The following is a 57,671-nucleotide window of genomic DNA, read 5'->3' as shown; positions in this document are numbered from 1 at the left end:
TTTAATACTTCACGAATAACACCGCCATCACCGCCGCCAACAACTAATACGTTTTCAGGGTTTGGATGTGTAAATAAAGGTACGTGCGCTACCATTTCATGATAAACGAACTCATCTTTTTCTGTTGTCATAACCATGCCATCTAAAATAAGCATGTTTCCGAACTCTTCCGTTTCAACCATATCTAATTTTTGGAATTCTGTTTGCTCCGTATGTAATGTGCGGTTAATACGCGCCGTAATCCCAAAATGTTTTGTTTGTTTTTCAGTGAACCATAGTTCCATCGTACAATCACGCCTTTCAATGCAAATTTATAATAGGGACATCATTAATGTCCCCTAACAAAAATAAAACAAAACATCCAAAAAGTATAGTTAAAAGTAAAAAAATAGCGAAAATATATTTTAGTCAGAGGGCTCCAATATCTATGCATAAAAAAAGCCCTTTCTTAAGAAAGGGCTTTTTTCTCTACTTCTACCGGTTTTCGAATCGGAATTAAAAGCATTACGCAACCAACTAATACAACAATTCCACCAACTAAAAACGGACTTTGCGGTGAAACAGTATGACCGATGACCCCTGATAAGATTGGCGCAATTGCACCACCTAACCAACGAACGAAGTTATAAACACCTGATGTAACAGATCTTTCATAAGGTGAAATATCCATTACATAACTTGTAAATAATGCATTATTTAATCCAGATGCTAATCCTGATAGAACAATTAATACAATTTGTAACCACATAATTTTTACATAGAATAGCGCAATTAAGAAAAGCGCAAATACGAGTAAACTTCCTTTCAACAATATTTTCGGCTCATATTTACCTTCTAGCTTATGGGCTAAAATTGCAGAACCGTAAGCTAACGCTAATCCCCATCCGCAAAACACAAACCCTAATTGAATAGCAGATAAATGCATAATAAGTGGTGAATATGCTAACACAACGAAAAATCCGTAGTAGTATAACATTCCTGAAATCGCACCTTGCATAAACGGTTTATATTTAACTAAGTTAAGTAATTCTCCTACGCCTGCCGCTTTACGCTTCACTTTTCGCTCCGGTTCTTTTACAAAAAAGAAAACTAAAATAAATGCTAAGAAGATTAAAATACTCGTCGCAAAAAATGGGTAACGCCAAGAATGTCCACCTAATATCCCGCCTAATAACGGTCCGCCTGCCATCCCTAAACCGATAGCTGCTTCATACAATCCTACTGCTTCATGAACTTCTTTACTTAATGCAATCAATAATGTCATCGCCGTTGCGAAGAACATCGCATTTCCTAATCCCCATCCTGCGCGGAAAAGAGATAATTGAGCAATCGTTTGCGATATACCGCATATAAACGCAAATATAGTCACGATCGCAAGACCAATCGTCATCATTCGTTTATCACCAAATCTCGATGCGAATATTCCAGCTGGTAACATCATAATTGCCATCGTTAAAATATATGCTGTAAATAACATCTCTACTTGCCAATGCGATGCACCAATTTGTTCAGCAATGCTTGGTAAAATTGGGTCGACTACCCCTATACCCGAAAAGGCAAGGAAGGTAGCCACCACTGTAATCAATCTCCCTAATTTTTGTTTGCTCTCCATTTTGATCATTCTCCTTTTGTGCTCTCTAAAAATGTCACTGCACGATGTAAGCTATCTTCAAGCTCTGCCTTTACACGCTGCATTTGCTCCATTTTCTCGTCTAACGTTTGCACTTGTTGTTCAAGCATCTCTTTAATTTCTTGAATCACTTCACGGTCACGAGGATTTTCACTACTTCTTCTTTGCTCCATTCTTTCTTTTAACGATAAAAAATGCTGCATCTCTTGAAGCGTAATTCCTAACACTTCTTTCGCTTCCACAATTTTTTTAATTCTGGCGATATCCCCGTCTGTATACAGGCGAATGTTCCCCTCACTACGTTCAGGGGGATGAATTAAACCAATTTCCTCATAATAACGAAGTGTACGTTTTGTCAAACCAACTTGCTTTGTTACTTCATCAATTTTATACATGTTTATTCCTCCCTTCACTCAATTATTACATTTTACGTTAACGTTAACTTTTGTGCAACTGTTAGACTTTTGTAAATGTTTGTCATATTCAATTGTATTTTCCCTAAAGCAGTTTCATAATGAAAGAAAAGAGATAATAAGGAGAATTTCACATGAGTAAACCACTTATTTTCGCTCACCGCGGAGTAAAAGGAACACATCCCGAAAATACGATGATTGCCTTCCAAGAAGCAGAACGCATTGGCGCTCACGGAATTGAACTCGATGTCCACTTATCAAAAGATGGTGAACTTGTCGTAATTCACGATGAAACCGTCGATCGTACAACAAATGGCGTTGGACTTGTTTCGGAAAAAACGGTAGAGGAACTACAATCATTGGACGCTGGTAGCTATAAAGACCCTTCTTTCCATGAAGCAAAAATCCCAACGTTGCGTGAGGTTTTCATTTGGCTTTCCACAACGAACTTACAACTAAATATTGAATTAAAGACAGATGTTATTCATTACCCAAATATTGAGGAAAAAGCTGTTGCACTTGTGCGTGAATATCATCTTTCTAATCAAATTGTATTTTCATCATTTAACCATGACTCTGTTTCATTATTAGCAGAAATTGCTCCTGAAATCCCAAGAGCAATTTTATATGATACACCACTTGCTGATCCAATTGCCGAAGCAAAACATAGAGAAGCAAATGGATTACATCCAAACTTCCAGTTATTAACGAAAGAATTTGTGCAGTTAGCACAAGAGCAAGGGTATGTTTTCCGTCCATATACAATTAATGAATACAAAGATTTACAAACTATGATTGATTATGGTGTAGATGTTATCATTACTGATTGGCCAGCACGTGCCTTTGAGCTCCTTTCTTAATGGAAGGGGCTTTTTTATTTTCGAAATTTCATTGTTTAAAATAAATGAAAACCCTCAATACTAATACAATAACGCTTGTATTAATGAGGGGCTGAAAAAAGATGGATCAAACTATGAATCCAAAACTAAAAAAATATAAACGTCTTTTCTTCACCGCAATGTTTTCTTGCGTCCTTTTCTTCGTTTTTTCTTTTTTTGTTATTATTATAGTTGCAAAAATTATGGGACCTCCTCCTGTTGCGGTCCCGCAAACAAGCGTCTTTTACGCAAATGATGACACTGTTATAGGACAAAGTAATGAAATGCAAAAACGTTACAATGTACCTCTTAATGAAATTTCACCTTATGTAAAAGAGGCGACACTATCTATTGAAGATCAACGATTCTACAAACATCATGGCTTTGATATGAAACGTATTGCTGGTGCCATTGTTGCCGATTTAAAAGCGATGGCAAAAGTCCAAGGTGCTAGTACGATTACACAACAGTATGCTCGTAACCTTTACTTAGATCATGATAAAACGTGGAAACGTAAACTATTAGAAGCAATGTACACAATTCGCCTTGAGGTGAATTATAATAAAAATCATATTTTAGAAGGATATTTAAATACAATTTATTACGGACATGGCGCTTATGGCATCGAAGCTGCATCCCGTCTATATTTCGATAAAACGGCAAAAGAGTTAACATTAGCAGAAGCTAGTATGCTCGCAGGTATCCCGAAAGGGCCAAGTGTCTATTCTCCCTTTTTGAAAGAGGATCGTGCGAAAGGACGACAAGCTCTCATATTAGATGAAATGGTAGAACAAGGATATATTACGAAGCAACAAGCAGCCTTAGCGAAGAAAGAGCCACTAACTTTTGCCTCATTAGATACGAAAAAAGTAGCAGAGGTCGCACCATATTTCCAAGATGCTGTACAAGCTTCGCTCCTTCGTGATGTTGGATTAGACGAACAAGCTTTACAACGGGGTGGCTTGCGAATTTATACAACGCTAGACCCTAAACTACAAGCTGTAGCAGAACAAGCTGTAAAAGATCACATACCTGACACAACAAACATACAAACTGCTCTCGTCTCTATGAATCCAAAGACAGGTGAAGTGGCTGCTCTTGTTGGTGGAACTGATTATACTACGAGTCAATTTAACAGGGCTACACAAGCCATTCGTCAGCCTGGTTCTACATTTAAGCCATTTCTATATTATGCGGCATTAGAACGAGGATTCACGCCTGCTACGCGCTTAAAAAGCGAATATACTGTATTCACCTTAGGTGACGGCGTTTCAAAGTATAAACCGAAGAACTATAAAGATTATTATGCAGATGATTTCGTAACGATGGCACAAGCTCTCGCAGTCTCTGATAACATTTATGCTGTGAAAACGAATTTGTTTTTAGGCGATGACGCGCTTGCAAAAACAGCGAAACAATTTGGAATTAAAAGTGCATTAAAAGATGTGCCTTCTCTAGCTCTTGGTACATCACCAGTAAAACCAATTGAAATGGTTAACGCTTATAGCATGTTCGCAAATGGTGGAAAAGAAGTAAAACCTACTTTCATTCGCCGCATTATGGATCATGAAGGAAATATATTATACGATGCTCATTTAGAGAGTAAACAAGTTCTCGACAAGAGCAAAGCGTTTGTAATGGAAGAAATGATGACCGGTATGTTTAATAAGAAACTAAGCAGCTATGCTGCTGTAACTGGTCAATCGATGTTATCCAAACTATCAAGAACATATGCCGGCAAATCTGGTTCTACTGAAACGGATAGTTGGATGATCGGATTTACTCCGCAAATCGTAACTGGTGTGTGGGTCGGATATGATCAACCTAAATCTATTTCAAACGTAGCAGAACAAGGATATGCGAAGAAAATATGGACTGATACGATGGAGAAAGGGTTAGATGGACAACCAAAAAAAGAATTTAAACAACCAGGTGACGTCGTAGCGGTTAATATCAATCCAGAGAACGGTAAAATTGCTACAAAAAATTGTCCTATTTCTGTGAAAATGTATTTCGCTAAAGGTACCGAACCGACTGAATATTGTATGAATCACGTCGATGATAAAGAAGAATTTGAAAAAACGACTGAAGAAAAGAAAAAAACAAGTTGGTGGAAAAAATATCTTCCTTGGTAAAAAAAATAGCTGACGGGCATCCGTCAGCTATTTTTTATTCACTTAATAATGCACGGCGCAATTCTTCACTAGATTCGTTCCAAATAGCTTCATTATGTTCTTTCAAGAACGTACCAAGTACCTTTTTAGATGATTCATCCATATGGTCAACCATAATGTGACGCTTCAATGATTTATCCATTTTATTTACGTGCTCTGGAAGTGATTTATATCCGCGGCGAATTTCACGGTCTACTGTCATTTCACAAGCTGTTACACCTGCATAATACGCACCTGTCGCAGTTCTTTCAATCGTTACCCAAACAAGCCAAAATGGTTTTCCGTTTGGAACTTCATCTTTATTTGTTAAAAACTTAATACCTTTTTCTACTGTACTACGCGCGTGCATCGCACCAATATCAACGAATGCAGTTTTCTCTAGTACATCAACAAATACAGGTGAAATGTTTTCTAAGCTTAATGCCCCAACACCAAATCCACCATGTCCATCTGTTGAATCATTTTTCACGATATTAAAACCGATTTTTTTCTTTTTCTCTGTCATATGTAAAATCCTCCTCACTTAAAAATTATAAAAGGCCAAAAATAGGCGCAATGATGCTATCTAAAAATACAAATACATGCGGAATAACTACCTGGAAAATAGGTTGAATTGTGTAATTACTAAGCGGTGTAATAACGAGAATTAATAACGCAATTGCCCCGTATTTTTCATACTGTGTCATTTTCGCGCGAATATTTGCTGGCGCTAAATCTTCCACAACTCGATACCCATCAAGTGGCGGGATCGGTAATAAGTTAAATACAAGTAAAACGATATTCAGCATAATAAAAATCTGGAAAAATTGAGCTAACGTATCTGCTACTGCAGATGGAATTGAGTATAATACACCAAATTTTACTAAGCTATACCAAATAATTAAACCAATTGCGCTTAAAATTAAGTTACTAATCGGCCCTGCAATTGAAACTAATATACCTGCAAGACGCGGTCTTTTAAAGTTATATGGGTTAACAGGAACCGGTCTTGCCCAACCGAATCCAAGAATTAATACTGCAATCAAACCTATAGGATCTAAGTGTGCCATCGGTGATAACGTTAAACGGCCTTGTCTCTTTGCTGTATCGTCTCCAAATTTATATGCTACATATGCATGTGCAAATTCATGAACTGATAATGCGATAATAATGGCCATTGCTACCAAAGGAATTTGGTGCAACGGGTATCTAAATAACTGATCCATGCTTCATCTCCTCTTCCATATGTCAAAAAAAGAAATTATTTGTTTTTTCGATTGTTCTTCCCCATAATCCGCTATAATAAGAGTGTAACTTACATAAAAGGAGCGATTGTACATGCCATACGTAACAGTGAAAATGCTAGAAGGACGCACAGAAGAACAAAAGAAAGCTCTTGCTGAGAAAGTAACAGCAGCAGTAAGCGAAACAACTGGTGCTCCTGAAGAAAACATCGTTGTTTTCATCGAAGAAATGTCTAAAAACCATTATGCAGTTGGCGGAAAACGCTTAAGTGACAAATAATTTCAAGTTTTTTCATAAGAAGCAGCCATTAGCTGCTTCTTATTTCTTTCCTTCTAACAACTCAATAATTCTCTCTTTATATTTTCCTTTTCTTCCATCTTCATAGATTAAATCATGTGGATAGAATAGCTTTTGATCCGTTCTTTTCTTACCTGTAATCGCCTCAACAATATCCGACTCACGTGAAAGCTCTCTAAGCTCTCCGTTTGGCATAAGAAGTAAGATTGGTAGGCGCTCTTCTTCTTCTCCTGCACGATAAAAGTCATACGGTAAGTCTGATGTTGAATCAACTACTAAATAATACTCCGGATCAAGTCCAATCTTTTTAAATAAACTACTTAATTCCATCCAATTATCTAAACCGTGTTTATCTGTAAACTCTACATATTTAAATAGGTTTCGATTCATAAAACGGCGGCATAAATCGCTTAAAATTGAATCTTCTTCTTCCTGCCATACTTGGAAGTAGTAATACATAACGTTCTCGTCTAACTTTAAATAATCCTCTACTGTTACTTCTTCTTCAAATAAAGAATAGAAATGAACAGGATGATTTTTAAATGTATAATACTTCTCGTGCAGTGATTTCGCACGGTGTAAAATCTTCGTTAAAATAACTTCTGCACTTCGCGTTACCGGGTGGAAATATACTTGCCAATACATTTGATAACGACTCATAATGTAATGCTCAACAGCATGCATACCACTATTTTTAATGACTACTTGATTCCCATACGGACGCATTACACGCAGTATACGTTCCATATCGAAGTTTCCGTACTTTACGCCTGTAAAATAAGCATCTCTTAATAAATAATCCATACGATCCGCATCAATTTGGCTCGAAATCATACTAATCGCTAATTTATTAGTAGACGTTTTTGCAATTACATCTGCTACCTTTTGTGGAAACTCCTTATCAACACGACTTAATACATCATTAATCTCCGTATCGCCTACGATAATCTTTTGCGTAAATTTCTCATGATCTAATGAAAATACTTTTTCAAACGAGTGAGAAAATGGGCCGTGACCGACATCATGAAGTAATGCCGCACATAAACATAACAATCTATCTTCAGCATTCCAATTTGGTCTGCCATCAAACACATCATCAATCATACGACGAATAATTTCGTATACACCTAACGAATGAGTAAAGCGACTATGCTCTGCACCGTGAAATGTAAAAAATGTCGTTCCAAGCTGCTTAATACGGCGCAAGCGTTGAAATTCTTTCGTTCCGATTAAATCCCAAATAACACGATCACGCACGTGCACATATTTATGTACTGGGTCTTTAAACACTTTTGTTTCGCTGAGTTTGTCGTTTAAATATACCACTTTCCGACATCCCCCTTTCTTTACTACATTCTTACTTTATATTATAAACGAAATGAGAAACAGAAAGAAATGAAAGACTGTATTAATTCCCTTTATAAAAAGAAAAAATCACCTTTACCGAAGTAAAAGTGATTTCCTTCATACATTATTTACCTAAAACGAATTCAGCAACTTCGTCTAAGATCATATCTTTCCCTAGTGGAAAGTAACCTTTGTTTAAGTCTTCATTTTTAATTGTAAATACGTGGTTATTTTTAACAGCGTTCATGTTTTTCCAAATTGATTCTTCTTGGAATTCTTTTAAGCGCTGAGAACCGTCACCAGTTGTAAATACGAATAAGTAATCTGGGTTGTAATCGATTAAAGCTTCTTTTTGTACTTGTACTAACGGTTTATCAGTTGGTGTACCTTTAACTGCTGGTAGTTTTAAATCATTAAAGATTACGCTACCGTAACCGTAATCACCATATACGCGGAAAGCATTTGGATATGCAGCCATTTTCATAAATGTTGCTTCACCAGTTTTAGCGACGATTTTGTCATGTAATTTGCTTGCTTTTTCATCATACTTTTTGAACCATTCTTTTGTTTCTTTTTCTTTACCGAAGATTTGACCTACTTCTTCGAATTTTGGACGCCATTGATCTAATGGAGTGTTTAACATAACTGTTGGTGCAATTTTAGATAATTGATCATAAATCTTTTCTTGACGATTATTTACAAGAATTAAATCTGGTTTTGCAGCAGCTACTGCTTCGATGTTAATTTTATCGCCCCAAGCAGAACCAACTGGTTTAACGTCTTTTAGTTTCTTTTCAATATGTGCATCAATTTTTTCTTGAGATGTATTAGCAGTAATAACCGGTTTCATACCGAAAATTAATAATTCTTCTGTTGAACCACTAAGGTCAGCAATTTTCTTTGGGTTTGCAGGAATTTTAATTTCCCCTTTTGCATGTTTTACAGTGCGCTCTTCAGTCTTTGCATCTGCTTTCTTTTCTTCTTCTTTGTTAGAACAAGCTGCAAATAGTACAGAAGTCACAACTAGTACCATTGCTAATAGTGCCATTTTAAAATTCTTCATGTTCCCACTCCTTCTAGCTGTATTTATCTTATAAGTTACAATGAACTATAAGAAACAAATATAACAATTAATTAATATATATTTATTAATTGTTGTTAACAACCCATTCTAACGGGCGTTCAACTTCCCATTCTTATATAAGAAGCTCAACGTCCATTAGAAGCCCCCCTCTTTACGAGGGGGTTCTACTTATGCTTTTTTACGCAATTGATTACTAATCATCGCTAAATCATATGTTAAACAAATTGGTTTACAGTTTACTGGACATGGAACGATTTGAGCTTCAATCTCAAATACACTGCGAAGTGTTTCACTTGTCATAACTTCATCTGGCGTTCCTTGTTTCATTAACTTACCTGCTTTTAATGCAATCATATGATCAGAGAAACGAGAAGCATGGTTTAAGTCATGGATAACCATAACAATCGTTCTACCTTCTTCTTCATTTAACTTTTTCAATAAGTTTAATACTTCTAATTGATGAGCCATATCTAAGTACGTTGTTGGTTCATCCAATACAAGTAATTCTGTTCCTTGTGCAAGAGCCATTGCGATCCAAACACGTTGACGTTGACCACCTGATAGCGCTTCTGCTGGACGATTCGCAAATTCTTTCATTCCTGTCACTTCAAGTGCCCAGTTAATGTAGCGATAATCCTCTTCTTTCAACGTGCCAAACCCTTTTTGATGAGGGAATCTTCCATATGACACAAGCTCAAATACAGTAAGACCCGTTGGCACTTCTGCAGTTTGTGGTAAAATCGCCATTTTCTTTGCAATTTCTTTCGTTGGCTGTTTCTCAATTGCTTTTCCGTCAAGATAAACAGTACCTTGCTTTGCCTTCAAAATACGAGACGCCGTTTTTAATAATGTGGACTTCCCACAACCATTTGGTCCAATAATTGTTGTAATTTTCCCTTCCGGAATTTCAACTGTTAAACCATCAATAATTAAACCTTCATTATAGCCAACAGATACCGCATCCACCGCTAAAGTTGCCATACGAAAAGCCTCCCTTTATTTTGTCCTCATAAGTAAATAAATGAAATATGGTGCACCAATTACAGAAATAACAAGACCGACTGGTATTTCTGAAGTTGTTAATACACTTCTTGAAATTACGTCTGCGAATAAAAGTAAAAACGTTCCTATTAGCGCAGCTGTGGGCAACATAATTTGATGTTTACCACCAACAAGGCGCCTTGCTAAATGCGGGGCCATTAAACCAATAAAGCCAATTCCGCCCGCAACAGCAACAGATGCACCTGCTAAACAAACTGCAATAAATAATAATTTACGTCTTTCTTTTTCTACGTTTACACCAAGGCCAACTGCTGTAGAATCGCCTAGGTTCATTACATTTAATATGTGTGCTTTACTTATAGCAAGCGGTAAGAAAATAACCATCCATGGAAGTACACTTAATACGAATTTCCAATCTGTACCCCATAGACTTCCCGCCAGCCAAATCGTAGCAAAACGAAAATCGTTAGATGTCATCTTCATAGAGAAAATTAAACTAACAGCTCCAAATCCAGCTGCAACGGCAATACCGACAAGTATTAATCGAGTCGATGAAACGCCGTCTTTCCATGCTAGTAAATAAATAATTACCGCTGCTAATATCGCTCCAACTAGTGCGAAGAATGGAAGAATGAATACAGATAAAAATGTACCAGTCCCTACTTTCCCGAAGAAGAAGTAGACGAATATAACAACTGTTAATCCCGCTCCAGCATTAATACCTATAATACCTGGATCAGCAAGCGGATTTCGTGATAAACCTTGCAAAATCGCACCTGACATAGCTAAAGCAGATCCGACTAGTATAGCAATTACCATACGCGGCATACGGAATTCAAATAAAATAACAGACTGATCTTCAGCCCCTAGTCCAACCAATGACTTTAATACGTCCATTGGCGGGATTTTAAAAGTTCCTGTATTTAAACTAATAAGAAATATAGAAACGATTAGTCCTACTAAAATCGTTAATATAGAAATGTTCTTTTTTGTTAAGACACTCGTCCTCACATCTTTCCTCTCCCTTCATTACGTGCTAAGTAGAGGAAGAATGGAACCCCAATTAGCGCTGTAATTGCTCCAATTGGCGTTTCAAATGGCGGGTTAATAACGCGAGATAACATATCTGCACATTCAATTAACAGCCCGCCTAAGACCGCAGAACATGGAATAACCCATCTATAGTCCGAGCCTACAAGAAAACGAGTCATATGCGGAATTACAAGACCAACAAATCCAACTGATCCTGCCATGGAAACTGCGGAACCCGTTAAAACAAGAACAAGTACTGTTCCGATAAATTTAATTAATGTCGTATTTTGACCAAGTCCAATTGCAATTTCTTCACCGAAGCTCAAAATTGTAATATATCTCGACATCATAATTGCGATAAAAAGACAAACAAGGCCAATTGGCACTAACATATTAATACTTTGCCATTTCACTCCAGCAACCCCGCCTGCATTCCACATGCTTACCTCTTGGGCAAGATTGAAATACAATGCGATTCCAGATGAAATTGCCCCTAATAAAGCACTAATAGCTGCACCTGCTAAAGCTAATTTCACAGGTGTTAATCCACCTGGTGAAGAAGACCCAATTCCATATACAATGCTTGCACCAAACGCAGCTCCAATAAAAGATGCGATAACAAACATTAAATAAGGTGAATTAGGAAAAAATGCATACATAATTGCAATTCCAAATACAGCCCCATCTGTAATCCCCATTAACGATGGTGAAGCAAGTGGATTTCGCGTCATACCTTGCATAATTGCTCCTGATACCGCTAAAAAGGCACCTGCAACTACGCCCCCTATTGCTCTAGGCATGCGAAGCTCTTGAATTACATTATGATGTGTAATAGATCCATCAAACTGAAATACAGCTTGCCATACAGTCTTTAAACTAATATCTGCAGCCCCAAAAGAAATAGAAACTGCCATGCTTAAAGCTAACAAAACTGTACCCGCTACTAAAATAATAGAAGCGATAAGCGGTCTGCTCTTAATCTCTTTAACATTCTCTTCTTGCTGTTCTATACTGTTTGCGCTCGCTTCCATCCCTCAACCATCCTAACTAACAACATATATTTATTGAAATGAAATTTATTCTCAAATAGTAATAAAAAAATTAGGTGAATTGTTATTTTCCTGATAATGATTATCAGAATCAGACACTTCTATTCTACCTATCGCTTTAAAAGACTGTCAACCATTATTTTGAAATATAAATTTATATAAATTGGAATTTTAATACAAAAGTTGTGTCTATCCTTTAGAAAACGTTCGTCCACACAAGAGTACTTTCGCAGAATAAATTATTCCTCTTATGGGCATAAAAAAGAAGAGTAATCTTTTCACTCTTCTTTTTCTTACTTATTTAACTTTGCTTCAATTTTTGCGATTAACTCATCTTCTGTTGGAGCCGCAACTGGACGGTTATTTACAAATGCGAATGATTTTTTACGACCAGGACCACAGTAAGACTGACATCCAACTTCAATCGTTGCACATGAATCTACTTTTTTTAACTTCGGAACTAACGTTTTAACGTTCGTTGCCTGACAGTCATCGCACACGCGAAACTCGTTTCCCATTATATAACACTTCCTCTATTTTAAACTTTTCTCAAGTACGTTTAAAAATAAACACTAAATGGTATTTTACCGCTCTTTGAAGCTCGTTGCAAGTTTCCCTACAAAGCCTATTCTCTACATAATGCTACATATTTTATATGCTCTCCTACAGAAGTACTCACCATTCATGGGAAAATTTTTACCTTTCATCGAAATCTACCATATTTTTAAAAGCTTTGTATAAAAGTTTATTTTTTTGCCCATTATAAAAATAGGAAGTTCATAAAAAGAAAGGGAGTTGAATCTATGAAAGTAAGACAAGATGCTTGGACAGATGAGGATGATTTATTACTTGCTGAAACGGTACTTCGTCATGTTAGAGAAGGAAGTACGCAATTAAATGCATTTGAGGAAGTAGGGGATCAGTTAAATCGTACATCTGCTGCTTGTGGTTTCCGCTGGAATGCTGTTGTTCGCTATAGCTATGAACAAGCTCTTCAACTAGCAAAAAAACATCGTAAAGATAAAATGCGTGCTGCAAGCGGTGAACAAGCGAAAAAACGTTTACTTTATACACCACCAGCTTCAGATTCGATAACTGATTATGAAGAATTAGTACAAGAAGAATCAATCGTACAATATAAAGAAGCTATTCCATATCAAGAATCTACTGCTCCTGCTGCAAGAAGCTCTATGACAATGCAAGATGTTATTTATTTTTTACAAACAGTCGGATCTTCAAATATAAAAGTGAAAGCTCTTGAAAACGAGAATACGAGATTGAAACAAGAAATTAAAGCACAAATCCTTCGGAATGAGGAACTAGAAAAGAAACTAGAAAAATTAGAAAAGCAATCTCATACTGTACAAGAAGATTACGAAACACTTATGAACATTATGAACCGAGCTCGTAAATTGGCAGTCATGGATGACGAAGAACGTTCTCAAACATCTTTCCGAATGGACCGAAACGGTAATTTAGAAAAAATTGCAGAATAAAAAGGATGCATGTAATGCATCCTTTTTATTATTTCACCTCTAAGCTCCCCCTTTATATGTGAGAAAACTCCATTCTTCATTTTTTGCTATAATAGAGATTGTCATTTTAAAGATAAGGGGTTAGTTATATGAGCAGTTCCCGTTCCATTTTATCTCAGCCAGAGTGGCGCATTGTAGATCAATCTAGTTTGGGACCAACATTCCATGCACTTCAGTCATTCGCAATGGATGACACATTATGCACAAGCATTGGAAATGGCAAGTCAGCCGCAACAATGCGTTCTTGGGTTCATCACAATACAATTGTCCTTGGCATTCAAGATTCACGCCTTCCGCATTTAGAAGAAGGTATTTCTTTTTTAAAACAAAACAACTTCAATGTTATTGTCCGTAATTCTGGCGGGCTTGCGGTCGTGCTTGATGAAGGTGTTTTAAACGTATCACTTTTATTCCAAGAAACAGAAAAAGGTATCGATATTGACCTTGGATACGATACAATGTGGCATTTGATTAAGGAGATGTTAAAGGATTACGACGTTACTATCGAGGCAAAAGAAATTGTCGGCTCTTACTGTCCTGGTAGTTATGACTTAAGTATTCGCGATCAAAAATTCGCTGGTATTTCACAACGTCGTATTCGCGGAGGTGTCGCTGTCCAAATCTATCTCTGCGCTACCGGAAGTGGCTCTGAGCGTGCCGCACTCGTTCGTGATTTCTACAACCTAGCAATTCAAGGGGAAGAAACACGCTTTACGTACCCTGAAATTGTACCAAGTACGATGGCCTCACTCTCAGAATTACTTGGTGAAACCATTACAGTACAAGATTTAATGATGCGTCTTTTAAAAACATTGCAGCAATTCGCTCCAAAGTTAACACCATCTCAATTAACAATAGATGAGATTTCTTTATATGAGACGAATTTACAACGTATTATTGATCGTAATAATAAAGCACTTGGTTTAGAAAAATAAAGACCGTCGCTATAATAGCGACGGTCTTTATTTCAATTCATTATAGAATTAAAGTGCTTGAGCTGCTGTAATTAAAGCTAACTTGTACACTTCTTCTTCGTTACATCCACGAGATAGGTCATTTACAGGCATGTTTAAGCCTTGTAAGATTGGTCCTACTGCTTCGAAGTTACCTAAACGTTGAGCGATTTTGTAGCCGATATTACCAGCTTCTAAGCTTGGGAATACGAATACGTTAGCATCACCTTTAATTGTAGAACCTGGAGCTTTTTTCTCAGCTACAGATGGTACGAATGCAGCATCGAATTGGAATTCTCCATCTAAAGTTAACTCAGGAGCTATTTCTTTTGCAATGCGAGTTGCTTCTACAACTTTTTCTGTTTCTGGAGATTTCGCAGAACCTTTTGTAGAGAAGCTTAACATAGCAACGCGTGGATCAATGCCGAATAACTCAGCAGTTTTCGCACTTTCGATACCGATTTCAGCTAAATCTTGGCTGTTTGGTGCAATGTTAATTGCGCAATCAGCGAATACATATTTCTCTTCTTCACGTACCATGATGAATACGCCAGAAGTTTTTGTAACGCCTGGTTTTGTTTTAATAATTTGAAGTGCTGGACGAACTGTATCAGCTGTAGAGTGAGCTGCACCACTTACTAGACCGTGTGCTTTGCCCATGTATACAAGCATTGTACCGAAGTAGTTTTCGTCTTTAAGGATTTTGCGAGCGTCTTCTTCAGTTGCTTTACCTTTACGGCGTTCAACGAAAGATGCTACCATTGCATCCATTTCTTCGTATGTAGCTGGGTCGTAAATATCAACGCCTGCTAATGTTAAATTCATGCTAGCAGCTTTTGCGCTAATTTCTTCTCTATTACCAACTAAGATTGGTTTTACTAACTCTTCTTTTGCTAAACGCTCTGCAGCGCCTAAAATTCTTTCATCAGTTCCTTCAGGAAGTACGATAGAAATGCCTTTTCCTTGAACTTTTTCTTTTACTGTTGTAAATAAGTTGCTCACGAATAAACCCTCCTACATATGTTAAAAAAACTCTATCTTTAAGAATACTGCTTTTCTTCTATATTTTAAACTTATAGCTCCCAAAAAATAGATAAAATAAAAATGATTATATTTTCATAAAATTCAGCCGTTAAATTCACCTTGCTTAAACACTTAAATGTGACAATTTTATGCGCCAAGGTTTTATATAGATGATTTTAAAACTATATATGCTATAGTTAACGTGTAAAACTATCATTAACTGAGGTGAATAGAATGAGTGAAGCAACAACAACGTTAGATGGCTGGTATTGTTTACATGATTTACGTTCTATTGATTGGGCTGCATGGAAAACATTATCTAGCGACGAACGCGGACAAGCAGTGTCTGAATTTTTAAATGTCGTTGAAAAATGGAACGAAGTAGCTACTGCGAAAAAAGGTAGTCACGCAATGTATACAGTTGTTGGCCAAAAAGCTGATATTATGCTTATGATTTTACGTCCAACAATGGAAGAGTTAAATGAAATTGAGACAGAATTGAATAAAACAACTTTAGCTGAATATATGGTTCCTGCATATTCTTACGTATCTGTTGTTGAATTAAGCAACTATCTTCCAGCTGATGAGGATCCATACCAAAACCCACAAATTTTAGCTCGCTTATATCCTGAATTGCCGAAAGCAAATCATATTTGCTTCTATCCAATGGATAAGCGTCGCCAAGGTGATGACAACTGGTACATGCTTCCTATGGAAGAGCGTAAAAAAATGATGTACAGTCATAGTAAAATTGGCCGTCAATACGCAGGTAAAGTACGCCAAGTGATTTCAGGATCTGTTGGATTCGACGATTTCGAATGGGGCGTAACATTATTCGCTGACGATGTTCTTCAATTTAAAAAACTTATATATGAAATGCGCTTCGATGAAGTAAGTGCTCGTTATGGTGAATTTGGAACATTCTTCGTTGGAAACATTTTACCAGACGAAAAAGTAGAGAAATTTTTACACATATAAATGGTGAAAAGGAACGAAATTCGTTCCTTTTTTTATTCTTCTCTATATTTATCCTCAAAAATCCCCTTTTTTCTGCACTTTTGAAGAAAAACCGACATTTTTTCAAATTTATTGTAAAATTGTAACCTTTTTATATGTAAAGATATGCTAAAATGATACGAGCTATATGCTAAATAACGATGCGAAGGTGATAATCTATATGAAAAAAATTTTGTCTATTTTACTATTGCTTGTATTGTCAATTTCTTCCTTAGGAGTAACAACATCCCATGCGGAAGAAAAAATACATATTGAGGCAGCCGCTGCACTTTTATTTGATGCAGATACAGGAAAAATACTTCACGAGCAAAATCCCGATGAATTGCTAGCTATTGCTAGTATGTCGAAATTAATTGTTGTTTACGCTGTTTTAGAAGCAATTAAAGAAGGGAAAATCACATGGGATACGAAAGTAAATATTTCTGATTACGCTTATGAAGTCTCTCGTAATAATGAATTCTCTAATGTACCGTTCGAAAAAGGACGTCAATATACTGTAAAAGAATTATATCATTCTATTGTTATATTCTCTGCAAATGGATCTAGTATCGCTTTAGCAGAACTTCTTGCAGGAAGTGAGAAAAACTTCTTAAATCTTGCAAATGAACATGCTAAAAAGCTAGGATTAAAGAAATATAAATTTGTAAACGCTACGGGCTTAAATAACGCTGACTTAAAAGGAAAACATCCTGAGGGTACTGATCCAAATGCAGAAAACTCTATGTCAGCTCGTGATATGGGTATGCTTTCAAAAGCAATGATTACAAAGTATCCAGAAATGCTAGAGGATACAAAACAAAGATTTAGAAACTTCCCAGACAATCACCCAAAACCAATTCGTATGGAAAACTGGAATTGGATGTTACCAGGAGCTGCTTTCGCTTATGAAGGTACTGATGGTTTAAAAACTGGAAGTTCTGATACAGCTGGATACGGATTTACTATTACTGCTAAACGTGGTGATGTACGTCTTATCTCGGTTATTATTAAAACAAAATCAATGGATGAACGTTTCACAGAATCTCGTGAATTAATCGAATACGGATTTAATAACTTTGAAAAACAAAAACTAAAAGTTAATAAGAACAATACAATCTCTGTAGTAAAAGGGAAAGAAGACCAAGTAACTGTTGCACCCGAAAAAGAAATAACAGTAATTGCGAAAAAAGGTAGCAAAGAACCTTATAAAATTGGGACTGAATTAGATAAATCTCTTGCTGAAGATGGACATTTAGTTGCTCCTATTAAGAAAGATGCCAAAGTAGGCTCAATTACTTTAGAATCAACTGATAAATATGGTTTCTTAGACGGTAGTAAAAGTATGAAAGTTACTGCAAAAACGACAGAGGAAGTTGAAAAAGCAAATTGGTTTGTGTTAACAATGCGCTCTATTGGTGATTTCTTCTCAAACTTATGGTCTAAAGTTTTTTAATAAAAAAGCTGGCTCACGCTAGCTTTTTTTATTTTCCGCTCTCAATGTAAAACTTCGTTTGGTTGTCATATCTGAGCCCTTTTCCTCATACGTATGAACTAGTAATTGTTACACACTTCATCTAGAGATAAACCTCTTTCCAAAAGGTATTCCAAAAAGAGAGGTGACACATAATGGGAGTTATTGCTTATAACGAAGAAGATGTAAAGTTGTTAGCTAGACTGATGCGTGCTGAAGCCGAAGGAGAAGGACAACAAGGAATGTTAATGGTCGGAAACGTTGGGGTAAATCGTGTCCGCGGAAATTGTTTAGACTTTAAAAGCATTCGTAATTTACGTCAAATGGTTTATCAAAACCCCGGCGGTTTTGAAGCAACGCAAAAAGGATACTTTTATCAACGGGCACGTGAACAAGATATTGCCCTAGCGAGACGGACCATTCAAGGGCAACGTTTTTGGCCTGCTAACTTTGCCTTATGGTTCTTTAGACCTGAAGGGGCATGTCCACCAACTTGGTATAACCAACAAAACTCTGGTCGCTTTAAAAAGCACTGCTTCTTCCAGCCATCTGCTGGAGACTGCCCTAGCGTATATTAAGGAATAAAAATGAGGAGGGATTTTTGAATGGCACAGCAACAAAATCCGTACTATGGAACAGGTTTTTATCAACCATCTGGAACTTATGTACAACCGCAACAAATGACTCAACAACAGCAGCAAGCGATGCAACAACAAACAGCTCAAGCTGCGCAAGCTCAATATGCAATTTCTCAAGGCATGTTACCTCTAGAGCAATCCTATATTGAAAATATCCTTCGTTTAAACAAAGGTAAGCAAGCTACGGTTGTAATGACTTATGAACGTGGCAGTTCCCTTGGTACACAATCTTATACAGGTATTATTGAAGCAGCTGGCCGTGACCATATTGTTATTAGTGAACCGCAATCAGGAAAACGCTATTTACTACTAATGATCTACTTAGATTACGTAGAGTTTCCAGAAGAAATTACGTATTTACCTAGTCAACAAGCAACTTATACTCCAAGACCATAAAAAAAGCTGGCAAATGCCAGCTTTTGTTTTTTTATAATCCTTTTACAACTGCAGTCCCTACTAGAATCCACGCCACTATAAACGCTACACCACCAAGAGGTGTAATTGGACCAAAGAACTTAATGCCTGTCGTACTTAATGCATACAAACTACCTGAGAACATAATAATTCCAGCTACCATTAGCCAACCAGCAGTAGTTAAAAGTGATGATTGAACCTTATCCATCAATAAAGCAACTACGAATAGTCCACCTGCATGAAACATTTGATATGTAACGCCTGTTTTCCAAACTTCTAACATTTTTGCAGAAATTTTATTTTCTAAACCGTGTGCTCCAAAGGCCCCTAACGCAACAGATAGCCCTGCTGCAATACAACCTAGTAAAAAGAAAATTTTCATCTTAATTCCCCTTTTTTACCTTTATCATAAGCAATTTTTGCATATAAGCCAAACGATTTATCTTCTAAAAATCAAATAAAGAATTACCGTTTGCATCACTTTCTTTTATATATACTGGCTCCCCAGAAACAGGTGCAATTGGTTGCATAGTTGTTACTGGTTGTGATCCAATTACTTGCGATTGAATTTTCGGTTCTCTATATGTAGATGTTTCAACTTGTTCATCTAATAATAAGTCACATAAAGCACGCACAACTAATAAATGTTCTTTTGACTTTTGTCCTTCACTACTTTTTGCCTTCGCAATTTCATTCGCCATTTTATTTAAAATCTTGTCGCTAGATATTTGCATTCCTTATCACCTCGTACTTTGTAATTCTTTCTCGAATTGTCCCAATTTTTCTACTGAACCAAATACTATTATCATATCACGTTCTTTCAATTTTTCCTGCCCTGTCGGATTATGTATAATATTCCCATTTCTTGAAATCGCTAATATTGTTACATCAAACTGATTCCTTACATTACTCTCTAGTAACGATTTACCAACCAATATTGAATCTTTTCCAACTAGAATTTCTTCAATGACAAATGACTGTTCTACTCCATACAACACTGTATCAATATAATGAACAGTTAATGGATTTGCAATACCTTTTGCGATATGAATACCCGCCATACTAGATGGATTAATAACCTTATTTGCACCAGCACGCCTTAATTTCTCTTCAGTTTCTGGCTTTTCAGATCTCGCCACAATTTTAATCGTATCGTTTAACCCTCTTGCTGTTAATGTAATAAATACATTTTCGGCATCATTTGCAACAATAGCAACTAAACCAGCTGCTTTTAAAATTCCGGCATTATGTAATACTTGATCTTCCGTTGCATCTCCATGTACAAATAAAAGCTTTTCCTGCTCCAATATACTTTCATCTTTATCAACAACGACAAATGGAATATTCTTTTCTTGCAATTCATGTACAACTTGAAGCCCCACTCTACCGCAACCACATACTATAATATGATTTTTCAACTGCGCTATTTGTTTATCCATCTTCTTCCTCCGTACTGCATGAAATAAATTCCCTTCAATAATCATAGCTGCCACTACCCCAATTGCATACGTAACAATACCTACGCCAACAGGAATAATAAGAAGCGCAAATACTTTCCCCGCTTGCGTTACAGGAACGGCATCTCCGTATCCAACAGTCAATACAGTAATCATTGTCATCCAAAATGCTTGAAACAAACTAATCTCTTCAATCGTCATAAATCCTATCGTTCCTAGAATTACAACAAAAGTCATACATATAACTGCTATCCATAATTGCTTACGTGCATTCATACTGTGTTTCAACTCTTTTCTCTATCTACAATCTTTGCCAGTGGAAATAAAATACGTATATACTAGATACGGAATCTATGAAAGAGGTTGATATAATGAAGACATTTCTTTCCGCCTTACAATGGGCACTATTTATTTTAGCTGGAAGCCTTATTGTACCAATTAGTGTCGCAACTAGTTATGGTCTTAATGGCGCTGAAGCCATCGCATTTGTACAAAGAACATTATTTGTTCTAGGTTTTGCTGGTCTCTTGCAAGCTATATTTGGGCATAAACTTCCTATTCAAGAAGGTCCTGCTGGCCTTTGGTGGGGAATTTTCTCTCTTTACGCAAGTTTAGGCGTCGTACTATTTGGATCAAATAATGAGACACTTAAAGTTCTTCAATATGCTTTCTTATTAAGTGGTATTATTTGTATTATTCTTAGCGTTTTTGGACTTATTGATAAACTCGTTCGCTATTTTACACCGACAGTCATTGGAACGTATTTATTTCTTCTTGTCGCGCAGCTTAGTGGCTCCTTCTTAAAGGGAATGTTTGGCCTTGATGGGAAACATACAGAAGTACAACCTAACGTATTTATTCTTTCACTCATTGTTATTTTACTATCCTTTTTCATCATGAAGCTACCTATTATTGGACAATATTCCGTTCTTTTCAGTATCGTATGCGGCTGGATATTATTCGCATGCTTCGGATTATCTAATCCAATAACACCAGTGACAGACATAATCCGTTTTCCATCCTTATTTGTTTTCGGAATGCCTCGTGTTGAATGGAACATGGTAATTACGGTCATTTTCGTTACGCTCTTACTTCTAACAAATATGTTAGCAAGTATTCGCGTTGTACAAAAGGTTGTCTCTAAATATGAAGAAAACGCTGCATCAGATCGTTTTAAACAAGCTGGCATTATAACAGGAATCAACCAATTGCTAGGCGGCCTATTTTCAGCTATTGGGCCTGTCGCTATTTCTGGATCAGCAGGTTTTATTGCAACGACTAATATTTATAAACGTCTCCCGTTTATATTAGGGTCAAGCTTTATTATTGTCGTTAGTATATTTCCAAAGATTACTTCATTCTTTGCAGCAATCCCTGTTGCAGTTGGTTATGCCGCTATTTATCCTGTATTCGCAAGCATGATTGGCCTCGCCTTTCGAGAATACGAAACTGTCCAGGATAAAGAACGATTATTTAAAGTAGCCGGTCTTTCAATCTTTACAGGAGTCGGAGTTATGTTTGTTCCAGCAGGAGCATATTCCACACTTCCACCATTTCTAGCATCGTTTTTAAGTAATGGTCTCGTTCTTGGATCTGTAATGGCAATCTTGCTAGAAATACTATTTTCTCGTTCCACAGCAAAACAAATATCTTAAATTGGAAAACTTCCATTATTGCACTCTACCTTTAGAGTTGTTACGATAAAATCAAACTTTAATCATTGGGGTTTTATTCATCCCCAATGATTATTAACCAATATTATGAGCAACACACTCATAATAATTTATCTACTTCTTTTCAAAGAGGTTTGATGTCTTACTATTATTCCTCAATCTCTTCATGAACATGTATTTTGATTTCAATTAAAGAAAGGAATTTTCTATATGACTTATAAAATGATTGTTTTAGATTTAGATGATACTTTATTACGTGATGACCATACTATTTCACCTCGTACGAAAGAAGCGTTAATGACTGCACAAGAGCAAGGCGTAAAGGTTGTACTTGCTTCTGGACGTCCAACGTTCGGTATGCGCAATGTAGCGAAAGAACTTCGTTTAGAAGAATACGGCAGTTTCATTTTATCTTTTAATGGTGCAAAAATTATTAACTGTAAAACAAACGAAGAAATCTTTAGTAGTACACTATCTCCTGAAATCGTTCACAACCTATTTGAAATTAGTAAAACTGAAGATGTATGGATTCATACTTATATGGGCGATGATATCGTAACGGAAGAAAATAATCCTTATACTGAAATTGAGGGCGATATTACTGGTATGCCAATTATTGTAGTAGATGACTTTAAAGCTGCAGTTAAAGAGCCCGTAGTAAAAGTATTAATGAATAAAGAAGCTGAACGCCTTGTTGAAGTTGAAAAGAAACTACAAAAACAGCTAGAAGGCCAATTAAGCGTGATGCGTTCGAAACCATTCTTCTTAGAATTTACTGAAGCTGGTGTTACAAAAGGAACGAGCTTAAACAAACTGATCCAAAAGCTTGGCATTAAGCGTGAAGAAGTTATCGCAATGGGCGATAGCTATAACGACCAAGCGATGATTGAATTTGCTGGTCTTGGCGTTGCAATGGGCAATGCACCTGATGATATTAAAGAAATTGCAAACTACGTAACAGATACAAATATGAACGATGGTGTTGCAAAAGTTGTAGAGAAATTCGTTTTAAAAACGGATGTACTTGTTTAATATTTTCATTCACAAAACCTATTTGAAGTCAAATACTTCAAATAGGTTTTTATTTAAATTCTCATGCTTTTGTGACTATATTTTGAACTTTGCACTATTCTCGTAGTGTAAACTTTCTTTTTGTATATAATGAAACAAAATAGACTATTTTATTTTGAAAAAGAATACAAATTTACTATATACAAGCATACGTTAAAGGAGGCTACTTTATGTTATCTACACCAATCGGACGATTAAGAGCAATTGGACTAGTTGAGGGTATTTCTTTCCTATTACTATTATTTGTAGCAATGCCATTGAAATATTTCGCAGGGTTTGCAACAGCTGTTAAAATTACAGGCATGGCTCATGGTGTTCTATTTATTCTATTCATCTTTGCAGTAATTCAAGTAACAATCGTACACCGTAAATCAATTTTATGGGCACTTGGAGCATTTGTTTCATCAGTTATCCCATTTGGCACTTTTGTACTAGATGCAAAATTAAAGAACGAGCAACAATAATAATAAAAAGGTAGTTAACGACTGTTAACTACCTTTTCTATTTATAAATTTGGAATTTCCCAATCAATTTCTCTTTCGCCCATATTAGCTAAAATCGTATTTACTTTAGAATATGGCTTACTACCAAAGAAACCACGTCTTGCCGATAATGGGCTTGGATGTACAGATTCGATAATATGATGATTCGGATTCGTAATTAACTTCTTCTTCGCCTGTGCATGGCGCCCCCACAATATGAAAATAACTGGCTTTTCACGTTCATTCAACAGTTCAATTACACGATCTGTGAAGTGCTCCCATCCTTTTCCCTTATGAGAATTTGCTTCGCCTTGACGAACTGTTAATACGGTATTTAGTAATAATACTCCTTGTTCCGCCCATTTTACTAAATAACCGTTATTCGGGATTTCATAACCATATTCATCTCGAATTTCTTTATACATATTTAACAATGACGGTGGTGTTTTAACACCAGGTTGCACAGAAAAGCTTAAACCATGCGCTTGATTCGGTCCATGATATGGATCTTGTCCTAAAATAACAACCTTTGTATTTTCATAACTTGTATACTGAAGAGCGTTAAAAATATCTTCTACCTTCGGATAAACAACATGCGTGCTATATTCTTCTGTCAAAAAACTGGATAGAGTAAGATAATACTCTTTCTCGAATTCTGGTGCCAATAGTGGCTCCCAATCATTCTTTAAAACATTTTCCATACTGTCACTTCCTGTCTAATTAATTCACCATATCCTGTCTTGTAAATACTACGAACGAAATAACAAGAGAAACAACTGCCCAAACAGTTAAATTCATCAAAGAAAATCCCATCGATAAACCTTGTAATGCAGGTAATTTTCCTGATAAATAATCCGTTAATGATAGATTCACACTAAAAATATATTTGGCGCCTTCCCAAGATGTTGCGAACGAGCTTAAAATACCGCCTGCAATTAATGCAGCTAGCATAACGCCCATACCAGCTGGTGTATTACGAATTAAAACAGAGACCATAAATGATATAGTTCCGACAACGATAGCAACAAACCAGGCTAGTCCATACGCCATTAAGATGTATTGCCACTGCGGAATAAGATGCACAAAGTTCGTATTTAACGTTTCCTTATCAATAACAAATCCTGTTAAAACAGGTAAATTCCATCCCGAGTACCCAAATACAAGCCCTGATAATATGTAAGCAAACAAACCTACAAGAAACAGTATGAGCGAAATGAAAAATAACATCGTCACGTATTTACTAAGGAGTATTTTCCAGCGCCGAATTGGCCGCGTAAGTAACATCTTCATCGTCCCATCACTTCGTTCTCCTGAAACGATATCAATGGCTACAATCATTACAAGAAGCGGAATAAATAATGTAATTCCTTGTTCAATAAATGCTCTGACAAAAGTCGGTGCACCCGGTGCCATCGGATTAATATCATGATCTAAATAATATTGTTGTTGCTCAACTCTTACCTTTAACCAATCACGCCATTCTTCTGGCAACCTAGAATTGTTCAACCGGTTCTGAGAATCAACAATTTGCTGTTGCAATGAAACCTTCCAATCGGTTGTACCGAGTCTTTTTTGTGTCGTTTCTATTTCACGATACTGCGCATACACAAAAAGCGGGATCAAGATTGCTAAAATAAGCATGACAACAAAAATACGTTTCTTACGGTAAATCTTTTCTGATTCATTTAAAACTAGATTCGCAAATTCACGCATGCTGCTCACCCCTTGTGAGTTCAATAAATAAATCTTCTAGCGTAAATACAAGCTCCTTAACGCTATGTACATCTATTTCATTTTCGACAAAGTGTTTATTCCAACTACTTATAGATGCAATATCCATGCGGCATAGTAATCGATCGCCTTCTACACTCACTTCCCTTACTTCTTCGGCCGCTTCTAGCATATCTTTCGCCTTAGAAATTGGTGTAACAATCCATTCTACACGATCACTTGCTGTTTTAATTAATTCTTCAACCTTGGCAACTGTTATCATTTTTCCTTTATGAATAATAGCAACGCGATCACATATCATTTGCACTTCACTTAGCAAGTGACTTGAAATAAACACGCTCATATTTTCTTCTTTTACAAGCTTATGTATAAATTCCCTAAGTTCTCTAATCCCTGCTGGATCTAAACCATTCGTTGGCTCATCTAATATGAGCAATTTTGGATTCCCAAGGAGCGCCTGCGCAATTCCAAGGCGTTGTTTCATACCAAGTGAGTACGTTTTTACCTTGTCATGAATTCTTTCATCTAAATGAACCATTTCAGCAATTTCAATAATACGTTCATCTGATATATCACCTAACATACGAGCAAATTGCTTTAAATTTTCCCATCCCGTTAAATATGTATACAACTCTGGGTTTTCAACGATACTCCCAATTTGACGCATCGCTTCCCTGAAATTTTCCTTAATCGAATAACCACCGATAGAAATCTTACCTTCTGTCGCCTTAATCAATCCGACTAACATTCGAATGGTAGTCGTCTTTCCAGCACCATTTGGCCCTAAGAACCCGAACACTTCTCCTTGCTTTACATCAAAGGAAATATTCTCTACAAGAGTCTTCTTTCCAATTACCTTCTTCAAATCTCGTACGGAAAGTATCGTCGTCATTTTACCCCTCCTTGTTCTAGTTTTAATTTACTTACAACATTTTGAACTAAACGTTCTGCCATATACGTATAACCTACTTCGTTCGGATGAAAATGATCAGAGTATAATAAATCTTTACCGCGGTTTTGGAATAAATCAAATGTCGGTGTAATATACACATTTTTATCGTTTAGCGCTAACTTCTCTAAAGATGCATTCCAGTCCACAACAATGTTTGAAGACCCTTTTAAATCTTCTACATCTTCAAAAGGATTGTATAAACCAAGCCAAAAAATCGGACTATCTGTATTTAATTTACGAATTTCTTCTATAATTTTCTTTGCTTCATTTTGAAACGTTTCTGTGTCAGGACGATACGTCTCTAAATCTATTTTCCCAAGCGATTCCCAGCCTGGGAACAAATCATTCCCACCAATCGTTAACACGATTACATCTGCTTGCTTAATTGAATATTGAGCGCCATTACTTTCAATTTGTTTTAATAAATCGGGCATTTTTGCACCACTAACTGCTAAATTTGTTAATGCAATTTTTTGCTTATAATCTTTTTGTAAATCCTCTTTCATTCGCCCAACATAGCCAATTCCTTCTTTATCACCAACGCCACGCGTTAATGAATCACCTAAACTAACGATTTGTAACGTTCCCGTTTTCTTTTTCTCTTTTGCCACTACATCGGTCTTTTTAATTAAATTTGAAGCTTTCGGATTTAATACATCATTTACACCTGAAACAAAGCCATATGCAAATAAACAGAAAGATGCAATTGTAATGAGTAGAATTACTTTTACTACTTTTGATCTCATATCAAAACCCCTTTTAGCCCTCATAGATTGTCCATAATTATACCAAACGAAATTTTGAAAAGCGATTTTCACACCTTCTCAATTACGTCGTTTCTCTATTTACTAACTCTGGTAATAACTCTATATGCTTCACATCTAATTTCTCTTCATTAATCTTTTCATATAATAATTCAAACGCTTTTACTCCAACGTTTTTACTAGAATGCGAAATCGTCGTTATACCCAATATATCTGCCACCTCTTGATCATCACACCCGATAATCGTAATATCCTCTGGAATACGAATTCCTTGTTTTTTTGCTTCTGTAACCATCCCCGCTGCAATATGGTTACAAGATACAAGGAACGCCGTCGGTTTTACTGACATATGAGCCCATTCTCTAATTACATTGCGTCCATCTTCCACTGTAAAACAACCCTCAAATTTCCAGGTCTCTAGCGGTGTTACGATACTCTGTTGAAGCGAATCTTCATATGCCTTCTTTCGTCTTTGGCTATTAACACTATTACTTCTTCCAATACAATATCCAATATGTGTATGACCGGCATCTATTAAGCTTTTCATCCCAAATGAAAATACTTTGTAGTAATCGATATGGACACTTGAAATGCATTTTGAATCTATTTCTTCACACATAACAATCGGGCCGAATTTTGTATATTCTTCAAGCTTCTCCTTACTATTTGCCCGAGAACAAATAATAACCCCATCAAGCTTTTTCATTTTTAACATATTTAAAATTTCTAGTTCTCTTTCTTCGCTATAATTCGTCTGGCAAAGCATCATATTATAATTATTCTTGGCTGTCTCTTTTGATATCCCCTCGATAATAGCGCTATAATATTGATCATTTACGTGTGGTAATAAAACGCCAATTACATTCGTTTTTCCTTTCACTAAATGAATCGCATTCACGTTTTGCGTGTAATTTAATTCTTCTATAATCGCTAAAATTTCTTTTCGTTTCTGTTCATTTACGTACGGATGATTATTTAGTACACGTGAAACAGTTGAAACAGATACTCCAGCAAGTTCAGCAATCTTTCTTATATTTGTCATCTCATTTTCCCCTTCTCACAAAAATTCTCCCTTGACCTGGTAAGCTTTCCACAATATATCCTTTCCTAGCAAATACATTTAGAAAGGATATACAACTATGCTTCGATTCAAATTAGAATATATATTTTTCATTGGCGGTTTACTCATTCTTGCCATCGGTATTAATATGATGACGACAATTACTTCCTTTGGACTTAGCCCTTATGATTCCTTCTTTATTGCACTATATCAAAATTTTGGCATAAGTATTGGTTTTTGGATTTTTATGATTAACTTTGCCTTTACACTTATCGTACTCTTTTGGAATAAAAAACAAATTACAATCGGTACAATTGTAACGATGGTTCTTATTTCTCTTTTTGTTGATTGGATTGGTTCCATTACAACTATTATGGACGCTATCCGCTCTCTTCCAAAATATATAACACTTATTTGCGGAAATCTATTCGTTGGAGCTGGAATTGGTCTTTACGTCTCTACAAACCTTTGCGCAGCGCCTCAAGAAGCTTTCGTTTTAACGGTTGCTGAGAAGAAAAAATGGACGTTTAGAAGAACAGAGATTTCATTAGCCTTTTTATTTTTAACGTTAAGCTTTTTATTAGACGGACCTATCTATTTTGGAACAATCATCTTATCCTTTACAACAGGCTGGATTATCCAAGCATTTATTCAAGTTGGTACGCAGATTTTAAATAGAAAAGAGCCTATTAAGCAAGCTGCTTAATAGGCTCTTTCTGTTTTATGGTAAGGATACTACTTAGCATCCCCTTCAATTCGATAGTTCGCTTTCAAACAATCTATTTCTTCATACCCTTGCAACGTATGTAGAATATAATCATAATCAGCAAGAGACGCACGATGCGTTACAATTACAATTTCAGCCTTTCCTTTCTCTTCAAGCGGCATTTGAATAATTTTCTCAAAGCTAACTCCGCGCTCAGAGAACAATGAAGTAATTTTTGCAAATACACCAATTTCGTCTTTTACATGCAGTCTTAAAAACTTTTTCACGACAATTTCGTCTGGCTCTTTTAATACTTTTTGATATTGTGGGACTACAGCACTATTTCCTGTTACCCCTAATCTAATATTTTGCATTACAGCAACTAAATCCGAAACAACAGCTGTCGCTGTTGGTAAACTTCCTGCGCCTGGTCCATAAAACATCGTTTCCCCAACTGCTTCACCGTAAACATACACAGCGTTATATTCATTTTGTACTGCCGCAAGAGGATGTGTATTTGGAAGTAAAGTTGGTTCAACTGTAACCTCCAATTTTTCACCATCTCGTTTTGCAAGACCGATTAATTTAATTGTATAACCTAAGCTCTTACTATATTCAATATCTTCCTCTGTAATAGAGGTAATCCCTTTTACTTTCACGTCTCCAAGCTCTACATTTGTAGAGAAACCGAGAGTAGCTAAAATCGTCATTTTTCTTGCTGCATCTAAACCTTCTACATCTGATGTTGGATCTGCTTCTGCAAATCCAAGTTGTTGGGCTTCTTTTAACACGTCGTTATATGCTCTCCCTTCGTCTGACATTTTCGTCAAAATAAAATTTGTCGTTCCATTTACAATTCCCATTACTTTCGTAATAAGATCTGAGGAAAGTCCTTCTACGATACTGCGTAAAATTGGAATTCCCCCTGCCACACTCGCCTCATAGAATAAATCAGCCTTATTATCTTTTGCTGTCGCTAATAGTTCCGCCCCATGTAATGCCATTAAGTCTTTATTTGCAGTTACAACATGCTTTCCGCTTTTTAAAGCTTGTAAAATATATGATTTTGCATCATCAATGCCACCCATCACTTCAATGACAACATCAATATTTGGATTATCTAAAATTTCATTTGCATCTTGTGTTAATAGAGTAGAAGGTACCTCTATCTCTCTCTCTTTCTCAATGTTTTGCACTAATACTTTCGTTACCTTCACTGGACAACCTACTTGGTGTATGAGTCGTTCTTGATGATCCGTAATAATACGAACCACACCACTGCCAACTGTCCCAAGACCTAATAACCCAACTTGAATTTCTTTCATAGTACTGTCCACCCCTCAAAAATTGTGTTTAGATGAAATTATATGAGTAAAAAATCTGAAAAACAATGTATTTTGAACATTTGGAAAAATAAAGGTTAATCTTTACAAGGAAAACGTTGCCACGTGTTACACAATCTTTCTTTACAATATATAAGGGGTTTCTTGATACACGTAATAATTCAACCAATTAGAAAACAATAAATTACCATGACTCCTCCACCTAACAAGCGGCTTTTCATCTGGATTATTATGTTTAAAATAGTTTTTTGGCACATCAATATTTAATCCCTTGTCACGATCTCGTTCGTATTCTTGTTTTAACGTCTCACAACTATATTCGCTATGTCCAAGGGCAAACACTTGCCTTCCTTCTGGCCCAATAACAAGGTGAACACCTGCTTCTTCAGAGTTTGCTAACAATGTTAAGTCTTTCACTCCTCTAATATCATTCTCTCGTACTTCTGTATGACGAGAATGCGGAGCAAAAAACAATTCATCAAATCCTTGTAACAATTTCACATGTTGCTCGCAAACTTCATGTTCAAATACACCGAACATTTTTTCCTTAAGGGGATACTTTGGAACACCATAATGATAGTACAAGCCAGCCTGTGCTCCCCAGCAAATATGGAGCGTAGATGTTACATTCGTTTTTGAATACTCCATAATATGTTTAAGCTCTTCCCAATAATCTACCTCTTCAAAAGCGAGGGTCTCCACTGGCGCTCCTGTAATAATGAGCCCATCAAACTTTTCATTTTCAATATCACGAAACGTTTTATAAAAGCTTGTTAAATGTTCTTGCGTTACATTACGAGATAGATGTGATTCCATATGAAGCAAATGAACATCTAATTGTAACGGTGTGTTTCCAATTAAGCGAAGTAATTGTGCCTCTGTGTCTTGCTTCGTTGGCATTAAATTTAATATAGCAATTTTCAAAGCGCGTATATCTTGTGTTTCCGCTCGCTCCTTGGTCATTACAAAAATATTTTCTTTTTGTAACACTTTGCGAGCCGGTAAATCTTTATCAATTATGATCGGCATGTGTTTTGCCCCCAACTAGAGCTGCTTCCAAATCTGCAATAATATCAGAAACATCTTCTATACCAACTGATAAACGAATTAAATCAGATGTAACACCAGCTAAACGCTGATCTTCAGCATTTAATTGTCTATGCGTCGTACTAGCAGGATGTATAACGCAAGTTCGTGCATCAGCTACGTGTGTTACAAGAGTTGCTAGTTTTACATTTGCGATAAATTCTTTTGCTGCTTCTAATCCGCCTTTAATACCGAAAGTTAAAACACCACTAGCACCTTTTTTCAAGTACTGTTGTGCCAATGAGTAATTTTCATTACTATCTAAGCCCGGATAATTCACCCATTCAATACGTTCATGATTAGCAAGCCACTTAGCAACTGCAAGAGCATTTTCACTATGACGTTCCATTCGTAAATGCAATGTTTCTAAGCCAATATTGCTAATATATGCATTGAATGGGCTCATACAATTTCCATAATCTCTTAATAGCTGAACACGTGCTTTCACAATATACGCTGCTGCACCAAAGTTTTGAACGTAACTTACACCGTGATAACTTGGATCTGGTTCAACAAGTTCAGGATACTTTCCATTTGTCCAATCAAAGTTTCCACCGTCAATTACAATACCGCCTAAGGAGCTCGCATGCCCATCGATATACTTCGTCGTAGAATGAACAATAATATTTGCCCCATGTTCAAACGCCTGGCATAAATAAGGAGTTGCTAATGTATTATCAACGATAAAAGGTACCTCTAATTCTTTAGCAGCAGCTGAAAATTCTTTAAAATTTAAAACATTCATCGCTGGATTTCCTAACGATTCTGCATAGATAAGTTTCGTCTTGTCATTAGCAAGCGCCGTAATTTCATCTGCCGTTAAATTTGGATTAAAGAACGTAACATCAATGCCCAGTTTACGCAAACTCACTCCAAATAAATTAAACGTTCCCCCGTAAACCGTTGAAGAACAAAGTAAATGATCCCCACTACTACAAATATTTAAAACTGCGAGCATAATAGCTGCTTGCCCAGAAGCCGTTGCAACAGCTCCTACACCGCCTTCTAAATCTGATAACTTCTGCTCAAATGCGGCTAGAGTAGGATTTCCAATACGTGTATAAATATATCCTTCTGCCTCTAAGTTAAATAGGGCTGCTAAATCATCTGAAGTATCGTATTTATATGTTGTACTTTGATAAAGTGGTAAAACACGTGGTTCACCATTTTTTGGCGTATAGCCACCTTGCACACATATTGTTCCTTTTCCCCATGATTCTCCCATCTCTCATTCTCCTTTCTTTTATACAAAATAAAAAACTGCCCCTTTCCTGAAAACAAGAAAGGAGCAGTTTGAAAACACGCTCTAAAGGCTCTTTCTTATCTCTCAGGATTACTACCTGCAGGATTTGGCACAATTCCGTTATACGGCTGTTGCCAAGGTTTCATCGGGCCTGTCCCTCCACCTTTTCTTGATAAGACTATGCAATTACCGTTGATTTTATAGCAATAATTTCCTAATGTCAAACAGTTTTTCTGAATGTTCTAAAATAAATGTTAACAGTTTCATATAAAGCAACAAAAGAAATATATTCTAGTCTATTTCAAAAAAGACCTTTAAAAACCTCAAATCAGTCTATAAAATTAAATAAGTAATTTAACCTATAAATTCAAATTCCCCTAAAGTTAGCCTATATGTTGAATAGGCCATCTTCTCAAAAAGATACTATATATATTCAATCCATTTTTCACTAGTATATTTCACTTTTTTACCTACAAAGATTTACATAACGGAGGTATAACATGACAAATAAAAAAGATATGCAGTACATACTTGCTCTATATGGCATTCTTCTAGGATCTATAGTAGGAGCTACAGTCTGGTTATTTTTAGTCACAATAAATATTGGAATCCACTTTATTTGGGGATACTTGCCTGAAGTTCTCTCTTTTCCCTCTTATTACACCCTTTGCGTAACAATAATTGGCGGGGTCCTTGTTGGTCTATCACAAAAACATTTCGGTACATACCCACGCCTTATGCCTGAAGTGATGGCTGAATATAAAAAAACTGGTCGAATCGAATATCGCTTTGTCCATCAGGCTACTTTAACAGCGATTATTGTTTTAATTTTCGGTGCTAGTCTTGGTCCAGAAGCCGCACTAGTTGGAATTATAGGCGGACTGTGCACATGGGTAGGGGATCGCTTTAAATTTGCCTTAAAGGGTATGAATGAGCTAACCGAGATCGGAATTGGAGCTACTTTAAGTGTCATTTTTAACGCACCATTATTCGGTTATTTAGCACCAAATGAAAATGAGGGGGAACAAATTGCTGCTTTTTCTAAAGGAAAAAAGGCGATTGTATACTTAGCTACTACTTTCGCAGGTTTTTCTGTTTATTTACTACTGAGTAAACTCGATAATCGTGGATCCTTTATTGTTGATTTCGGGGAAGGTGCACTTTCTTTCAATGAATGGATCGCATTTCTTCCACTTGCTAGTATCGGTGCTATAGTTGGTTTCTTTTATTTCAAGTTAGAATTCACATTAGAGAAGTTAATTCACCCTTTTAGGGAATACAAACTGACACTCGGAATTATCGGTGGTATTTTATTAGGAATTGCGGGAACTTTTCTTCCGTACACATTATTTTCAGGGGAACATCAATTAAAAGAATTAGTTGTTGAATGGAGCCATTTATCTTTTTGGATACTACTTCTTTCAGGGATTTTAAAGTTGTGCATTACTGCCGTTTGTTTGAACACAGGGTGGCGAGGTGGACATATCTTCCCAATTATATTTTCCGGGTCAAGTATCGGATACGCTGTAGCATCTATTCTTCCTATAGATCCAGTAGCATCTGTTGCCATCGTAACGACAGCAATTTCAAGCTATGCGTTACGAAAGCCAATAGCTATAACATTACTATTACTTATGTTTTTCCCGCTTAATTTACTATTGCCCATGCTTGGTGCAGCTGCTATCGGGAATGCCTTTCCGCTCCCAAAACATAACGAAAATAAAAATTAATAAAAATAGGCAGTGGGGATGAAAGCTCCACTGCCTATTTTTTTATTACACATGCTGCTTTAATAACGCTTCTAACTCCTCAAAATTATGCACTTCATATGTCGGTATAATCCCACTATCATTTAATTTCCTTTCTGGATTAAACCAACAGGTATCAATTCCCGCTACATATCCACCTTTCATATCAGCGCTTAATGAATCCCCAATAATCAGCCCTGCTTCAGGTGCAAAGTTAGGAATCCGTTCAAAAACATAATCAAAATACTCTTTCATCGGTTTTTGAAAACCTGTATCTTCCGAAACAAAAACATCTTTAAATAATGAATGTAAACCTGCATTACGCAAACGTTTACCTTGCGTCTTAGAAACACCATTTGTCACTATATACAATTCATACTCTCCTTGAATTTGATTTATAAATTCAAACGCACCTTGCATGAGTTGATTTCCTTCTTCTAAGTAGTTACGATAATTATTTTCCAATAATATTCCATCTACTTCTTCTCCATACTCTTTAAACAACAGAGAAAATCTTGTATTTACAACTTCATTGCGTGATAGTTCTCCTTTTTCAAAAGCATCCCAAAGACCTTTATTTATTTTTTTATAACGAGCCTCTATCTCGTCTGTTAAAGGGATTCCCTTCTCTTCAAAAAGCACCCGTAAAGCCACTTTTTCAGCCTTTTGGAAATCTAGTAATGTATCATCTACATCAAATAACAATGTTTTATATTTTTTCATAAATTCATCACACTCTCTTTTCTACAAAAACAAATTTACATAAATCGTATCATTCCTTCTTGTAAAGATAATAGGAGATATCTCATACTATACATGGGGGTGAAAATATGAAAATCAGCAAAAATGAGGAAGAAATTTATCAATACATGCGAATCCATCAATTCCATACCCTATTTTCATTTCATGTCTTGCCATATGTAGAGCTGCATTCTTTTCAAACGAAAGAGATGATATGTAGCGAAGGAAATGCTCTCCCTTATCTCTATTACTTAATTTCTGGGAAAGCAAAAATATATATGAGTCATAAAAACGGGAAGGTTTCATTAATTAATTTTATTCAAGCACCATCTTTTATCGGGGAATTAGGATTAATAGGAGTAGAAAATATTACTAAGTCCGTTGAAGTACTAGAAGATTGTGTGTGTTTGGCACTTCCTCTTAAAGATTGTCAGCAACTTTTATTACAAGATGCAACGTTTTTACAGCACTTATGTAAATTTATTGGAGAAAAGACAATTACTCGCACTGAAAATCACGCAAAAAACTATAGTTATCCTTTTGAAAATCGATTAGCTGCTTTTATTTTATTAACAGAGCAAAATAATTGTTATATAGAAAAGCATACCGAGGCCTCGGAATATTTAAATGTCAGCTACCGTCATCTTTTATATGTATTAAATCAGTTTTGCCAACAAAATTATTTAAGAAAAGAAGGCCGAACATATTATATACAAGATCGAAATACATTAGAAAAACTTGCTGATGAACTAAAAATATAAAAAAACAGCATTAACGTTTACATGTTAATGCTGTTTTTTCGAGTGACGATTATACTTTTAATTAAAATTTACTTGCTACTTTAGCTGCTTCTTCAAGACCTGCAGCAATGATTTCTTCTGCTTTATCTGGGAATTGGTTATGCCCTTCAATAACTACTGTTTCCATGTTTGTTGCGCCGAAGAAGCCCATCATACTTGCTACATATTTAACAGCCATTTCTACCTCAGCTGCTGGACCTTCTGAATATACGCCGCCTCTTGCATTTAATAATGCAATCTTCTTATCTCCGATTAGGCCAACTGGACCCTCTGGCGTATATTTGAACGTTTTACCAGCACGGTTTAAATAATCAATATATGTGTGCAATACTGCTGGAATCGTTAAGTTCCATAATGGGAAGCCGAAAACAACTTTATCAGCTTCTAGGAATTGATTTAAATACTTATCAGCAACTGCTACTGCTTTTGCTTCTTCTTCTGTTAAATCAAATCCTTTACCTACCTTGAATGTACCATTAATCATATCTACGCCTACATATGGTAATTCTTCTTTATATAAATCAAGTTCTACTACTGTATCATTTGGGTGTGCTTCTTTATAGTTTGCTAAAAATGCCTCATATAATTTTACACTAACTGCTTGTTCCGCTGGACGGTTATTTGCTTTAACGAATAAAACTGTTGCCATTATTTATTCCTCCTAGTACTCACTCTTATGTTGTTATATGCTTTCAAAAAAGGTATCCCTTGTAATTGTTGTTTTGTTGCTTACAAACATATTTTATCTTTATATAATGACAATTTCGTCCTCACATAGACGTATTTTTCCATAAAAAAAGTCCACCTTCTAAAGGCGAACTTGGTCTTACGACTTTCGTCTTATACAATTCCATTTTTCACTGCATATAATGCCGCTTGCGTACGATCAGATAAATTCAACTTACTCAAAATGCTACTTACATGCGCCTTAACTGTCTTTTCTGTAATAACTAAAACAGATGCAATTTCCTTATTGCTCATCCCTTTTGCTAATAGCTGCAATACTTCATTTTCTCTCGCTGTTAGCACATCCACTTGAATAGAAGGTTCTTCTTCCTTTTCTTCTACAGGTAATGTTTGAGAGAGAAGAGCATTTGCTATATCCGGATGTAATTGAATATTACCTTTATATGCGCTTCGAATAGCCTCAACAAGCTGATCTGGTTCTACATCTTTTAAAATATACCCACTTGCTCCAGCCCTTAATGCAGGTAACACATGCGCCTGATCAGAAAAGCTAGTTAATACAATTACTTTCACATTTGGATACTCTTTTTTAATATATGCCGTCGCCTCAACACCATCCATTTCAGGCATGTATAAATCCATTAATATAACATCGGGAGTTGTTTCTCCTACTTTCACTAACGCTTCTTTCCCATTATTCGCTTCTCCAACTAACTCTAAATCTTCCTGTGTACTTAAGAAAAATGCTAATCCTTTTAAAACGACTGTATGATCATCAACTAACAATACTTTTATTTTCACAAACTTCCCTCATTTTCACATCATAATGGTACGTTTACTTTTACGCTCGTTCGTTTATTACTACTTACAATTTTAATTGTTCCACCAACTAATTCTACTCTTTCACGCATCGTAGTCATACCTAGTGATTTCTTTTCTTTTATATTCTTTTCCACAAATCCCTTTCCTTGATCAACTATTTCTAATGATACATTTTTCTCATTCACTGTAAAATAAATCGTCGCTTCTTTTACACCTGCATGCTTACTTACATTGTTCAGTGCTTCTTGGCCTATGCGCCACAAAGCTTCTTCTACTACACGAGGTAAATCACGAACACCCGTAACTTGCTCCCTAATTTTCAGTCCCAAATTTTCACCGTACTGCTTTAGAGCTGGCAATAATCCTTTTTCTAATCCCGCCGGACGAAGCTGCCAAATTAATGTCCTCATTTCTTTCAAAGCTCCTTGCGCAAGTTCACGCATCTCATGCAAAGATTGATCTACCTTTTCATTTTTACCTTTTAAAACTGCCTCGGCGCCTTTTGTCATGAAGGTTAATGAAAATAATTTTTGCGAAACAGAATCATGTAAATCTCTTGCTAACCGATTTCTTTCTTCCATTCGTACAAGTTCACGGCGCTGCTCGTTTAACCTCAAATTCTCTATTATTAACGAAACATGGTTCGATAATGCTTGAATTACGTCTATTGTATTAGCATCAAACTCTCCATTATTCAAGCTAACACATAAAACACCAAATATATGGTTTTGAATATGTATTGGTGTAGCAATAACAGCTCGATTTAGATGTACATTATGTCCTATTTGATGTTTTATTAGAACTGGTTCATCTTGTTCTAACGCCCTCTTGGCCGCCTCTTTTATATCCTCTTGTAACTCTTCCTGAACGTAAGACGCTCGCAGAGATAATTCTTTTTCCTCCCTAATAAAAAGCGCTACTTGATTCCATTGAAATACTTCACCTACGTGATTTACCACTTTTTCAGGTAGTACATTAAACTTATGAATCGTTTTTAAATCTTGAATGAAACGCTCTAATTTCACATAATAATGTGCTCTTCTCTTTTCATTTTCATATAATTTTGTTCGCTTTAAAGCCGTACCAATTTGGAAAGCAACCGATTGGAGTAATACTAATTCTTCTTCTGAAAAATGTGTTTTACCCGGACTTGCAACATTTAACACCCCAAATTTTTCTCCCCCAGCTTTTAAAGGAACCGTAGCATGATGAAGAATGCCCTCCGTATCTCCCCAATTATATTCAATTGCATTATTAATTCTTTTACATTCAATAATATTAACGGCTCTCTCTAATTTTCCATCTACAAAACCTCGTAAACACCAACATTCACCTTCGCACATCGGGCGTTTATTTTCATATGTCAGTGCCTCTGGTAATTGATAGTCAATTAACTTCGTATACTTCCCATTTTCATCCGCAAGAAAAATCCATCCTGTCGTTAAACCTGTTACACTTAGTAATTTCTCTAGGACAGCTTGCAATACATGATATGTATCATTTGATGTATTTAATGTTTCTGCAATTTCCTTTAATATAACTAATTCATTTGTACGATTATCTCGAAACATACTCAGTCTCCTGCATACAAGATTTTAAATAGCTCTTAAAATAAATCATCTACTTTTCACTTTGTACTTATTCGTAACATTGATATAATGGTGAGAACATAGTTTTCATTATATCACTCGAGGGGGCTTTCATAATGACATTAAATAAAGCACTTACTATCGCTGGTTCTGACACAAGTGGCGGTGCTGGTATACAAGCAGATTTAAAAACATTCCAAGAACTGGGCGTATACGGAATGACATCTCTTACAACAATCGTAACGATGGATCCACATAACGGTTGGGCACATAACGTATTTCCAATCCCAGCTTCTACATTAAAACCACAATTAGAAACAACAATTGAAGGTGTTGGCGTAGACGCTTTAAAAACAGGTATGCTTGGATCAGTAGAAATTATTGAAATGGTTGCAGAAACAATCGAAAAGCACAATTTCAATAATGTAGTAGTTGACCCTGTTATGGTATGTAAAGGTGCTGATGAAGCATTACATCCTGAAACGAATGACTGCTTACGTGACGTTCTTGTTCCAAAGGCATTAGTTGTAACACCAAACTTATTTGAAGCTTACCAATTAAGTGGCGTAAAGATTAATTCTCTTGAAGACATGAAAGAAGCAGCGAAAAAGATCCATGCTTTAGGTGCGAAATACGTCCTAATTAAAGGCGGTAGCAAACTTGGTACGGAAACTGCAATCGACGTCCTATATGATGGAGAAACATTCGACCTTCTAGAATCAGAAAAAATTGATACGACAAATACACACGGCGCAGGTTGCACATATTCTGCTGCAATTACAGCAGAACTTGCAAAAGGAAAACCTGTGAAAGAAGCAGTAAAAACTGCTAAAGAATTCATCACAGCTGCTATTCGTTACTCATTCAAAATTAACGAATACGTAGGTCCAACTCACCATGGTGCATATCGTAAATTTGTTGTATCAAAAGAACTTGTCTAATATATAAATAAAAAACACTCACAAAGTTCATACATTGCCTCTGTGAGTGTTTTTTATAAGCTTTATGTCTTCTGGTCATCTTATCTTTAAGATACAGAGCTGACCTTATTTCTACCATTTCGTTTCGAGTAGTATAACGCATCATCCGCCGCTTGAATAAATTGCTCCGTTGATTCTTCATATTCTGAAACCCCCACCGAAACTGTAATTTTTATTTTCGTTTCATCTAACAATTGAAATGAGTGACTTTCAACAGCTGTACGAATTTGCTCGCCCATAAGAATTCCGTAAGCTAATCCCTTATTCGGTATCAAAAGCGCAAACTCCTCTCCACCCTTTCGAAAAGCCAAATCTGGAAATTGTGAAATTTCTCGTAAAATACACCCTACTTGTTTTAGCACTTCGTCCCCTGCAGGATGCCCGTACGTATCATTTACATACTTAAAGTGGTCAATATCTATAAGTAGTAAACAAAACGAATCATTTTTCATGTTCTTATTACTAATATGACGATTCATCTCTAAATCAAACTGTCTTACGTTTCCTAAACCTGTCAATGCATCTATCGTTGCGTATTGTTTCATCTTTTGAAATAACTCATTGGATTGTAAAACATAATTTGCACTTATGAATGTTATGTAACCTGTAATAATACTAGAAATTAAATATAATCCCACTATGTGGATTTCTTTAATTAACCATATATATAACGCTGGGATTAGAATAGATAAAATATATGTGTGTAACCATACCCACTTTCCCCCTAAAGAAAGCTTCATGCGCGAAATAAAGATACTCCCTATTCCTATCGCAATGATTGTATAAAAAGCCACTTGAGAAGCTAATGAATAATCCATAAACAACAGCCTAGTTACTAAAATCATACCAATTGTTATGGTACTCGCTATCGGTCCTCCAATAATAACAGCTAGAATAACAGCTAAATAGCGTAAATCCAATAGAATGGTACCAACACGAACACTGAAATACATCAATACTATACCTAGTATCCCAGTAAAAATGCCTACTACACATTTCTGCCCAAAAGAGAATCCTTCTTTTAACGGCTTATCCCTTAAAAGCTGGCCCCCAATAAAAATAAAGGAAAGAATAATTGTTGTATTTACAAATAAGTCCCTTAACATAAAATAATCTCCCTACTTTTCCATCTATCCCCTTCCTCACTTTATTGTATACGAAATACCTTTAATTCCCAAAGGTTTTGTTTATTTTTGCTGTTCCACGTGAAACAGCAAAAAAATAAAAAGGGCGAAAACTCGCCCTTTTTCATTAACAACAGCGTGATATTTTTCCACCCTTTGCATTAAATCTTGCTTCTTGTGCCTCAGCAAAAAATTGCTTTTGACATACAACCTCTTCTTCAGGATGATGCTTTTTCATATGCTCCACATATACTTCATAACTTGGTACTCCAACGAGCAAACTAATAAAGCGTTTTCTTTCGCCCCATACTTGCCACAACTTTTTAAGCATAGTTCCTCGACTCACTTTCATCTCTAGGAATATATGGTGCCTCTTTTAACGGCATTGGCTTATTTCTTAATACTTGGATCCAAATTCGAAGTGCTGAAATTAACACAGCGATTACAACTATCATAAAAATTCCGCAAAGCGCTGCATCGATATAATCATTGAAAATAATTTGCTTCATTTGAGCGACATTTTTAGCTGGCGCTAACACTTTTCCCTCATCTAATGCTCCCTGAAATACCTTTGCATGCGATAGAAATCCAATTTTAGGATTTTCATGAAATAGCTTTTGATATCCCGCCGTCATCGTTACAATCAGCAACCCGATAGTTGGAATAAGTGTTACCCAAACGTACGCCTTTTTTCCCATTTTAAACAAAATTGTCGTTCCAAGTAATAATGCAATACCTGCTAGCATTTGATTTGCAATACCGAAAAGTGGCCATAATGTATTAATTCCACCGAGCGGATCTATTACCCCTTGGTATAAGAAATATCCCCACCCTAATACACATAATGTTGTAGCGATTACATTCGCTAATGTAGAATCCGTTTTCCCAAATGGCTTATATACATGCCCTAAAATATCTTGAATCATAAATCGGCCGACACGCGTTCCGGCATCAATTGTTGTTAAAATGAATAGAGCTTCAAAGAGAATCGCAAAATGATACCAAAATGCCATCATGGCCGTTCCACCTATTACTTGTGAGAAAATATATGCCATACCTATCGCTAATGTTGGCGCACCACCTGTACGTGATAAAATTGTTTGCTCTCCAACATTTACAGCGAGATCTTTTAGTTCATTTGGTGTAATAGCAAATCCCCATGAGGAAATAACTTGAGCTGCCTGCGAAACATCTGTACCGATAAGTGCTGCGGGGCTATTAATTGCAAAATACGTTCCCGGTGTTAATACACAAGCCGCAATCATCGCCATTGCTGCTACAAACGACTCCATTAACATTGCTCCATAACCGATTGGCTGTGCGTGTCCCTCTTGCTCGATCATCTTCGGCGTCGTACCTGATGAAACGAGAGCATGGAATCCAGACACTGCACCACAAGCAATAGTAATAAATAAGAACGGGAATAAGTTTCCAGAAAACACAGGACCAGTTCCATCAATAAATTTCGAAACTGCTGGCATTTGTAAATCTGGTGCTACAATTAAGATACCGATTGCTAACCCTACAATTGTTCCGACTTTTAAAAATGTACTTAAATAATCACGTGGTGCTAAAAGCATCCAAACTGGTAATGCCGATGCGATAAATCCATATACAATAAGCATAATAGCAATTGTTTCACCACTAAATGTGAACATACTTGCAAGTGTTGGATTTTCTGCTACATACTGTCCTCCAACAAGAGATAAAATAAGTAGGATAATACCAATTACTGATCCTTCTCCAACACGACCAGGCCTAATATAGCGCATATAAACTCCCATTAAAATAGCGATAGGAATCGTTGCTGCTATCGTAAACATTCCCCAAGGACTTCCGATTAGTGCCTTTACTACGACTAACGCTAATACTGCTAATAAAATAATCATAATTCCTAAAATACCTATCATTGCAATTAGTCCTGTAACAGGTCCAATCTCATCTTTAATCATTTCTCCTAACGATTTACCATTACGTCTCATCGAAGCAAATAAAATGACAAAATCTTGGACAGCCCCCGCAACAACTACCCCAACAATAATCCAAATGGTTCCTGGTAAATATCCCATTTGTGCTGCTAAAATCGGTCCTACTAAAGGTCCCGCCCCAGCAATCGCTGCAAAGTGATGGCCAAACAATACCCACTTATTTGTTGGAACATAGTCTTTCCCATCGTTTAATGTATGGGCTGGTGTTTGCCGATTATCATCTAAATTAAAAACCTTTCTCGCTATAAATCTACTATAAAAGCGGTAAGCAACTGCATATACACATACGGCAGCTACTAAGAGCCATACAGCATTAATGGTTTCACCTTGTGATAAAGCTATTACTCCAAAAGCACCTGCTCCTACTGCTGTAATAACGCCCCAAAGTAAAATCGATTTCAATGTCTTCACATACAATTCCCCCAATACTATTTCTTAGTGGAGATTGTACTAAATTTTCTGAATATTTAACTTGAATCCTCCCTATCATGAAGGATTTTCAGTTTATCATGTTAAAATACTCTCATTACCTACTATAATTCAATGTTATTTCGAAGGCGTTTTACATAATTACGACTGACTGGAATCGGTTGCTCATCATACCTATCTAAATACAAATTATACGTGCCATTATAATAAGGTTTCAGTTCTTTTACATATGACATATTAATTAAATAGCTTTTATGTACACGTAAAAAATCATATGCATTTAGCTTATTTTCTAATTCCTGAAGTGTATATGTTGAAATATACTGATTATTCGTTGTGCAAATTGAAACAGTTTTATTTTCTTTATTTTTACTTACATATACGATATCTTCTGGAAGAATATATCGTATACCCTCTTGACTTTCTATCGGTAGTTTCCGCAAATAACTCTTTGCTTTCTCACCTTGTTCTTTACCTATTTTATATAAAAGAAATTGTAAATCTTCTTCACGAAATGGTCGCAATAAATAATAAAATGCTTGGAAACGAAAAGCTGTAATAGATTCTTCTATGTTTTCACCTACAAAAATAAATTTTGTATAGCAATTTATTTCTCGTAATAAACTTGCATATTCAAAACCAGTACCATCTAGTAATTTGGAACTTAAAAAAACAAAGTCTGGTATATGTTTTTTCATCATAAATAAAGATTCTGTTCCTGTCTTTGCTTCAAAACATTCTACATTTCTCATATTTTCAGTGAAATTTTCAGCTAACTCTCTTCTCTCTTCTGCCTCTTCCATGATCAGTAAAATTTTCATTTCTTCAACCACCTAATTCTTTGTCCATATGTCCTGTTGTATACATTCGCTTTTATAAGAAATAATCCCTTTTTCTTACTATACCATTATTTATCTAAAAAAACAGAAAAAAGGAAACCACTTCGGTTTCCTCTCCCCTTTTATCCCGCACTAACTGCCTATAAAGAGCCGAGTAGTGTAGGATAATAAACGGTCAGGGATACGTTTAAATTTTCACTTTATACTAATTCTCGTTGCTTCGTTTCCTGTCCAAGTATTATTACAGCGAATACACCAATTAAAATTGATCCACAGAAAATCGTAAATATTAATGATAGTGAAGCTTCTGAAGCAACTAAATATCCCACTAATAGTGGCCCAAGAATACCACCAATACGACCAAATGCTGCTGCCATTCCTGCACCTGTACCACGAATAACCGTTGGATACTGCTCAGGTGTATAGGCGTATAATGCTCCCCAAGCACCTAAGTTAAAGAAGGATAGTAACATACCTGCCACGATTAATACTGTTAATGAATCCGCAACCCCAAACAAATAAGCACTGCAAGCTGTCCCGATTAAATACGTAACCAAAACAAATTTACGACCGAGACGTTCAATAAACCAAGCAGCTGTGAAATATCCTGGAAGTTGAGCTAATGTCATAATAAGTACGTATTGGAAACTTTTTATTAAACTAAATCCTTTTAGCACCATTACACTCGGTAACCAAAGGAACATTCCATAATAGGAAAAGACAACACAAAACCATAGAATCCATAGCATAATTGTTGCTTTACGATATTCCCCAGACCAAACTGATTTTATATTTTCAATAACAGATGGCCTTTTTTCAACTTTTTGGAACCTTGGGGAATCCGGTAAATTCCATCTTAAATATAAAGCATATAATGCTGGAACTGCACTCAATACCATCGCAACTTCCCAACCATATTTAGGAATAACAAAATACGAGATAAGAGCTGCAATTAGCCATCCACCTGCCCAAAAACTTTCTAATAACACAACAATTTTCCCACGCTCATGCGCTTCAACACTCTCTGATACTAGTGTAGAGGCAACCGGAAGCTCTCCGCCAAGCCCCATACCAATTAAAAAGCGTAAAACGAGAAACATCGCAAGTGTCGTCGTTAATGCAGTTAAACCACTACCGATAGAAAATAATAATAATGTAATAATAAAGACTGATTTTCGCCCTATTTTATCTGATAGTATCCCAAAAATAAGCGCTCCTACTGCCATACCGATTGAGTTAATACTGCCTATCCAGCCCATTTCTTGCGTACTTAATCCCCAATCCTTTTGCAAGGCTACCATTACAAATGAAAGCATTCCAACATCCATTGCATCAAATAGCCATCCAAGCCCAGCTATACCAAGTAGTTTGCGCTTCGAAATTTCTTTTACCTTGCCCACTAGAAGTCCTCCTCACACAGGTGTCTTTACACATCATTTTACATGTGTGAATTGTATAAGTAAAATACTTTTGTGTAAAAAATTCTCCTTCATCATTCCCAAAAAGTAAAACGTCTATCCCGATTGGTGAGAGCTAATAATCAGTGGGGATGCCTCACTGATTAAAGTTTCAATTTATTAAAAATGAACAAATAAAAAAAGCAGCGATATTTCGCTACTTTTTCGAACGCATTACTTCTTTTAAAAATTCCGCTAATACTAACTGACGACGCCAGCGTGTTGGATTACTGCATAATCTATAAAACCACTCTAAATGAATCGCTTGAATCCATTTTGGTGCACGTTTTACCTCTCCAGCCCATACGTCTAAACTTCCACCCACTCCAACAGCCATTTTCGTTTCTAAACGATGCTTATTGTTTTGGATAAAGTTCTCTTGTCTCGGGAAACCAAGTGCAACAAGTAATAAATCTGGTTTTGCTTCTTGAATGCGAGAAATAATATTCTCTTCGTCTTCTTGTTTAAAATAACCATCTTGTATACCGGCGATGGATACAGCTGAATATGTCTTTGTTAAATGATCTGCTGCAGCTTGTACAACATGCGGCTTTGCACCTAATAAGAAAACAGATACCGGCTTACTATCTTCTGATAACTTCGCAAGTAAATTACACATTAAATCAAAACCTGCTACACGTTCTTTTAAAGGTGTACCAAGCATCCCGCTTGCCTTTACAACCCCAATACCATCAGGTGTAATTAAATCTGTATTCAATAATGTTTGATAGAACTTTTCATCCTTTTTTGCGCACATAACAATTTCAGGGTTTGCTGTTACTACCTGAAACGTATGAGTTCGCTCCGCTTCTAGTTGTTCTTTTAAATATTGGACCGTTTCATCCATTGTCATTGTAGAAAAAGGAACGCCTAGAATATCAACTGTTTGTACTGCCATAGTTAACTATCCTCTCTATCATTACAAGTTTTTCGCTATTAATTGCTTATATGTTTCCTTTGTATCTTCATATAGTTTTTGAAGTGAGAAGTTCATAGTAGCATGCTCATAAATATGTTTACCCATTGCTGCTAACTCTCCAGTTTTCCACTTATCATACGCTTCTTCTAAAGCTAATGCTAATGCCTTTCCATCACCTGTCGGCACAATCCATCCGTAAGTTTCATCTACGATTAATGGTTCAATTTCTCCAGCCCTAGTCACAATTGATGGTACGCGTTGATTTGCCGCTTCTAATAAAACTAGTGGGAACCCTTCACTATGGGAAGTTAATAAATTTACATGTGACGACGCAAATAATTGTTTTACATCTTGACGATGTCCTAAAAACTCTACTTTATCGTTAATCCCTTTTTCAGTAGCTAATGACTTTAGATTTTCTTCTAATGGGCCATCGCCAACTAATAATACTTTAATTTTCTCTAATTTTGTTTGTTGTAACGCATCGAATAAAACTTCATGTCCTTTGACAGGATGTAATCGTGCTACTTGGATTGCCGTAAATACATCTTCATCAATATTGAACATTTCTTTTTTATTATAGTCTTCTGCTTTTTCCTTATCGTATTCAATTCCATTATAAATAACATGCATCTTTTCATTTGAAATACCTAATGCTGCCAGGCTTTTTTTCAATCTATTTGTTACAACGAAAAATAAGTCTATATTTTTTAAGGCTTTCAAATTTAATTTCGTAAAAATCCAACCTTTTAAGCCCTGTTTAGTAAAGTCTTGAAATGGATCACTATGAATAGTCGTTACCCATTTTGCCTTTATTCTCTTTTTCATTAAAGAAACATAGAAATTAGCCCTAGGGCCATGTGTATGAACTACATCGAATTTTTCTTTATTAATAAATTCACTTATATTCTTTAAAATGGATAAATCATAGCGCGATTTTTGTGAAAACACATGGACTTTTATCCCTAACTCCCTTGCTTCCTTCGCAACAATTCCATCTTCAAATACTGCTAATTCTACTTCACCAGTTGGAAACTGATCGAGAAGTGAAATAATATGTGTTTTCCCTCCCCCATCTTCTGCTCCTGCATTCATATGCAATATTCTCATATTTTTTCCTCCTTTAGATCCTCGCTACGTTTCCATCTATTTTTATTTTACTGTACTAAAAAATAAAAGCTAACAAAAGTTAGCTTTTATTTTTATCATTCAATTTCTAGGTCTACTATTAGATAAGCTAACACCACTACAAAGTAAATCCCAACTCCTGGTGCTGTTAAAATATGTCCTGCAATATAAGCAATACCTAACGCTAACAATAAGCTTGCTGAAATCATTCCATATTTTATATTAAATATGTCCTTAAATCTCGTAGCAAATGCTAGTAGAATTCTTAGCCCGTAATAAATAAATGGAATCATTAGTAATACAAAGCCAATAATCCCGAAATCATAAAACCAATCATGGAAGTCCATTTCAATTAGTTTTGGATCTGGCTGCTTTTGTTCATTGTATTTAAAGTTACCTGCATAACCCATTCCTAATAACTTTTGTGACATTGGTGCTTCTTTAAAGAACTGCTTATGTCTTTCTTCATATACTTGACGTCCACTGAAAATAAGATTTTCTTGATTTTCTTTCTTTTGCTCTTTCTCAAGCTCTTTCTTAACTTCCTCTTCTATCTTCGCCTTTTCTTCTGGCTTTTCAACTTTATGGTGATTTTCTTCTTTTTCTTTAAGTTCTTGCTCTTTTTTCAGCTTCTCTTTAATTTCTTTTTCTTTTTGACCTTGCTGCGCCACATTTTGCTCTGATAAATAATTATTGTGAATACCCATATTTTGTGCTAATGGCGTTTGTTTAAACGTTCCAACTACACCAGCTAATAGGACAATAGCAATTACTGCATTAAGCGCAAGGGATTTTTTGTTCGGATTTTTTCTATTAAATAATAATTGTAGTACAATGATTCCGATTGCTGCCGCTAACGTAGCACCAATTGAGCCCATTCCTACCTTTGTACCAACTTGAATTAGCGAATAAATCATTAAAAGTGATGGAATCCAATATAAAATGTGTTTCCAGCTCTTTGTTTTTTGAATAGAATATAGTACTACAATAGGGAAAATAATAGCTAAGATTGAACCTAGTTCATTCCCTGCATAGAACCAACCTCGAGAACCAACCTTCATCCATTCATAACTACCAAAATCAGTAGATGTTGAAATAGAAATAACCATAATTGCGTTAATGATTAATGTAGAATATACAATACTATTTCGAACCTTATCACTAATATTAACTGTCTTTTTCAATGATTTTAAAGCTAAAATGTATGATCCCAGCATGATATATATATATAATGCTTTCGCAACGAATTTAACTTCTTCACTAAGTACAATAGGATCCTTAACTAGTTTGTTATTAATAAATCCTACTCCTAAAACTCCGGCTAATAATATAAGATAAATTAAAAACTTTCTATTTTCCTTCTCTTTTGCCTGAATTAAAATGTAAATGCCACCAACAGCCATAATAAGGAATCTTACTAAAATTCCAACGGTAGCATTTGACTTTAATAAAGTGATGCTAAGAGACGTTAATAAATCTAAAACAGGCTGTAAAATAATAAAAAAGAGCAAAAAACGCTCAAATCTAACCCTAGCTTGATTTGCTAACATTCCAAGACCTCCATACAAAATCTTAACATTATCTTTTAATCATAATTTTTATCTTCAAAACACACCTAGCAATTATAACATAACTCATATTTAAATTGAGAACTTATTTTTATGCCGAAACTAACCAAATCTAGCGTAAGTAGTACTAGAAAACATTATCCTTTAGCTATCCTTCCCTATCTCTATAAAAACTATCTAACACTCTTCTACTTATTATCAGCATTATAGTAACATTTGTTAATTCATTTATAAATATATAAAATTTAATAACTACACGCAAACACCCACTCGGCTATCCTACAACTAAAGATTAACCTTGCTCCGTTTTCTTCTAAACATTTTCAAACGCTTTCTTTATGTATTTTATCCGTTTTTCTACATGTAGCGAAAAGTAATTGTTATTTCCAATACTTTAGTGTATATTTTTTCTCTGGAACATCTTTAAGAGGAAGGGATTAAGGCCATGTTATTAATCGATATATTTACGTTTCTTGGCATTATCGCCGCTGCCATTTCTGGTACATTAGTTGGTTTAAAAAAAGATTTAGATTTATTTGGTGTCCTTTGTTTAGCTGTAGCTACTGCGCTCGGCGGCGGTATTATTCGTGATATCATGATTGGTAACCTGCCCCCTGTCGCATTTGTAAAACCCATTTACTTTTTCGTAAGTGTATTATCAGCATTATTTACTTGTATGTTTTTTGAGCGCATCAATAAACTTCAAGTCGTTATTATGCTTTCTGATGCTGTTGGCTTAGGCGTTTTTACAGCTATTGGTGCAAATGCGGCAATGTCACATCATGTTGACGCCTCATTTCTAGTTGTTTCAATGGGAGTCATTACAGGTATTGGAGGCGGTATTTTGCGTGACATTTGTGCTCAAGATATCCCTTACGTATTCCGAAAAGAAATTTACGCAATCGCTTCTATCTTAGGAGCAATTAGCTTCCTAATCACACACGCTATGGGGGCGCACGTATTAGCTTTCTATGTTTGTTTATTAGTAACATTCGTTATTCGTGTCGTCACTGTAATATATAATGTGCATTTCCCCGTTTTCTTTAAAACACATGCTAAAATTAATAAAGGCCATTAAGAGAATTCTAGATAGAATTCTCTTAATTTATATACTATTCAACGAACTAATATAGAGTAATTATATATAAGCATATATAATTACTCTATATTAGTTTTAAAATTGAAAACGTTTTATATACAGGGGGAAGAATGATGCTTGGGGTTTTCAAAAAAAATATTAATAAAACACATGCCAGTATAATCGAATTAAGTAAGGACCAACAAATAACTTTTAATGTACCTACTAATTCTGAATTAAAAATTCAAATGGATATGCTACATATTTCAAAAGAAGATTTACAAGTTGTAAAAGTACTACAGCCTTTTATTTATGCAGAAATTGATTGGATTACTGAAAAATTCTATGCCAACATTACAAAACAACCTAATTTAATTACTATTATTGAGCGTTACAGCTCTATTCCAAAACTAAAACAAACTTTAAAAACACATATTAAAGAATTATTCAGCGGCCATATGCATGAAGATTTTATTGAACAGCGTGTTAGGATTGCCAAAAGGCATGTACAAATTGGTTTACATCGAAAATGGTATACTGCTGCTTATCAAGAATTATTCCGCTCTATCATGAAGATTTTGCAAACAAAAATAACGACAATCGATGATTTTTCATATTCTATAAATGTCATAAATAAATTATTCACTCTTGAACAAGAACTTGTTCTTGCAGCTTATGAATCTGAATATGAAAGAATGCAAAAAGAGCTTGAGAAAGAAAAAGAATTAACTGCTATGACAATTACGCATATCGCAACAGAACTAGCTGCTGTATCTGAAAAAACAAGCTCTTCTATTCAAAAACTAACCGCCAAATCTGAAACTATTGTAGAGATTGCTAAAACAGGTACATCATTAGCTACAACATCTGAAGAAAAAGCAAATAAAGGGAAAGAACAATTAAACCAGCAGAATAAACGAATGGGATCTATTCAAATGAATATGGAAACGATTATTACAGATACTCATGAACTTCTCAATATTTCTAACAAAATTAATGAAATCATAGATATTGTTAAATCGATTGCGGAGCAAACAAATTTACTCGCACTAAACGCTGCTATCGAGTCTGCACGTGCTGGAGAATTTGGGAAGGGGTTTTCTGTTGTTGCTGGTGAAATTCGAAAATTATCAGAGCAAACGAAAGAATCTATATTTAACGTTACAAAGCTCGTCGAAAAAACAAATGAACAAATTACTCGTGTCTCGTCTTCCGTGAAACAAATTAGCTCTCTCGTATCGGAAGGAACGGATAGTATGTCGGCAACAGATCGATACTTCCAAGAAATTGTAAAAGATATGTCTAACTCAAAAGAACAGAATAAGAAAATTGAACACGAACTACAAGCTATTTCACAAGTAATGAAAGGAATTCAAGATGATTCCTCACAAATGGCTCTAACAGCCGATAATTTGCAACTAGAACTAAATCGATAAGATGAAATTTAGTAGTCAGGCATACTTTCCATCTGCACTGACTACTAAATTTCACCTTCCATCAAAAAAAGAATCCAGAATGGATTCTTTTTATTTTCTGAAAAATATTTTTTGACAATACACATAACTCATATAAACACCAAAGCTCTGCAAAATAAACAATGCCGGCATAATTACATTGTAATATGCCATATCTACTTGGAAGAGCTTTAGCAATACGTAGCCACTAATTAAAAATAAGAACAACATATATCCCTCATTTTGTTGTTTCTTAATAAGGAAGTGTAATAGAGCTATAGTCATAAACAATGTTACGGCTATATAAATCAGTTTTTCACATTTGAAAAGAATAGAATTTATCCCCTCATCCGAAAACTGATTTATCATCGGTTCTAAAAGTTTAAATCTTTCTCCCTCAATCTCTTTTAACTTTTGATCAATATGCTCTGTTACACTTTGATTTTTTGATATTTTTTCCTCATGTTTCGTTTTTCCAATTAAGACAGATTGAACATATGTCTCATTCGCAATCGTATATTGTGATAATCCCATTGTCTTAATTCCATAATTCACACCAAAATGAGCGCTATAAAATAGAATAAGTATCCCTATCATCTTTAGTAACACTTTTTGTTTCGTTGCTGATTGAAATACTTCAATTAATAATACATATACCGTGATAAAAATAGGAAGAAATAATCCCATTGGGAAAATCATATTACTAAATGCAAATAAAATCGCTGAAAACACCCACATATAAGGATGATCTAATCCTTTATATAAAAGTATGTAACAAGCAAAATAAAATAAAAATATTGCAAGTGACTCAGGAGTTAATACGGAACTCATGAATATATTTGGAATATACAGAGCATAAAAGATAGAAGCAATACGACCGCATTCTTCTCCAAAAACCATTCCCGCAATACGATAAATAAATAATGCTGTTCCTGTGCAAAATAGCACATTAAATAGTTGTAAAGCGAATAATGAATCACCAAATATACGAATAATTACCGACTCATATATAATAAAAGGTAAATGAGTTACAGTCCCTATATTATTACCAATTGCAATCTGCTTTGCAGACTCATACATCACTTTCATATCACCAATTATTGGAGCATCTACAAATAACAGCATACTAAGCCTCACAACTATAGATATACTTATAAGAAAAATAAGAAATTGTTTATCTGTAAAACGATATTGTAGAATTGATGCCACTAACAAAATGAGTATGACGAAAATTGCTAATATGATTGTTACACTTGTTGTACTTCCTCCAAAAAATTGCTTACTTGTCTCAAATGCTGCCCAACAACTATAAACCAAAAATGCGAGCATCGCACCGATTGTAATTTTATTGAAGAAAGATGAAAAATTTGTTTGTATATGATTCATATGTCCATTGCACCTCTATTTCCATTCATAACAAAACGATTCTATCATGAATGGGTACACGGCTGATAGGGAATTTCTATGACAAATACATAGTCATTACTTTTTACTTGCAATGTAAGCGAATCCTCTTTTACACTACATTTTAGATAAAATAAATTTTCTTTCAGTTACATGAATACAAATACAGAAGTTTAAATAATCCTCTTTTGGAATACACTTTACTTCATTAAATATCTAATATGAGTAATCTGCTTACACATATTATTCTGATTGAAAACAGACTATAGGGGCTGAATATATGGAAAAGAAATTCATGCGAGAATCTAAGGCAATTAAGACAACACGTGTTTTTCCTAACGATTTAAATAATCACCAAACACTTTTTGGAGGGAAATTATTAGCAGAAATTGATAGTATTGCTTCAATTGCGGCTGCAAGACATAGTCGTAAACATTGCGTAACAGCATCTATTGATTCAGTTGATTTTTTAACTCCAATTCACCAAGCTGATTCTGTTTGTTATGAAGCATTTGTATGTTATACAGGGAAATCTTCAATGGAAGTTTTCGTAAAAGTAATCGCAGAAAACTTATTAGCAGGCGAGCGTAGAATTGCCGCTACTTGCTTCATTACATTTGTAGCAATAAAAGATGGAAAACCTTCGTCCGTACCACAAGTACTCCCTGAAACTCAGGAAGAACATTGGTTACACACAACCGGTTTAGAACGCGCGGAAAACCGAAAAAAGGACGTTTAAAAAGTAAAGAGATGGCTGAAGTTTTAACTTTAAGTAAGCCTTGGAATATTTAACATAATCTTCTCATCATACATGCACAGGTCCTTCCTTGCATGTATTTTTTATTATAAAAAATACTATCGCTTGCTTCATCAATGCGGAATGGATAGCGCTTCATTAAAAGATATATAAATAATAGTATTGGATATAAAGCAAATTGTAGGCGTAAGTACAATGCTAAAAAGTAGAAAATGTTTCGTTTTATGAGTATCAGCTAATTTTAAACTCCAATATAATAATCTCAATGAAAAAGAATAGAAACTGTCCTTCTGTTAAAGTTAAATTTTCCAAAACAATCTCTGGAGGATATACAGCTAATAAGAAAGTACCTATTAATCCTGCAGCGGGATTCAATAAATAAGTACCAATCTTATAAGTTAGTAAAATAATAAGTACCCCTAATAGGATAATAATTAATTTAGCTACAAAAAGGCCTTTATTGCCATTTACAAAAAAGTAAAATACAGTAACTAAAAACACTGGAAAACCTGGCATAATATGAATAGGTGGTTTATCCAGCTCATGATATATTAACATTCCTGTTTCCAATAAAATAGTTGCCGTTTTTTGATAACCTATATCATCGCTAGCTAGAGTCAAATCTGCACCATGTGTTTGTAAAGTTGCAAAACGAAGCGCAAATCGCCTTAACATTTCATATTTCCCCTTAAAATACATAATTTCCAAATTGCATTTCTATATTTTTACAAGAAAATATATTCTATAATAAATACTTTTTATACAAAGTACAATAATAGAAAGTTGATTTACAAAGTTTATATGCGTTAAACTGATACAGATGTTCTTGTAATCTTCTTCCTTTCAAAAGGCTTGTATATATGGTGCAAGACATAAAAAATTTGAGGAGATAAAAATTCTATGATGGAACAAAAACAACTTGTTTCTGTTGTCATACCTCTGTATAACACAGAAAAATATATTGAAGAAACAATGCAGTCAATACTGGATCAAACATATAAAAACATTGAAATTGTAATTGTAGATGATGGAAGTAAAGATCAATCACCTTCTATCGTAAAAAATCTTGCAGAAAAATATCCGGGGCAAGTAAAATACGTTCACCAAAAAAACCAAGGCGTTTCAGTAGCTCGTAATACAGGGATTGAAAATGCTAGCGGGGAATACGTCGCTTTCCTTGATAGTGATGACTTATGGCATCCAACTAAAATTGAGAAACAAATCGAGAGTATGCATAAAAACAACATGGATGCGTGCTATTGTGGTTATATGAATTTCTACGAAGAAACAGGCGAAAAGGTTGAGCATACAACAAACTTTATTAAAGGTGATATGGCAAAAGCATTCTTAACACACCAAGTTGTTGCTCAAACAAGTACTTGGATTTTCAAACGCTCTATCGCAATGAATCATAATATCCGTTTTACACCAGGATGTAGCTGGGGAGAAGACTTGGAGTTTTTATTTAAACTAATGAGTGTGACAAATGTATGCTATGTCGATGAATATTTAACATATTATAGAATCTTATCCGAAGGAAATCTTTCTTCTAAATATAAAGATTACGAATTAAAAACAACTAAAGAACTAGAAGTATTCAATCGTATGAAAGACTGGGTACATAATAAATCTCAAGACTTCATTACGAAAGACCCTCAGTCACTTATTGAGATTCTTGAGACTTATTTATTCCCTTATACGGTTATCAATAATGCTTGTATATACATTAAAGAAAACTCTCAATTAAATAATGCCCAAGTCCAATTAATCAAAAAAGATATAAAGAAATATTGCCGTAAAATCTATTCAAAAAATGGAAAGCGTAGTAAAAAACTATATGCAATGCTTTGGTTTGTGCGAATTAAATTTCTGTTTTCTTAAACTGAAAATATAGTACTCATCTCTCTTTCCGTAAACAAATCAAATTTACAAATAGGACAAACGAAAAAGGTCCTAAAGAATAGAAAGGTTTTTTCTCATGAAAACAAATAAGATTCTTAAAAATGCCTCCTACCTATTTGTAGGAAATATTACTGTTCGATTTGTACTTGCTATCGCGACGATTCTCTTCGCAAGATACGTTTCTCCCGGTGAGTATGGGATGTTTACAACTGCATTAGCTGTTTCCGCTGTTATTTGTTATTTCACAGATGCAGGTTTGACACATACGTTTATGCGTGAAGGAACGAGAAAGGATGCAAATATTAGCGTACTAATCAGTAGTTATTTACGCATTCGTTTCGTATTAGCTGTCGTAATTTCTGTACTCTTCGCTATTTTTGCTCAGTTCTTCTATACTGATGCCTACTTACGCGCCATGGTATATTGGGTTGTACTACCAACAATGTTTGGAGCAACTTTACAAGGTGTTGGAATGGCTTACTTCCAAGTAACAGAACGTATGCAATTTACAGCGATTATTTCTGTACTACAAGGTGTAACAGCCGCAGCTGCGCTTCTACTAGGAATGTCGTTGAAATGGTCACTTATGACGGTCGCTGCTATGTATGGGATATCTAGTCTTGTAACAGGAGTCATCGCCTTCATAATGGTACTCCGCCATACGACAGTTCATAAGGGCTGGGACAAAGGGATTTTAGATCAACTGCTGATTTTCACAATCAATGGCATTATTATTATGCTTTTACCGCAGTTAGGCCCTATTATATTAGAAAAAGTTTCGACGTATGAGCAAGTTGGATTCTTTGGAGCTGCATCGAAAATACCTGCAGTCCTTTATCAAATACCTGGTGTAATTGCAGCAGCCTTCTACCCAAAATTATTTACTTTTGGAAATGAAAAGAATATTGATGAACATAGAAAACTATCTCAGTTTGAATTAAAACTAATGTCTTTCTTAGGGATGGGAATCTCCATTCCATTTATCGCTGATCCAAGTTTTTGGATTGTTACTTTATTAGGCGAAGAGTATGCGCCAGCTGGTGATGCTCTTGCCATTTTAGCCTTTATGGTCATTTTACAATCTATTAACTATCCACTTGCTGATAATTTAACGACCATTGGTCAACAATGGAAACGTGCAACAACAATGGGAATCGGACTAGCTGTTGCCATTATAAGTTACATCGTCTTAGGTAGTCAGTTCGGAATGATGGGAGCCGCTATTGCCGCTATCCTTACCGAGATTACGTTATTAATCGGATTCACTCTATTTGTTCGTAAAGGCTTCTCGTTACTATTTAAAGGGATTATATTCAATACCTTAGCCTTTATATTAAGCTATATTCTATACCGTACAATATTAATTACCTTACCGCCACTAATTGCTTTAACAATTACTGGTATATTATACGGTATTATCGGTCTTGCAATTGATCCACAAATACGAGGATTGATTTTAGGATTTATAAATAAAAAGCTGGCTCGAAAATAAATAAAAATAAAANANNATATATATTATTATTATTATT

56 protein-coding genes, 3 pseudogenes and 1 riboswitch (1 of these 60 running past the window's edge) are annotated in these 57,671 nt (G+C 35.4%); of the genes and pseudogenes, 22 read left to right on the top strand and 37 right to left on the bottom strand.

The annotated features are described in order from the left end of the window. The 3 genes from speE to HMPREF1014_RS21290 form a co-directional block, all read right to left on the bottom strand. A protein-coding gene (speE, locus tag HMPREF1014_RS21300) for a polyamine aminopropyltransferase (protein WP_000424698.1) crosses the window boundary here: on the bottom strand, positions 1-284 show its start. Its footprint begins 544 nt before the window's first position; the window shows 284 of its 828 coding nt (coding positions 1-284); the start codon lies at positions 282-284; its stop codon lies beyond the left edge, outside the window. A gap of 164 nt (positions 285-448) precedes the next feature. Continuing rightward, the gene (locus HMPREF1014_RS21295; RefSeq protein ID WP_000444242.1) at positions 449-1,612 is read right to left on the bottom strand and encodes an MFS transporter; all 1,164 of its coding nucleotides are present in this window, start codon (positions 1,610-1,612) and stop codon (positions 449-451) included. A 5-nt stretch (positions 1,613-1,617) separates the two neighbouring features. Further along, positions 1,618-2,025: a MerR family transcriptional regulator gene (locus tag HMPREF1014_RS21290; RefSeq protein WP_000276580.1), complete on the bottom strand. Its 408-nt coding sequence runs from the start codon at positions 2,023-2,025 to the stop codon at positions 1,618-1,620. Positions 2,026-2,177: 152 nt separating this feature from the next. Between HMPREF1014_RS21290 and HMPREF1014_RS21285 the strand changes: the two genes are divergently transcribed. Next, on the top strand, positions 2,178-2,903 hold the full coding sequence (locus HMPREF1014_RS21285) for a glycerophosphodiester phosphodiesterase (protein ID WP_000042786.1): 726 nt from the start codon (positions 2,178-2,180) through the stop codon (positions 2,901-2,903). A gap of 101 nt (positions 2,904-3,004) precedes the next feature. Next, positions 3,005-5,056 carry a transglycosylase domain-containing protein gene (locus HMPREF1014_RS21280; RefSeq protein WP_000372962.1) on the top strand — a complete coding sequence of 684 codons (2,052 nt, stop codon included), beginning with the start codon at positions 3,005-3,007 and terminating at the stop codon, positions 5,054-5,056. 34 nt (positions 5,057-5,090) lie between these two features. Here HMPREF1014_RS21280 and HMPREF1014_RS21275 read toward each other — a convergent pair whose 3' ends face one another. Then, positions 5,091-5,600, bottom strand: a complete 510-nt coding sequence (locus HMPREF1014_RS21275) for a YwhD family protein (protein WP_000136678.1) — start codon at positions 5,598-5,600, stop codon at positions 5,091-5,093. A 25-nt stretch (positions 5,601-5,625) separates the two neighbouring features. Then, the gene (locus tag HMPREF1014_RS21270) at positions 5,626-6,300 is read right to left on the bottom strand and encodes a site-2 protease family protein (protein WP_000372455.1); all 675 of its coding nucleotides are present in this window, start codon (positions 6,298-6,300) and stop codon (positions 5,626-5,628) included. A gap of 112 nt (positions 6,301-6,412) precedes the next feature. Between HMPREF1014_RS21270 and thmT the strand changes: the two genes are divergently transcribed. Continuing rightward, positions 6,413-6,598, top strand: a complete 186-nt coding sequence (gene thmT, locus HMPREF1014_RS21265) for a 2-hydroxymuconate tautomerase (RefSeq protein WP_001147171.1) — start codon at positions 6,413-6,415, stop codon at positions 6,596-6,598. 39 nt (positions 6,599-6,637) lie between these two features. Here thmT and HMPREF1014_RS21260 read toward each other — a convergent pair whose 3' ends face one another. The 6 genes from HMPREF1014_RS21260 to HMPREF1014_RS21235 all read right to left on the bottom strand — a co-directional run bounded on the left by HMPREF1014_RS21260 (position 6,638) and on the right by HMPREF1014_RS21235 (position 12,648). Continuing rightward, complete coding sequence (locus HMPREF1014_RS21260; protein WP_000262731.1) at positions 6,638-7,942, bottom strand: HD domain-containing protein; 1,305 nt, start codon at positions 7,940-7,942, stop codon at positions 6,638-6,640. Positions 7,943-8,087: 145 nt separating this feature from the next. After that, positions 8,088-9,026, bottom strand: a complete 939-nt coding sequence (locus HMPREF1014_RS21255; protein ID WP_000787724.1) for an ABC transporter substrate-binding protein — start codon at positions 9,024-9,026, stop codon at positions 8,088-8,090. A 189-nt stretch (positions 9,027-9,215) separates the two neighbouring features. Beyond that, positions 9,216-10,028, bottom strand: a complete 813-nt coding sequence (locus tag HMPREF1014_RS21250) for an ABC transporter ATP-binding protein (RefSeq protein ID WP_000212069.1) — start codon at positions 10,026-10,028, stop codon at positions 9,216-9,218. A 15-nt stretch (positions 10,029-10,043) separates the two neighbouring features. Continuing rightward, complete coding sequence (locus tag HMPREF1014_RS21245) at positions 10,044-11,060, bottom strand: FecCD family ABC transporter permease (protein WP_001260757.1); 1,017 nt, start codon at positions 11,058-11,060, stop codon at positions 10,044-10,046. After that, positions 11,057-12,112, bottom strand: a complete 1,056-nt coding sequence (locus HMPREF1014_RS21240) for a FecCD family ABC transporter permease (RefSeq protein ID WP_000388273.1) — start codon at positions 12,110-12,112, stop codon at positions 11,057-11,059. The genes HMPREF1014_RS21245 and HMPREF1014_RS21240 overlap by 4 nt, the downstream gene beginning before the upstream one ends. A 311-nt stretch (positions 12,113-12,423) precedes the next feature. Further along, positions 12,424-12,648, bottom strand: a complete 225-nt coding sequence (locus HMPREF1014_RS21235; protein WP_000526078.1) for a YuzB family protein — start codon at positions 12,646-12,648, stop codon at positions 12,424-12,426. A gap of 285 nt (positions 12,649-12,933) precedes the next feature. Here HMPREF1014_RS21235 and HMPREF1014_RS21230 point away from each other — a divergent pair, with 285 nt between their 5' ends. Continuing rightward, a complete protein-coding gene (locus tag HMPREF1014_RS21230) occupies positions 12,934-13,626 on the top strand; it encodes an RsfA family transcriptional regulator (RefSeq protein WP_000868356.1) in 693 nt (230 codons plus the stop codon). 128 nt (positions 13,627-13,754) lie between these two features. After that, positions 13,755-14,600, top strand: coding sequence for an octanoyl-[GcvH]:protein N-octanoyltransferase (gene lipL / locus HMPREF1014_RS21225; RefSeq protein ID WP_000099311.1), 846 nt, complete (start codon positions 13,755-13,757; stop codon positions 14,598-14,600). Between the two features lie 48 nt (positions 14,601-14,648). On the opposite strand, the gene pta is transcribed toward lipL, so the two are convergent. Then, complete coding sequence (gene pta, locus HMPREF1014_RS21220) at positions 14,649-15,620, bottom strand: phosphate acetyltransferase (protein WP_000067224.1); 972 nt, start codon at positions 15,618-15,620, stop codon at positions 14,649-14,651. A 255-nt stretch (positions 15,621-15,875) separates the two neighbouring features. Here pta and hemQ point away from each other — a divergent pair, with 255 nt between their 5' ends. The 4 genes from hemQ (at position 15,876) to gerQ (ending at position 19,142) form a co-directional block, all read left to right on the top strand. Next, the gene (gene hemQ / locus HMPREF1014_RS21215; RefSeq protein ID WP_001287595.1) at positions 15,876-16,619 is read left to right on the top strand and encodes a hydrogen peroxide-dependent heme synthase; all 744 of its coding nucleotides are present in this window, start codon (positions 15,876-15,878) and stop codon (positions 16,617-16,619) included. A gap of 199 nt (positions 16,620-16,818) precedes the next feature. Beyond that, positions 16,819-18,090 carry a serine hydrolase gene (locus tag HMPREF1014_RS21210; protein ID WP_000722867.1) on the top strand — a complete coding sequence of 424 codons (1,272 nt, stop codon included), beginning with the start codon at positions 16,819-16,821 and terminating at the stop codon, positions 18,088-18,090. 173 nt (positions 18,091-18,263) lie between these two features. Next, positions 18,264-18,686 carry a cell wall hydrolase CwlJ gene (cwlJ, locus tag HMPREF1014_RS21205; protein ID WP_000538167.1) on the top strand — a complete coding sequence of 141 codons (423 nt, stop codon included), beginning with the start codon at positions 18,264-18,266 and terminating at the stop codon, positions 18,684-18,686. A gap of 27 nt (positions 18,687-18,713) precedes the next feature. Continuing rightward, positions 18,714-19,142 (top strand): spore coat protein GerQ, encoded by a 429-nt coding sequence (gerQ, locus tag HMPREF1014_RS21200; protein WP_000068652.1) that lies wholly within the window; start codon positions 18,714-18,716, stop codon positions 19,140-19,142. Between the two features lie 31 nt (positions 19,143-19,173). On the opposite strand, the gene HMPREF1014_RS21195 is transcribed toward gerQ, so the two are convergent. The 3 genes from HMPREF1014_RS21195 to HMPREF1014_RS21185 form a co-directional block, all read right to left on the bottom strand. Continuing rightward, the gene (locus tag HMPREF1014_RS21195; protein ID WP_000688315.1) at positions 19,174-19,542 is read right to left on the bottom strand and encodes a DUF423 domain-containing protein; all 369 of its coding nucleotides are present in this window, start codon (positions 19,540-19,542) and stop codon (positions 19,174-19,176) included. Between the two features lie 64 nt (positions 19,543-19,606). Beyond that, complete coding sequence (locus HMPREF1014_RS21190; protein WP_001167349.1) at positions 19,607-19,894, bottom strand: YwdI family protein; 288 nt, start codon at positions 19,892-19,894, stop codon at positions 19,607-19,609. Positions 19,895-19,900: 6 nt separating this feature from the next. Next, positions 19,901-20,893 (bottom strand): potassium channel family protein, encoded by a 993-nt coding sequence (locus HMPREF1014_RS21185; RefSeq protein ID WP_000993984.1) that lies wholly within the window; start codon positions 20,891-20,893, stop codon positions 19,901-19,903. Positions 20,894-20,988: 95 nt separating this feature from the next. On the opposite strand from HMPREF1014_RS21185, the gene HMPREF1014_RS21180 reads away from it, so the two are divergent. The 3 genes from HMPREF1014_RS21180 to HMPREF1014_RS21170 all read left to right on the top strand — a co-directional run bounded on the left by HMPREF1014_RS21180 (position 20,989) and on the right by HMPREF1014_RS21170 (position 23,825). Beyond that, a complete protein-coding gene (locus HMPREF1014_RS21180) occupies positions 20,989-22,272 on the top strand; it encodes a purine/pyrimidine permease (protein WP_000847044.1) in 1,284 nt (427 codons plus the stop codon). A 228-nt stretch (positions 22,273-22,500) separates the two neighbouring features. After that, positions 22,501-23,322 carry a Cof-type HAD-IIB family hydrolase gene (locus tag HMPREF1014_RS21175; RefSeq protein WP_000221381.1) on the top strand — a complete coding sequence of 274 codons (822 nt, stop codon included), beginning with the start codon at positions 22,501-22,503 and terminating at the stop codon, positions 23,320-23,322. 209 nt (positions 23,323-23,531) lie between these two features. Next, the gene (locus HMPREF1014_RS21170) at positions 23,532-23,825 is read left to right on the top strand and encodes a DUF3817 domain-containing protein (RefSeq protein ID WP_000953396.1); all 294 of its coding nucleotides are present in this window, start codon (positions 23,532-23,534) and stop codon (positions 23,823-23,825) included. A gap of 41 nt (positions 23,826-23,866) precedes the next feature. On the opposite strand, the gene HMPREF1014_RS21165 is transcribed toward HMPREF1014_RS21170, so the two are convergent. The 5 genes from HMPREF1014_RS21165 to HMPREF1014_RS21145 are packed head-to-tail and all read right to left on the bottom strand — an operon-like array spanning position 23,867 to position 28,332. After that, the gene (locus HMPREF1014_RS21165; protein ID WP_000432518.1) at positions 23,867-24,544 is read right to left on the bottom strand and encodes a uracil-DNA glycosylase; all 678 of its coding nucleotides are present in this window, start codon (positions 24,542-24,544) and stop codon (positions 23,867-23,869) included. Positions 24,545-24,563: 19 nt separating this feature from the next. Beyond that, complete coding sequence (locus tag HMPREF1014_RS21160) at positions 24,564-25,556, bottom strand: DUF2705 family protein (protein ID WP_001206477.1); 993 nt, start codon at positions 25,554-25,556, stop codon at positions 24,564-24,566. Beyond that, positions 25,549-26,466: an ABC transporter ATP-binding protein gene (locus HMPREF1014_RS21155; RefSeq protein WP_000207709.1), complete on the bottom strand. Its 918-nt coding sequence runs from the start codon at positions 26,464-26,466 to the stop codon at positions 25,549-25,551. The genes HMPREF1014_RS21160 and HMPREF1014_RS21155 overlap by 8 nt, the downstream gene beginning before the upstream one ends. Next, on the bottom strand, positions 26,463-27,344 hold the full coding sequence (locus HMPREF1014_RS21150) for an SGNH/GDSL hydrolase family protein (protein ID WP_002022849.1): 882 nt from the start codon (positions 27,342-27,344) through the stop codon (positions 26,463-26,465). Before HMPREF1014_RS21150 ends, HMPREF1014_RS21155 begins: the two co-directional genes overlap by 4 nt. A 10-nt stretch (positions 27,345-27,354) precedes the next feature. Next, complete coding sequence (locus HMPREF1014_RS21145; RefSeq protein ID WP_000181957.1) at positions 27,355-28,332, bottom strand: LacI family DNA-binding transcriptional regulator; 978 nt, start codon at positions 28,330-28,332, stop codon at positions 27,355-27,357. A gap of 97 nt (positions 28,333-28,429) precedes the next feature. On the opposite strand from HMPREF1014_RS21145, the gene HMPREF1014_RS21140 reads away from it, so the two are divergent. After that, entirely contained in the window at positions 28,430-29,056 is a 627-nt protein-coding gene (locus HMPREF1014_RS21140; protein WP_000943411.1) for a YczE/YyaS/YitT family protein, read from the top strand. Positions 29,057-29,085: 29 nt separating this feature from the next. On the opposite strand, the gene HMPREF1014_RS21135 is transcribed toward HMPREF1014_RS21140, so the two are convergent. The 3 genes from HMPREF1014_RS21135 to HMPREF1014_RS21125 all read right to left on the bottom strand — a co-directional run bounded on the left by HMPREF1014_RS21135 (position 29,086) and on the right by HMPREF1014_RS21125 (position 32,710). Further along, positions 29,086-30,381 carry a homoserine dehydrogenase gene (locus tag HMPREF1014_RS21135; RefSeq protein WP_000659093.1) on the bottom strand — a complete coding sequence of 432 codons (1,296 nt, stop codon included), beginning with the start codon at positions 30,379-30,381 and terminating at the stop codon, positions 29,086-29,088. 141 nt (positions 30,382-30,522) lie between these two features. Continuing rightward, positions 30,523-31,428, bottom strand: a complete 906-nt coding sequence (gene metA / locus HMPREF1014_RS21130; RefSeq protein WP_001121538.1) for a homoserine O-acetyltransferase MetA — start codon at positions 31,426-31,428, stop codon at positions 30,523-30,525. Further along, on the bottom strand, positions 31,412-32,710 hold the full coding sequence (locus tag HMPREF1014_RS21125) for a bifunctional O-acetylhomoserine aminocarboxypropyltransferase/cysteine synthase (protein ID WP_000504780.1): 1,299 nt from the start codon (positions 32,708-32,710) through the stop codon (positions 31,412-31,414). The genes metA and HMPREF1014_RS21125 overlap by 17 nt, the downstream gene beginning before the upstream one ends. 92 nt (positions 32,711-32,802) lie before the next feature. After that, positions 32,803-32,907, bottom strand: a riboswitch (SAM riboswitch). Between the two features lie 321 nt (positions 32,908-33,228). On the opposite strand from HMPREF1014_RS21125, the gene HMPREF1014_RS21120 reads away from it, so the two are divergent. Then, positions 33,229-34,458, top strand: coding sequence for a chloride channel protein (locus tag HMPREF1014_RS21120; RefSeq protein WP_000182464.1), 1,230 nt, complete (start codon positions 33,229-33,231; stop codon positions 34,456-34,458). A 45-nt stretch (positions 34,459-34,503) separates the two neighbouring features. Here HMPREF1014_RS21120 and HMPREF1014_RS21115 read toward each other — a convergent pair whose 3' ends face one another. Further along, entirely contained in the window at positions 34,504-35,199 is a 696-nt protein-coding gene (locus HMPREF1014_RS21115; RefSeq protein WP_000760193.1) for a YjjG family noncanonical pyrimidine nucleotidase, read from the bottom strand. A 107-nt stretch (positions 35,200-35,306) separates the two neighbouring features. On the opposite strand from HMPREF1014_RS21115, the gene HMPREF1014_RS21110 reads away from it, so the two are divergent. Further along, a complete protein-coding gene (locus tag HMPREF1014_RS21110; protein WP_000703320.1) occupies positions 35,307-35,978 on the top strand; it encodes a transcriptional regulator YeiL in 672 nt (223 codons plus the stop codon). A gap of 61 nt (positions 35,979-36,039) precedes the next feature. Here the strand turns inward: HMPREF1014_RS21110 and HMPREF1014_RS21105 are convergent, their stop codons facing one another. From HMPREF1014_RS21105 to HMPREF1014_RS21095, 3 genes are all read right to left on the bottom strand, one after another. Next, positions 36,040-36,666: an FMN-dependent NADH-azoreductase gene (locus HMPREF1014_RS21105; protein ID WP_000246735.1), complete on the bottom strand. Its 627-nt coding sequence runs from the start codon at positions 36,664-36,666 to the stop codon at positions 36,040-36,042. A gap of 191 nt (positions 36,667-36,857) precedes the next feature. Beyond that, complete coding sequence (locus tag HMPREF1014_RS21100) at positions 36,858-37,505, bottom strand: response regulator (RefSeq protein ID WP_000695812.1); 648 nt, start codon at positions 37,503-37,505, stop codon at positions 36,858-36,860. A 20-nt stretch (positions 37,506-37,525) separates the two neighbouring features. After that, positions 37,526-39,097, bottom strand: coding sequence for a GAF domain-containing sensor histidine kinase (locus HMPREF1014_RS21095; RefSeq protein ID WP_000488143.1), 1,572 nt, complete (start codon positions 39,095-39,097; stop codon positions 37,526-37,528). Between the two features lie 134 nt (positions 39,098-39,231). Here HMPREF1014_RS21095 and pdxK point away from each other — a divergent pair, with 134 nt between their 5' ends. Next, entirely contained in the window at positions 39,232-40,056 is an 825-nt protein-coding gene (gene pdxK / locus HMPREF1014_RS21090; protein WP_000174264.1) for a pyridoxine/pyridoxal/pyridoxamine kinase, read from the top strand. An 86-nt stretch (positions 40,057-40,142) separates the two neighbouring features. Here pdxK and HMPREF1014_RS21085 read toward each other — a convergent pair whose 3' ends face one another. The 8 genes from HMPREF1014_RS21085 to HMPREF1014_RS21050 form a co-directional block, all read right to left on the bottom strand. Next, entirely contained in the window at positions 40,143-41,201 is a 1,059-nt protein-coding gene (locus tag HMPREF1014_RS21085) for a GGDEF domain-containing protein (protein ID WP_000942898.1), read from the bottom strand. A 145-nt stretch (positions 41,202-41,346) separates the two neighbouring features. Continuing rightward, positions 41,347-41,550 (bottom strand): YbdD/YjiX family protein, encoded by a 204-nt coding sequence (locus tag HMPREF1014_RS21080; RefSeq protein ID WP_000914504.1) that lies wholly within the window; start codon positions 41,548-41,550, stop codon positions 41,347-41,349. Then, on the bottom strand, positions 41,543-43,618 hold the full coding sequence (gene cstA / locus HMPREF1014_RS21075; protein WP_000854310.1) for a carbon starvation protein CstA: 2,076 nt from the start codon (positions 43,616-43,618) through the stop codon (positions 41,543-41,545). The genes HMPREF1014_RS21080 and cstA overlap by 8 nt, the downstream gene beginning before the upstream one ends. Before the next feature lie 122 nt (positions 43,619-43,740). Continuing rightward, complete coding sequence (locus tag HMPREF1014_RS21070; RefSeq protein WP_000698254.1) at positions 43,741-44,457, bottom strand: LytR/AlgR family response regulator transcription factor; 717 nt, start codon at positions 44,455-44,457, stop codon at positions 43,741-43,743. A 218-nt stretch (positions 44,458-44,675) separates the two neighbouring features. Next, complete coding sequence (locus HMPREF1014_RS21065) at positions 44,676-45,875, bottom strand: MFS transporter (protein WP_000521077.1); 1,200 nt, start codon at positions 45,873-45,875, stop codon at positions 44,676-44,678. 214 nt (positions 45,876-46,089) lie between these two features. After that, on the bottom strand, positions 46,090-46,830 hold the full coding sequence (locus HMPREF1014_RS21060; protein ID WP_000290748.1) for a WecB/TagA/CpsF family glycosyltransferase: 741 nt from the start codon (positions 46,828-46,830) through the stop codon (positions 46,090-46,092). A gap of 21 nt (positions 46,831-46,851) precedes the next feature. Further along, positions 46,852-47,961 (bottom strand): glycosyltransferase family 4 protein, encoded by a 1,110-nt coding sequence (locus HMPREF1014_RS21055; RefSeq protein WP_001221225.1) that lies wholly within the window; start codon positions 47,959-47,961, stop codon positions 46,852-46,854. Positions 47,962-48,056: 95 nt separating this feature from the next. Beyond that, positions 48,057-49,529: an O-antigen ligase family protein gene (locus HMPREF1014_RS21050; protein WP_000880769.1), complete on the bottom strand. Its 1,473-nt coding sequence runs from the start codon at positions 49,527-49,529 to the stop codon at positions 48,057-48,059. Between the two features lie 463 nt (positions 49,530-49,992). Here HMPREF1014_RS21050 and HMPREF1014_RS21045 point away from each other — a divergent pair, with 463 nt between their 5' ends. From HMPREF1014_RS21045 to HMPREF1014_RS32635, 3 genes and pseudogenes are all read left to right on the top strand, one after another. Beyond that, positions 49,993-50,625 (top strand): trimeric intracellular cation channel family protein, encoded by a 633-nt coding sequence (locus HMPREF1014_RS21045; RefSeq protein WP_000924371.1) that lies wholly within the window; start codon positions 49,993-49,995, stop codon positions 50,623-50,625. 131 nt (positions 50,626-50,756) lie between these two features. Continuing rightward, positions 50,757-51,305, top strand: a pseudogene (locus HMPREF1014_RS32640) (protoglobin family protein); the annotation flags it as partial. 15 nt (positions 51,306-51,320) lie between these two features. Continuing rightward, entirely contained in the window at positions 51,321-52,061 is a 741-nt protein-coding gene (locus HMPREF1014_RS32635; protein WP_370940964.1) for a methyl-accepting chemotaxis protein, read from the top strand. A gap of 90 nt (positions 52,062-52,151) precedes the next feature. Here HMPREF1014_RS32635 and HMPREF1014_RS21035 read toward each other — a convergent pair whose 3' ends face one another. Further along, positions 52,152-53,465, bottom strand: coding sequence for an ArnT family glycosyltransferase (locus HMPREF1014_RS21035; RefSeq protein WP_001015650.1), 1,314 nt, complete (start codon positions 53,463-53,465; stop codon positions 52,152-52,154). 298 nt (positions 53,466-53,763) lie between these two features. Here HMPREF1014_RS21035 and HMPREF1014_RS21030 point away from each other — a divergent pair. Further along, positions 53,764-54,275: pseudogene (locus HMPREF1014_RS21030) on the top strand (acyl-CoA thioesterase). Between the two features lie 61 nt (positions 54,276-54,336). Here the strand turns inward: HMPREF1014_RS21030 and HMPREF1014_RS21025 are convergent. Beyond that, positions 54,337-54,939: pseudogene (locus HMPREF1014_RS21025) on the bottom strand (4-amino-4-deoxy-L-arabinose transferase); the annotation flags it as partial. Positions 54,940-55,140: 201 nt separating this feature from the next. Here HMPREF1014_RS21025 and HMPREF1014_RS21020 point away from each other — a divergent pair. Both HMPREF1014_RS21020 and HMPREF1014_RS21015 read left to right on the top strand, forming a co-directional pair. After that, positions 55,141-56,121, top strand: a complete 981-nt coding sequence (locus HMPREF1014_RS21020) for a glycosyltransferase family 2 protein (RefSeq protein ID WP_000970526.1) — start codon at positions 55,141-55,143, stop codon at positions 56,119-56,121. Positions 56,122-56,218: 97 nt separating this feature from the next. Further along, positions 56,219-57,634, top strand: coding sequence for an oligosaccharide flippase family protein (locus HMPREF1014_RS21015; protein WP_000856151.1), 1,416 nt, complete (start codon positions 56,219-56,221; stop codon positions 57,632-57,634). Positions 57,635-57,671 lie beyond the last annotated feature (37 nt).

This window comes from Bacillus sp. 7_6_55CFAA_CT2 (genome assembly GCF_000238655.1).
Classification (GTDB): Bacteria; Bacillota; Bacilli; order Bacillales; family Bacillaceae_G; genus Bacillus_A; species Bacillus_A cereus.
The sequence above is the reverse complement of the archived record's forward strand: the minus strand, read 5'-3'. Positions and strand labels throughout refer to the sequence as shown.

Coding starts and splice junctions, on each gene's coding strand:
- HMPREF1014_RS21180 (WP_000847044.1), top strand. CDS start 20,989: ATGAAGACATTTCTTTCCGCCTTACAATGGGCACTATTTATTTTAGCT.
- HMPREF1014_RS21125 (WP_000504780.1), bottom strand. CDS start 32,710: ATGGGAGAATCATGGGGAAAAGGAACAATATGTGTGCAAGGTGGCTAT.
- thmT (WP_001147171.1), top strand. CDS start 6,413: ATGCCATACGTAACAGTGAAAATGCTAGAAGGACGCACAGAAGAACAA.
- HMPREF1014_RS21195 (WP_000688315.1), bottom strand. CDS start 19,542: ATGAAAATTTTCTTTTTACTAGGTTGTATTGCAGCAGGGCTATCTGTT.
- HMPREF1014_RS21250 (WP_000212069.1), bottom strand. CDS start 10,028: ATGGCAACTTTAGCGGTGGATGCGGTATCTGTTGGCTATAATGAAGGT.
- HMPREF1014_RS21235 (WP_000526078.1), bottom strand. CDS start 12,648: ATGGGAAACGAGTTTCGCGTGTGCGATGACTGTCAGGCAACGAACGTT.
- HMPREF1014_RS21280 (WP_000372962.1), top strand. CDS start 3,005: ATGGATCAAACTATGAATCCAAAACTAAAAAAATATAAACGTCTTTTC.
- gerQ (WP_000068652.1), top strand. CDS start 18,714: ATGGCACAGCAACAAAATCCGTACTATGGAACAGGTTTTTATCAACCA.
- HMPREF1014_RS21035 (WP_001015650.1), bottom strand. CDS start 53,465: ATGAATCATATACAAACAAATTTTTCATCTTTCTTCAATAAAATTACA.
- HMPREF1014_RS21270 (WP_000372455.1), bottom strand. CDS start 6,300: ATGGATCAGTTATTTAGATACCCGTTGCACCAAATTCCTTTGGTAGCA.
- HMPREF1014_RS21095 (WP_000488143.1), bottom strand. CDS start 39,097: ATGTTTCGAGATAATCGTACAAATGAATTAGTTATATTAAAGGAAATT.
- HMPREF1014_RS21060 (WP_000290748.1), bottom strand. CDS start 46,830: ATGGCAGTACAAACAGTTGATATTCTAGGCGTTCCTTTTTCTACAATG.
- HMPREF1014_RS21230 (WP_000868356.1), top strand. CDS start 12,934: ATGAAAGTAAGACAAGATGCTTGGACAGATGAGGATGATTTATTACTT.
- HMPREF1014_RS21050 (WP_000880769.1), bottom strand. CDS start 49,529: ATGTTAGCAAATCAAGCTAGGGTTAGATTTGAGCGTTTTTTGCTCTTT.
- HMPREF1014_RS21190 (WP_001167349.1), bottom strand. CDS start 19,894: ATGCAAATATCTAGCGACAAGATTTTAAATAAAATGGCGAATGAAATT.
- HMPREF1014_RS21120 (WP_000182464.1), top strand. CDS start 33,229: ATGACAAATAAAAAAGATATGCAGTACATACTTGCTCTATATGGCATT.
- HMPREF1014_RS21240 (WP_000388273.1), bottom strand. CDS start 12,112: ATGGAAGCGAGCGCAAACAGTATAGAACAGCAAGAAGAGAATGTTAAA.
- HMPREF1014_RS21145 (WP_000181957.1), bottom strand. CDS start 28,332: ATGACAAATATAAGAAAGATTGCTGAACTTGCTGGAGTATCTGTTTCA.
- metA (WP_001121538.1), bottom strand. CDS start 31,428: ATGCCGATCATAATTGATAAAGATTTACCGGCTCGCAAAGTGTTACAA.
- HMPREF1014_RS21085 (WP_000942898.1), bottom strand. CDS start 41,201: ATGTTAAGGGACTTATTTGTAAATACAACAATTATTCTTTCCTTTATT.
- HMPREF1014_RS21255 (WP_000787724.1), bottom strand. CDS start 9,026: ATGAAGAATTTTAAAATGGCACTATTAGCAATGGTACTAGTTGTGACT.
- HMPREF1014_RS21185 (WP_000993984.1), bottom strand. CDS start 20,893: ATGAATGCACGTAAGCAATTATGGATAGCAGTTATATGTATGACTTTT.
- HMPREF1014_RS21110 (WP_000703320.1), top strand. CDS start 35,307: ATGAAAATCAGCAAAAATGAGGAAGAAATTTATCAATACATGCGAATC.
- HMPREF1014_RS21170 (WP_000953396.1), top strand. CDS start 23,532: ATGTTATCTACACCAATCGGACGATTAAGAGCAATTGGACTAGTTGAG.
- HMPREF1014_RS21175 (WP_000221381.1), top strand. CDS start 22,501: ATGACTTATAAAATGATTGTTTTAGATTTAGATGATACTTTATTACGT.
- HMPREF1014_RS21295 (WP_000444242.1), bottom strand. CDS start 1,612: ATGGAGAGCAAACAAAAATTAGGGAGATTGATTACAGTGGTGGCTACC.
- HMPREF1014_RS21055 (WP_001221225.1), bottom strand. CDS start 47,961: ATGAGAATATTGCATATGAATGCAGGAGCAGAAGATGGGGGAGGGAAA.
- HMPREF1014_RS32635 (WP_370940964.1), top strand. CDS start 51,321: ATGCAAAAAGAGCTTGAGAAAGAAAAAGAATTAACTGCTATGACAATT.
- HMPREF1014_RS21135 (WP_000659093.1), bottom strand. CDS start 30,381: ATGAAAGAAATTCAAGTTGGGTTATTAGGTCTTGGGACAGTTGGCAGT.
- HMPREF1014_RS21165 (WP_000432518.1), bottom strand. CDS start 24,544: ATGGAAAATGTTTTAAAGAATGATTGGGAGCCACTATTGGCACCAGAA.
- HMPREF1014_RS21290 (WP_000276580.1), bottom strand. CDS start 2,025: ATGTATAAAATTGATGAAGTAACAAAGCAAGTTGGTTTGACAAAACGT.
- cwlJ (WP_000538167.1), top strand. CDS start 18,264: ATGGGAGTTATTGCTTATAACGAAGAAGATGTAAAGTTGTTAGCTAGA.
- pdxK (WP_000174264.1), top strand. CDS start 39,232: ATGACATTAAATAAAGCACTTACTATCGCTGGTTCTGACACAAGTGGC.
- HMPREF1014_RS21080 (WP_000914504.1), bottom strand. CDS start 41,550: ATGCTTAAAAAGTTGTGGCAAGTATGGGGCGAAAGAAAACGCTTTATT.
- HMPREF1014_RS21210 (WP_000722867.1), top strand. CDS start 16,819: ATGAAAAAAATTTTGTCTATTTTACTATTGCTTGTATTGTCAATTTCT.
- HMPREF1014_RS21020 (WP_000970526.1), top strand. CDS start 55,141: ATGATGGAACAAAAACAACTTGTTTCTGTTGTCATACCTCTGTATAAC.
- HMPREF1014_RS21070 (WP_000698254.1), bottom strand. CDS start 44,457: ATGAAAATTTTACTGATCATGGAAGAGGCAGAAGAGAGAAGAGAGTTA.
- HMPREF1014_RS21285 (WP_000042786.1), top strand. CDS start 2,178: ATGAGTAAACCACTTATTTTCGCTCACCGCGGAGTAAAAGGAACACAT.
- HMPREF1014_RS21045 (WP_000924371.1), top strand. CDS start 49,993: ATGTTATTAATCGATATATTTACGTTTCTTGGCATTATCGCCGCTGCC.
- HMPREF1014_RS21105 (WP_000246735.1), bottom strand. CDS start 36,666: ATGGCAACAGTTTTATTCGTTAAAGCAAATAACCGTCCAGCGGAACAA.
- HMPREF1014_RS21140 (WP_000943411.1), top strand. CDS start 28,430: ATGCTTCGATTCAAATTAGAATATATATTTTTCATTGGCGGTTTACTC.
- HMPREF1014_RS21115 (WP_000760193.1), bottom strand. CDS start 35,199: ATGAAAAAATATAAAACATTGTTATTTGATGTAGATGATACATTACTA.
- HMPREF1014_RS21015 (WP_000856151.1), top strand. CDS start 56,219: ATGAAAACAAATAAGATTCTTAAAAATGCCTCCTACCTATTTGTAGGA.
- HMPREF1014_RS21275 (WP_000136678.1), bottom strand. CDS start 5,600: ATGACAGAGAAAAAGAAAAAAATCGGTTTTAATATCGTGAAAAATGAT.
- hemQ (WP_001287595.1), top strand. CDS start 15,876: ATGAGTGAAGCAACAACAACGTTAGATGGCTGGTATTGTTTACATGAT.
- lipL (WP_000099311.1), top strand. CDS start 13,755: ATGAGCAGTTCCCGTTCCATTTTATCTCAGCCAGAGTGGCGCATTGTA.
- HMPREF1014_RS21155 (WP_000207709.1), bottom strand. CDS start 26,466: ATGACGACGATACTTTCCGTACGAGATTTGAAGAAGGTAATTGGAAAG.
- HMPREF1014_RS21160 (WP_001206477.1), bottom strand. CDS start 25,556: ATGCGTGAATTTGCGAATCTAGTTTTAAATGAATCAGAAAAGATTTAC.